The sequence below is a fragment of the Acidimicrobiia bacterium genome, assembly GCA_035651955.1.
Taxonomy (GTDB): domain Bacteria; phylum Actinomycetota; class Acidimicrobiia; order IMCC26256; family JAMXLJ01; genus JAMXLJ01.
Genome location: DASRES010000085.1, coordinates 1 through 55,121, shown reverse-complemented (window position 1 = coordinate 55,121; position 55,121 = coordinate 1). Strand labels below are relative to the sequence as shown.

Genomic DNA, 55,121 nt, shown 5'->3' with positions numbered 1-55,121 from the left:
GGAACCGTGGGCAGCGGACGGCGGGCGGGCCCTTGCAGCACCGCGCCGCTGCGCGCGTCGAACACGGCTCCGTGACACGGGCAGTGGAACCGACCGCTCGATGGCGCGTCGACCGTGCAGCCCTGGTGCGTGCACACTGCGCTGAACGCGACGAACTGACCGCTCGCCGGTTGCACGACGTACGCGGGTCCGCCTGTGCGCGGGTCGGTGAACGACGCCGCGCCACCGACGGGGACGGCGGACGCGGGGCCGATCGCGGTGCCGGCCGGATGCGGCGGCGCGGTTGCCGTCGTCGGGGGCGCGGCGGTGGGCGCGGGTGCCGGGGTCGTCGGGGACGACGACGTCGCGCCTCCGAGTCGCGGAACGGCGCGTGCCGCGTCGCGTGACGACGGTGCGAGCGCGCGGCCGAGTGCCGCGGTCACACCGCCGACGCCGAGTGCGACCGCGCCGACCCGCAACGCGACGGACGACTTCGCGAGGAACGTGCGCCGGTCGAGCTCTTCCGCGGTCGCCGGACGCAGGCGCGGCTGCGCGTCGAGGACGGGACACGCGCCTGGGTCGCATACCGCCATGTCACGCGCGCGACAACGGCCGTCGTCGTACTGACCGCACAACCGGCGCACCACGGCGAACTCGATCGCGACAGGGCCGGCGGCAGGCAACCGCATCTGACGGCGCGCCCGAGCCGCGAGCACGCCATCGAGCGCGAGCACGTCACCCGCGCCCGCGACGACGAGCGGCGTCCACGCGAACAGGAACACGATGTCGGGACCGAGGTAGTAGGGATGGGAGTGCCAGCTCGCGGTGAGTAGGAACGACAGCGAGAGCAGCATCCCGCCGACCGCCGCGATGCGCGTCCACAGCCCGAGCAGCGTGCCGATCCCGACCGCGAGCTCGCCGAGCGCGATCAGCAGTCCGACGACGAACGCGTGGTGACTCGCGAACGTGACGACGCCGTGGATCGGGCTCGTGCGCGCGTACGAGCGCATCTGCGCCTGCACCGACGAAGGCGACGACGAGTCGAAGTAGTTGTGGTCCGCGAGCTTCTGCAGCCCTGCGAACGTGAACGTCACACCGAGGAACGCCCGGAGCGGGAGGACCACCCAGCCCGGCATGGCGGGGAGCCGGCGCGCGTCGGGAACGGCACGTGAACCGCGGGACACGCGCACGAAACCTACGGAACTCCGGGTACGAGCGAGCCCAACGGAGCGCCAACGCAGGGCAAACCGCCACCACCCGTGACGACGCGCGCGCTCAGCTCCTCGGCGTCAGCGCGTCGAACACGGCAGCCGTCGCGAAGCCGAACGCGAGGTGCGGGACGACGTCGGACAGCCACCCGACCACACCCCAGTCGCTCGGGTGCGTCAGCCCTTCCACGACAGCACTCGCGTTGCCCGCGACCATCGCACCCGCAGCGAGCGTGAGGCCGGCGAACGGGATCCGCGCGAAGCCGCGACCGCGCGTCACGACCGCGTACGCGACGCCGACACCGACGCCCGTCGCCGTGCCGAGCAGCGCGCCGAGCGACTCACGTCGCGCGCCGCCTTGTGCAGTGTCGGGGTCGAATGCGTTGTCCAGCCCGGCGCGGGACGCGAACCGGCCCGCCATCTCCGACGGCATGTCGCTCCTCGGCCGGCCGCGCACGAGCATGTCGAGATACGTCGCCGTGTCGAGCGCCGCCTTCCCCGCGGTGCCCGCCAGCGCGCCGCGCGCGAGCGCCGAGCCGATGCCGTTTCGGTTCACGGCTCCTCCTGTCAGCGCGACGATGCGCGCGAGACGGCGCAGCGACCACCAGTTGCGCACGGCGAGCACCGGCTCGACGACGGGCGGCCGGACGATCGGCACGGGGCTCCGGACCGAGTCCTCGCGCATCGTCAGCCGGGTTCGGTCGCCCTCGAGCCGTCGCAAAGACAGCACGACACGCGCGAGGCCGGCGGGCCGGAACCGGACCTCGAGCTCGAGACGCCGCGGAGCGTCCATGTCGACGATCGACGTCGTGTCGTGCAGCTCGAGCGCGGGGAGACCAAGCGCGTGGTGGAAACGCGCGCGACGGGCCGGCCACGACGGATCGACGTCGCGGATCCGCCGTGTCCCGACGACCCACTGTGCGTACCGAGTCGGATCGATCAGCACGCGCCACACCTTCTCGGGCGGCGCGTCGATGTCGATCCGGTTCGTCGGCATGGCCCGCCCGTTCCCGCCGGGCCACCGGCACCAAACCTGAACGGAGCTCGCTCAGGCGTGCCGGCGGACGAACGACGCGAAGCCGGGCACGGTGAACGCCACGACGTTGTGGGCGGGCGCGTACACGATGCCCTTCTGCATCAGCCGGTCGCGCAGCGCCGACACGTCACGCGCGCGCTTGCCGAGCGCGCGCGCGACGTCACCCGAGCCGACCCGGTCGTCGCCCAGCCCGGCCATCGCGACGAGGTAGCCGCGCTCGGCCTCGCTCGCCTTCTCCCAGCGGATGCGGTAGAGGCCCTCCTCGAGCCGGCGCGTCGCGGGCTCGACCGCGGCCGCGACGTGCTCCGCGGTGATCACCGTCCCGGGCCGGTCCGACGGCGTCCCCGCGGCCTTCCACGTCTCCTCGCCGTAGAGCTGCGCGAAGTACGGGTACGACGCGATGTGACCGACGAGCGCGGTGATCGCGTCCGGCTCGTAGGTCACGTCGAACTCGGCGGCCGGGACGACGAGCGCCTCGGTGACGTCCCCGTCCGACAACCAGTCGACGCGGTCGAAGTACAGGCGCTCGGCATACGACCCGGCCGCCGCCATCGCGCTGGGAAGGTCGGGTAGGCCCGCGGCGACGAACGCGACCGGAAGGTCCTCGGACGCGTTCGCCGCGTGCAGCAGCGCCGAGAGGTCGCCGCGCGCGATGAGCTGCAGCTCGTCGAAGAGGAACACCGCACCGACGCCCGCGTCGGCCGCGGCCTCGCCGAGACGGACGAACAGCGCGTCGAGCGCGTCCTCCGGCAGGGCCGTGGTGCGCGTCCCGCCCGACCCGCGTAGGCCGAGTTGCACGGTCACGTCGCCGACGGTCGTCGACACGCTCGTCGACCCGATCACCTCGCGCAGCCACGCCAGCGCCCTCGCCAGCTTCGACCGCCCGAGCACGGCGTTGCCCTGGATGAGCACCGACGCGACCGACGCGCCGAGCCCGGCCTCGCGACGGACCTCGTGGTACCCGGCGAGCCAGCCGCGGTCGCGGAAGCGCTGGAGCGCGGCCTGCAGGAGGACGGTCTTGCCCATGCCCCGCAGCCCGCTCCACACGATGCTCTCGGCCGACCGTCGGCCCTCGAACTGGTTGGCGAGGTGGTCGATCATGGCGAGCTGGCGGGACCGACCGGCGAGCAGCGGCGGTTGCGTGCCGGCACCCGCGCAGTAGGGGTTGACCTTCGCCGTCCGGTCCGTGCGGGGCATGCTTCCTCGGTCCGTCGCTCGACACCGCCGAGTATAACGCTCTTGTTAGACTCTGCGAAGTCGAACGCCGGCCGAGCGAGAGGTCCCGCCGAGATGTCGCGGACTGCGGCCGATCGGGAAGGCTGGGGCGGTGGACGCCGTCGTCATCGGAGCCGGGCACAACGGGCTCGTCGCCGCGAACCTGCTCGCCGAGCGGGGCTGGCGGGTGGTGGTGCTCGAGGCCGAGCCGACACCGGGCGGCGCGGTCCGCTCGGCGGAGCTGATCGAGCCGGGCTTCGTCAACGACCGATGCAGCGCGTTCTACCCGATGGCCGTCGCCTCGCCGGTCATGCGATCGCTGCGCCTCGAGGAGCACGGCGTCCGGTGGCGCCACGCGCCGCTCGTGCTCGCGCACCCGACGCTCGACGCGTGCCCCACGCTCTCGCGTGATCTCGCGTGCACGGTGGCGTCGCTCGAGGCGACGCATCCCGGCGACGGCGAGGCGTGGGCCCGTCTGTACGGGCTCTGGGAGCGGTTGCGCGAGCCGTTGCTCGGTGCGCTGTTCCGTCCGTTCCCACCAGTACGCGCGTTGCCCCGTCTGCTGGCCCGTCCGCCGCGCGAGCTCGTCGAGCTGGCTCGGTTCGCGCTGCTCCCCGTCCGCCGTCTGGGGCAGGAGACGTTCGGCGGCGAACCGGCCCGCCATCTCCTCGCCGCCGCCGCGCTGCACGCCGACCTCGCGCCGGAATCCGCGATCTCGGGCTTCTTCGGCTTCCTCCTGTGCAGCCTCGGTCAGGAGCTCGGCTGGCCCGTTCCCGAGGGCGGCGCGCAACGCCTGACCGACGCGCTCGTCGCGCGGCTGCGGGCGCACGGCGGCGACGTCGTCTGCAACACGCGTGTCGAGCGCGTCGTCGTGCGCGACGGACGCGCCGTCGCGGTCCGTACCGCGGACGACGAGGTCGCGGCACGCCGCGCGGTCGTCGCCGACGTCGCCGCGCCCCACCTCTATCAGCGTCTCGTCGGTGAGGCGCACCTCCCGGCATGGCTCGTGCGCCAGCTCGAGAATTTCCAGTGGGACTCCGCGACCTTCAAGGTCGACTGGAACCTCGACGGACCGATCCCGTGGATGCAGCCGGAGGCTCGGCGAGCCGGAACCGTGCACATCGTCGACAGCGTGGACGCGCTGACGGTCGTCGCGAGCCAGCTGGTGCGCGGACTCGTGCCCGAGCGTCCGTTCCTCCTCCTCGGCCAGCAGAGCCTCGCGGACCCCACGCGCCATCCCCCCGGCAAGGAGACCGCGTGGGCGTACACGCACGTCCCGCAGGACGTGCGGGGCGACGCGGGCGGCACGATCACCGGACGCTGGGACCGCGACGAGGTCGAGACGTTCGCGGACCGGGTCGAGAACGAGATCGAGCGGCTGGCGCCCGGGTTCCGCTCGCTCGTGCGGGGCCGGCACGTGACGGCACCACCGAGCTTCGCCGACGAGGACGCGAACCTGGTCGGCGGGGCGATCGGCGGCGGCACGATGCAGCTCCACCAGCAGCTCGTGTTCCGACCGGTCCCGGGGTTCGGGCGGGCCGAGACCCCCGTGCGGGGCCTGTATCTCGGGTCCGCGTCGGCGCACCCGGGCGGGAGCGTGAACGGCGCACCCGGCGCCAACGCGGCACGGGCCGCGATCTGGGGCGCACGCCGCCAGGCCGTCCGGGGGTTGGTCACCCGGGGCGTCTGACGGCACCGGCCCCGTCACCGAATGCGCTGGCCAGGCATGCACCGGGCTCCGGGCGGGAACAGTGGTGCGGTGGGGGCGACGGGCACGGGGCTCCGTGGGGAACACCAGATGCACCATGCTGACGATGTCGGCGTGTGCGAGCGCTGCCAGCGTTGGCAACGGCGCAGGCACGCGTTCGTCCAACCCGGCGAGGACCGGCTGCGCGAGCTCTGCGCGACGCGCGGGTGCAGCGCGACGTGGGACGACGACGTCCGGGTCGTGCTGTCCGCGGTGCACGACGTCGCCGACCCGGACTGTCGCTGCCGTGCGTGCATGCACTGCGCCGACCCGTCGGCCGCGTTGCTCGAGCGGGCGGCCGACCGCGGTCACGTCGGACCGGTCGTGACGTCGCCGCACATGCGCGCGCCGTCGACCTGGAGCTGACGCCACCGAAATCCCCGGCCGCGTCACGGAGCGCGCACGGTAGCGTCCGCCACATGGTTCGTGTCGCGGCGCGACGTTCGCGCGCCGCCACGCGCGTGGGTGCGCTCGGTGCGGTGCTCCTCGCGGTCGTCGGCTGGTCGGCATCGACGCTGTTCGTGCGGGCCGCGCACGCGGACGCCGTCGTCTTCACGACGTGGCGTCTGTGGTTCGCGTTGCCGCCGCTGTACGCGCTCGTCGTGCTCCGCCGTCGGCGCGACACGACGAGCATCGTCGTCCCCCGCGGCGTCAGCCGATCGCGGTGGATCCTCGTCCTGGTGGGAGGGGGCGCGTTCTTCGCGTCGTCCGCCGCGACCGCGTTCGCCGCGATCGACCTCACGCGGCTGCTCGACGTCACGCTGATCACGTCGTTGCAACCGGTGATCGTCATGGCGTTCGCCGCTTCGTTCCTCGCGGAGCGCGTCACCGTCCGCCAGTACCTGATGGCGTCGGTCGCGATCGCGGGCACGATCGTCGTCGCGAGCGCCGCGTCGGGCAGCGGGACGTGGAGCCTCGCCGGCGATCTCGTCGCGGTGGTGAGCCTCGTGCTGAACGCGGGCTGGTTCCTCTACGGCCGAGCCGTGCGGGCCCGCTTCGCCGTCGACCCGATCGCGTTCATGCTCGGCGTCCTCGGGACGGCCGCGGTCCTGCTGACGCCCGTCGCGGTGATCACCGCGGGCGGGCTCGCGTTGCCCGCCGCGGCCGTCGGGTTCGCGGCGTGCACCATGACGACCGGGACGACCGCGCACTGCCTGATGGTGTGGGCCCACCGGTACGTGCCGGCATCGGTCTCCGCGCCCCTGCTCCTCGCCGAGCCTCCGCTCGTCGCGGTGGCCGCGTGGATGCTGTTCGGGGAGGCACTGGGCGCGGTCGAGATCGTCGGTTCGCTCGTGGTCGTGGCGGTCCTCGTCGCCATGGTGCGCGACCAGTCGCTCGAACGCGTCGAGCAGGAGACGCCCGACCCGCTCGCGCCCGCCTGATCAGAACGAGCTGGCTGGTCGCGCGCGGGGCTCCTCGGGCTGCTCGTCGTCCGGCTGCACACGCGGCGTGGGGCGCGCACTCCCCGCCAGGACGACGCTGAAGATCGGACGCGGCCCGTCGTGGTCGAGCACGATGCGCGCCCCCTGGGTCTCGGCGAGCGCGTAGGCGATGCTCATCCCGATGCCCTTGTGCCCGCCCTTGTGCACCGACGCGGGCTCGCGATGCTGGACCTGGCGCAGCGACGCCGCGCTCGTCCCGGGCCCCTCGTCGGCGACGTCGAGCGCGAGCCCGTCGCCCACACGTCGCGCCCGCACGCCCACGTCACCCGCGCCATGCTCGAGCGCGTTGGACACGAGCACGTCGAGGATCTGACGGATCGCGCCCTGCTCGGCGCGCACGTCGGGCAGACCCTCGTCGACGCGCATCTCCAGGTTGCGGCCCGCGGCGGCGAGCGGTGGGCCCCAGGTGCGCGCGATGTCGCCGAGGAGCGCGTCGACGTCGAGCCTCGTCGCGACACCCGCACCACGCGCGAGCGACAGGAGGTCCTCGATCGTCGCCTCGAGCCGGTCGATCTGCACGATCGCCTCGAGCAGCGTCTCGTCGTCGTCCGTGCCCTGCAACAGCGCGCCCTCGAGTTGCACGCGGAGGGCGGCGAGCGGCGTGCGCAACTGGTGGGACGCGTTGCGGCTGAACGTCCGCTCACGCACCAGCAGTTCCTCCAGACGCTGCGTGCTGTGCTCGAGCACCTCGGCGAGACGGTCGAGCTCCTCGATGCCCGCGCGCGCGAAGTGGACGGAGAAGTCGCCTTCGCCCACGCGTTGCGCAGCCGCGGCGAGCTCGTCGAGCGGTGCCGCGACGTGCCGCGCGCGCCGCCGCGCGACGACCATGCCGATCGCGATCGTGACGACCGCAAGGGCGCCCATCAGCAGCCAGGCCCGGTGGATGCGCCACTGCATCGCCGCGTCGGACGTCGCGGCGCGCATGACGGCGATCACGGTCGCGTCGTTCTCGATCGGGACCGCGCTGACGAGCTGCCCGCTTCCCGTCCGGTCGACGTCACGACCGTGCAACGCGCTCAGCACGGCACCGTCCGCGTGCAGCGGGCCCTCACCCGCGATGCGCACGCCGCTCGGGTCGTAGACGGCGAGCTTCACCCCGTGCGGCGCGCGCAGACGGATCGGCGCGTGGTGCGTGAGCACCGAGTCGGGGACCTGGCGCGTCGCCGCGGCGGCCTTGCGCTCCAGCTTGTCGAGCTCGCTGTCGTGGTACAGCCGCCGCACCGCGATCGCGAGCGGCGTGCCGAACAGGACCACGACCACGATCACGACTGAGACGATCGCGGTCGTGATGCGACGAGTCATGGCTCACTCGGCTGCGCCGTCCCGCCCTCCGGGCACGGCTCCGCCTCGTCACGCACAGTCGTCATGGCTCACTCGGCTGCGCCGTCCCGCCCTCCGGGCACGGCTCCGCCTCGTCACGCACAGTCGTCACTCGCTATCCGGCTCGACGTCGAGGCGGAAGCCGACTCCCCGGATCGTCGTGATCGACACGCGCGCGTCGCGCTCGGGCGAGGTGATCTTGCGGCGCAACGCCGAGATGTGCATGTCGAGCGTCTTCGTCGAGCCCCACCAGTTGTCGTCCCACACCTCGCGCATGATCCGCTCACGCGTGAGGAGCTGACCCGGCTCCGCGACGAGCAACGACAGCAGCTCGAACTCCTTGCGCCGCAGCTCGACCTCCTCGCCGTCGACGAACGCGCGGTGCGCGTCGAAGTCGAGCACGACGTTTCCCGCCGACGCGACCCGACGGGGCTCCCCGAGCGCGCTGACGTGCCGCAGGTGCGCGCGCACGCGCGCGAGAAGCTCCGCGAGGCGGAACGGCTTGCTCACGTAGTCGTTCGCGCCCGCGTCGAGGCCGACGACGACGTCTACCTCGTCCGTGCGCGCGGTGAGGATGACGATCGGCAGGCTCGGGTGGTCACGCCGCAGGCGACGGCACACGTCCACGCCGTCGGCGTCCGGGAGCCCGAGGTCGAGCAGCACGAGGTCGGGGGGCGACACGCCGCCGGCGGCGAGCGCGTCGGCCGCGGTCGACGCGACCGCGACCGCGTAGCCCTGGCTGCGCAACGCGCGCGCGAGCCCGTCCGCGATCGCGGTGTCGTCCTCGACGAGCAGGACCCGGCCCGCGTCGGTCGGCTGCGGTTCCTCGTGCATCCGGACCGTCATCTCCGATGATTGTGCCGGGTCCCGGGCCGGGGCGACACGTCACCCGTCTGCGACCGGCTCGCCGGTCCCGGCGGACCGAGGAGCATCTCGTCGTCCCGCTCGAGCAGCCGGGCCAGGCGGTGGAGCTTCATCGCGACCCGCCGCGACGGCCGCCCGCCCCGGCAGAACTCGGCCGCGGTGATGTGCACGGACGTCCCGCCGGGGATCTCGGTCAGCTCGTAGCGCGCCACGACACCGCTGCCGTCGATGCTGACGCGTACCTCCACACACCTCTCCGGCATCGCCGCGGACGTCGCGGGCGTCGTGTTCGTGGAGACCGCGGCGGAGCTCGTCGACACGTGGTAGACGACCGCGATCCGGCGGGCGAGGATCCGCCGCTCGACGCTCCAGCTGCGGACGTCGGGATCGAGCTCGCGCAGGAGCTGCACGCGCCCGACGGTGCCGCTCCACACCTTCCGCGCGCCGACGTCGAACACGCGCGTGAAGACCTCGGAGACCGGGGCGTCGACGACGATGGTCTGATCGCGCGTCTCTGCGACGCGCCCCAACGTCACGCCACCACCCGGTCACCGCGCGGCAACGGCGCGTACGCGAAAACGCGGTCCGGCCCGCGCGGTGCTGTCCGGGTGCTCTCGACGACGAACGTGACCACGAACGCGACGAGCAACAGGATCGGCGCGACGCGGGTGAGGACGAAGCGCAGATCGCCGTCGAGCGCGGCGCCCGTCGGCGTCTGTGGCATCTGGTAGATCGCGGCGAGGACGCCGGCTTGGATCGCGATGACCCACGTCGTCCACGAGCGATCGCGCGCGGCTGCCGTGGGGAGCACCCACAGCGAGTACCACGGGAGCACGTACGACCCGCCGAACAGGTATGCCGCGGTCGCGGAGCCGACGCTCCCGGACGCGTCACGCGAGGACGACCGCTTCATCGCGAGCACGACGGCCGCGACGGCGACGACGACCAGTGCCGCGACGGTGAGCGTCGACAGCGCCTGCGCGCGCGTCAGACCCGCGAGGAGGTGCCGGCCACCGGCGGCGGACACGAACCAGTGCAGCGAGGGGTTCCACGACGAGCCTCGGCTGACGCGATGGTCCGCACCCGACAGCGCGCCCAGGTTCGTCGCGACGACGGGCGCGTATGCCGCGGCGACGACGACCGCCGCGATCGACGAGAAGACCGTCGCGACGCGCGTCCCTTCGCGGCGCCACAGCCAGATCGCACCGCCGACGACCGCGAGCGCCGCGGTGAGCTTCACGGTCGCGGCCAGCGCGAGCGCGACGGCCGCGACACGAACGTGACCCGTCGCGAGCAACAGCGCGCCGACGAGGATGGCGAGACCGACGACCGCGTCGTTGTGCCCGTTGTTGACGACGCTGATCCACACGACGGGCTGCAGACCCAGCATCGCGACGACCGCGGGCCGGCGGTAGCGGCGCCAGAGCAGAACGAGCGCGGCGACGACCGCGCCGGCGGCGAGACCCTGGAACGCCAGCCGGGCACCGAGCGCCGAACCGCCGGCGAGCCACGTGACCGCGGCCGAGTACGCCGTGAACGTCGCGCCGTAGACGGACGGCGTGTGCCGCCATCCGGACGCGACCCGCGTCACGAACGGGTCATGTGGGAACGCGGCCGGCAACGTGACGTACGGATTGGCGTGGTGGACCGACGCGATCCGTCCGTACATCACGTACGACCAGATGTCGTGGGAGCCGCGCGGCGGAGCCACGACGGAGACGGCCAGCAGCGCGCCGACCGCGACGACCAAGGGTGCGAGGCCGAGGCGCGAGTCGCGGCCCTCGAGGACCGCGTACGCGACCGCCGCGAGCGTCGCCGCGACGACGAGGAACACCTGACCCGTCGGCGGGACGAGGGTCGGCGTCGCGATCGGGATGGCGGTCGCGACGACGCAACCCACGAGGAGGACCGTGCGCGGCGCCCTCGACCGCACGAGTTGCGGTGTGGAGGCCGTCACCCGCGGGACGGTACCGACGGGCCCGCAACGCCCCGGTCAATGACACGCCATCGGAGGGTAAATCGCCCAGGTGCGGCCGGGGTCACGGGTGGTGCGCGGCCGCCTTCGCCTGCGCGGCCCGCTCCGCCGCCGCGTGCGCGGCCGCGGCGTCGTACTTCTGCCGCTGCGCATCGACCTTGGCCTGGTGCGCGGCCTGCATCGCGGCGACCTGGGCGTCGTGCGCGGCGAGGCGAGCCTGCGCGGCGGCATTCGCCGCCGCCTGCTTCTGCGCCTGCTGCGCGAGCGACGCGGCAGCCGCCTGTTGCGCGGCATTGACGTCGTGCTGGTACGACTGCACGTCGGCGGTGAAGTTCGCGTCACTTCCGGGCGTGAAGATCGTGGTGACGTTGCCCGTCGCGTTGGGCGACCACGTCAAGGTGAGCGTCGTGCCGTCGAGCGTCCCGGTCCACGGCTCGGCGCCACTGCCGGGGTCGAGGCTCACGTCACTGCCGTGGAGCGAGCCGGTCACGTTCGTGCGCTGCCGGACGAGGTTCAGCGGGCTCGACGGCGTCGTCTCGGCGACGGTCATCGTCCCCGTGAGCGAGCTGCCGTTCGCGTGCCACGACAGCGACGCGACACCGGCGGGGAACCGTCCGATGAGCTGTGCGGGCATGCTCGTGGTCGACCCCGACGCGTGCGACGACCCGCCACCGCACCCGCCGAGCACGATCGCGCCGGCCGCGACCGCGGCCACGGCGATGCCGACACCCACCACGCGCCGCACCCGCCCGATCGCCCTCACCACGCCTGCCTCCTGACCCGCCCCCTGGGTAGCCGACGGCCACGGCATCCGACAACGCGTGCGACGCACCGTTGACCGAACATTTGCCGTCGCGCGCTCGGCTCGGCCGAGATGCGAGACTCGACGCCATGTCGACCGCCGTCCTCGTGCTCGTCGCGTTCCTCGCGAGCGCGGTCGAGATGGTGGAGGCGTTGACGATCGTGCTCGCCGTCGGCGTGACGCGTGGGTGGCGGTCCACGATGGTCGGCGTCGCCGGCGCGACGGGCGCGCTCGTGGTCGTCGTCGGCGCGCTCGGTCCCGCCCTCGTGCAGGTGCCGATCTCGACGTTGCGCGTCGTCGTCGGCGGACTGCTGCTCGTCTTCGGCTTGCAGTGGCTTCGCAAGGCCGTCCTGCGCGCCAGCGGCGTGCTCGCACTCCACGACGAGGCGGGGATCTACGAAACGGAGGTGCGCGAGGCGAGCGAAGCGGCGCGCCCGACCGGGGCGCTGGACGCCTACGCGGCCACCCTCGCGTTCAAGGGCGTGTTCCTCGAGGGCCTCGAGGTGGCGTTCATCGTGCTCACCGTCGGCGGGGCGCACGGCAGCGTCCTCACCGCGTCGGCCGGCGCGCTCCTCGCCCTGGTCGTCGTCGGCGGCGTCGGCGTGTGGTTGCACCGCCCGCTGACGCGCGTCCCCGAGAACTCGATGAAGTTCGTCGTCGGCGTCATGCTCACGAGCTTCGGCGTGTTCTGGTCCACCGAGGGCCTGGGCGGGCACTGGCCGGGCGGAGACGCGTCGCTCCTCCCGGTCATCGCCGTCGTCGCGCTGTTCGCGCTCGGCCTCGTCGGCGCGTTGCGCGGCCGCGGTGCCCGGAGCCGGATCGGTGGCGAGGTCGTGCCGTGACGAACGTCGCGCGGTTCCTGCGCTTCTGGTACGACTTCGTCGTCGGCGACGACTGGACGTCGGCGGTCGGCGTCGCCGTCGTGCTGATCGCCGGCGCGCTCGTGCCTCGCGACGCGACCGCGTGGGTCGTGCTCGTCGGGACGGCGATCGTCGTCACGCTGACCGTCTGGCGCGGCGCCGCCCGTCGGCGCGCCGCGCGCTAAGTGCGTTCGGCGGGATCGAGCTCGTCGCGCGTCCGCCACCATCCCCGCGCGTCACCCGCCGCCGCGACGGCGACGACCACGAGCGTCACGACCGCGACGATCACCGTGCTGCCGACGACGTCGGTCACGTGGTGCAGGCGGCTCGCGACGCGGCCCCAGTCCACCAAGCCCGCGAGCACGACGAACGGGACCGCGAGCCAGACGTCGACGAGCGCGACCGCGGCGACGAACGCCGCGGCGAGCAGCGCGTGGTCGGACGGGAAGCCGTTGTCGGCCGGGTGCGAGATGTACGGCTTCTTGTGCTCGACGACGAACGGTCGGGGATCGTGGTACACGGCCGACGCGATCCGCGCGACGACGAAGCTGATGCCGAAGATGAGAACGACCATGACGACGTACGACACGATGCGACGCCGTGACGCGCCGCGCAGCCGGTAGACGACGACACCGAGCGCGGCCACGCCGGCGATCGCGATCAGGTACTGCGCACAGAAGATGATGAACGACCGCACCGGCGCTCCCGAGGCGAGGTGACGAGGACGCGCACGGACGGTATACGCGCGCTGACCGGTGCGGTGTCATCGCGGGCGTCGGACGCCGAGAGGCCGGTTAACGTCGGCGGCGATGGAGTTCGCCGAGAGCGACGAGCGCACGATGCTGCGGCACGCGGTCCGCGACATCGCCGCGTCATACGGGCACGAGTACTACGCCCGCCAGGCGCGGACCGGCGGCCGCACGACCGAGCTCTGGGATGCGATCGCCGAGCCGGGGTTCCTCGGCGTCCACCTCCCCGAGCAGTACGGCGGAGGCGGCGGTGGCATGGGCGAGCTGCAGGTCGTCTGCGAGGAGGTCGCCGCGCAGGGCTGCCCGCTGCTTCTGATCCTCGTGTCGGCCGCGATCTCCGCCGAGCTGATCAAGAACTTCGGGAACGACGCGCAGAAGCAGCGATGGCTCCCGGACCTGGCGACCGGCACGAAGATGGTCTTCGCGATCACGGAACCGGACGCGGGGTCGAACAGTCACAACATCGCGACCACCGCCGTGCGCGACGGCGACGTGTACCGCGTGCGGGGGACCAAGACGTTCATCTCCGGCGTGGACGAGGCACCGTGGATGGTGGTCGTGGTCCGGACGAGCACCGACGAGGCGAGCGGCCGGGGCCGCCTGTCGCTGCTCGTCGTCGACACCGACGCGCCCGGGCTCGAGGCCACCGCGATCCCGGTCGAGATCGCGGCGCCCGAGAAGCAGTACCAGCTCTTCTTCGACGACGTCGAGGTGCCGGCCGATCGCCTGCTCGGGACCGAGGGCGACGGGCTGCGCCAGGTGTTCAGCGGTCTCAACCCCGAGCGGATCATGAGCGCGTCGATCTGCGTCGGCATCGGACGGTACGCGCTCGAGCGCGCGTCGCGGTACGCGAACGAGCGCCAGGTGTGGGGCGTGCCGATCGGCTGCCACCAGGGCATCGCGCACCCGCTGGCCGAGGCGAAGATCGAGGTGGAGCTCGCTCGCCTCATGACGATGAAGGCCGCGTGGGCGCACGACCACGAGCGCGACCGCGTCGTCGCGGGAGAGGCCGCGAACATGGCGAAGTTCGCCGCGGCAGAGGCGGGCCTGCACGCGCTCGACGCCGCCATCCAGACGCACGGCGGCAACGGGATGGCGACCGAGTACGGCCTCGCCGACCTCTGGGGCATGGTCCGACTGCTGCGCATCGCGCCCGTCAGCCGCGAGATGGTCCTGAACTTCGTCGCGAACCAGTCGCTCGGGTTGCCGAAGTCGTACTGAGCGCGGCTCGCGCCGCGTCAGGCGAACGCCATGCCGGCGAGCGCGCGCGACTCGAATCCGTCGGGCCCCATCGGCACGTCACCCGCGAGCGTGATGCGCTGCATCGAGCGTCGCTGACCCTTCGGCACGTCCGTCGGCACGAGGTGCGCGGTCGCGCGGTTGTCCCAGAAGGCGATGCTGTCCGGCTCCCACCGGAACCGGCACGTGAACTCGGGGTTCGTCATGTGCTCGTAGAGCATCGCGAGCAGATGACGGCTCTCCTGCCGTGACAGCTCCTGGACGTGGCTCGTGAAGTTCGGGTTCACGAACAGCGACCGCTCGCCCGTCTCGGGATGGACGCGCACGACGGGATGCACCGCGCGCAGGTCCTGGGACTGGAACTGCTGCTGCAGCTGCGGCGACAGCTCGCCGCGCGCGACGGGCAACGCGTTCTGGTGCACCGCGTGCAACGAATCGATCATCGTCTTGATCGGCTCCGACAACCGCTCGTACGCGACCGCGAGGTTGGTCCACTGCGTGTCGCCCCCGTACGGGGGGACGACCACACCGCGCAGGATCGACCCCATCGGCGGGTTCGGCACGAACGTGACGTCGGTGTGCCAGCGGCTCTCGATGCTGAGCGACGGAGGGCGTGGCAAGCCGTCGTCCGTCCCGGACGTGGGCGCCTTCTTCTCCTGCCTGGCGAACTGCTCGTTGTCGAGGAGGAGGATCTCGGGGTGGTCCGGGAACGCGGCGGGCAGCGTCGGGTGCGCGGGCGTCACGTCACCGAAGCGGCGACCGAACGCGATGTGCTGTTCTTGCGTGAGGTGCTGATCCCGGAAGAACACGACCTTCCACCGCAGCAGGGTCGCACGGATCGACGCGACCACCTCGTCGTCGAGCGGCTGCGTCAGGTCGACGCCGACGATCTCGGCGCCGATGTTCCCGGCGAGCGGGCGCACGTCGAACCCAACGCTCACGGGCCCCGTGCCGTGGTGGTCCGGAACCTTCGCGCTCATGTCATCCTCCCGCTTCCTGACGGACCGTCATCTTCGCACGCGAGGAGGGACAGGCGTCCCCGAGCGACCTTTGGGAGACGAGCGGGGCCCAGGACCGCTCGTCTCCCGGAGGTCGGGGTTCGCGCGCGGGTACGGTCGTGCGATGCGGCGCGGCGCCGTCCTCGTGCTCCTCGCGCTCGCGTTCGCGGCGGCGGCCTGCGGCGGTGGGAGCGGTGAGCACCGGACGGCGCGGACCAGCACGTCGGCGACCACCACGACGACGACCGCGTCCACGAGCACGACGACGACCGCACCGGCGACGACGGCCAATCGCGCGCCCTCGACGACGACGCGCACGAACCCCGCGCCGGCCGCGTCCGGGTCGCTCGCCGGGAAGACGATCGCGATCGACCCCGGCCACAACGGTGCGAACGGCGCGCACGCGGCGGAGATCGCGAGACCGATCTTCATCGGCACACAGACGCGCGCGTGCGACAACACCGGGACCGAGACGCCCGACGGTTACACCGAGTCCGCGTACAACCTCGACGTCGCCCTCCGCCTGCGCGACGTCCTCGTCGCGCGCGGCGCGCACGTCGTGATGACGCGCACCACGAACGACGGCTGGGGACCGTGCATCGACACACGCGCGGCGATCGGCAACCAGGCCCACGCGGACGCCGCGATCTCGATCCACGCGGACGGCGGGCCGCCGAACGGCCGCGGCTTCCACGTCAACACGCCCGCGCTGATCCCCGGCTACACCGACGACATCTACGCGGCGTCGAAGCGGCTGGGGGTCGACCTGCGCGACGCGTTCGTCGCCACCGGGATGCCGACGAGCACGTACCTCGGTTCGAACGGGCTCGTCGAGCGACGGGACTTCGGCGGGCTCAACCTGTCGAACGTCCCGAAGGTGCTCTTCGAGACGGGCAACATGCGCAACGCGACCGACGCCGCGCTGCTCGAGGACCCCGCGTTCCGCCAACGCGAGGCCGTCGCGCTCGCGGACGGCTTCGCGGCGTTCGTGGCCGGTCGCTGACCCGCGGCGCACCCGCGCAAAGATGCGGCACTGACGTACGGATTCCGTACGTCAGTGCCGCATCTCGCGCGTGGCTACTGCTGCGCGATCAGCTGGTGGAGCGCGTCGAGCGTCGAGCTACCGTACGCGACGGACGGCTCGATGTAGGTGTTCTCGACGAACTCGTTCCAGCTGATCCCGAACCACGCGTCGGGCCGGCTCTGACGGTTGACCTGCCACAGCTTCTGCAGCGTGCTGGTCCCGTCGCGCGGCGTGCACGCGGCATGCCCGTTCAAGGCGGCGTCGAAGCCGGGAGCGAACGGCGCGAACCAGAGCTTGCCCGCCGCGTGGACCTGCGACGCGAGGTTCCGCAGCTGCGTCCCCGAACGCGGGTTGTCGTACGGGTTCTGCGACGACCAGTACCAGCTCGCGCCCGCGAAGTAGCGGCCGTCACGTGACCACGTGGAGTCGGTGTCGTCGCTGATGAGCAGGAGACGGGTCCCGACCGCGCCGGCGACGTCGCTGACCTGGCTCCCCGTGTACTTGCGGCTGTCGAGGATCATGACGAGCGGGCGCGGGGAGAAGTCGTTCGCGAACGCGGGGTCGCTGCCGTAGCGGTTCGCGAAGTACGTCAGGTCGTTCACGAGCGCGGGCGACGCACGGTGGTAGTCGCCGAACGCGGACATGCCGAGCGCGAGGTTGAAGTGCTGCGCGTGCGTCGCGTTGTACGCGTCGACGCGCTTCACGAGCAGGTCGAGACGCGAGTCGTACCCCGACGCCGACGGCGACTGCTGTGCGGCGCCCGTTCCCTGCCAGGCGACGACGAACCCGCGGATGCCGGCGGCCGCGGCCATCGCGATGTGCCGGTCGAACGTCGCCGGGTCGCCCTGGTCGTAGAGACCCTCGGCGGGGACGTCGACGATCGAGGCGCCCGGGTACCGGACGGTCGCGGTGCAGCCGTTCGCGCCCATCGCGCCGGGCAGCGGGAGCGGGTTCGCGCCGATCGGGTACGCCGCGCCGAGCTTGTCCCTCCAGTGCTGCGCGGTCCACCAGAGGTAGTAGTGCACGTACACGGGCGGACCGGCCGCCGCGCGACTCGTCCCCTGCAGGAGTGGCACCGTCGCGCGCGGTGTCGGTGGCGAGGATGCCCGCGGGCGGGCCGAGGGGTGGCTCCCCATGCAGGACGCGAGCGCGACCGCGGCGGCAACCGCGACGACGACACGTCGGGCGTGCGAGGTCATGCGATCCCCTTCGATCATGGTGGGCGCAGATCGGGGTGGATCGGCACGGCGAGCCCCTGCCCTACCGAACCGTGACCCGTCATCGTAGGTCCCGGCCGCCTGCCCCGAGGGTTCGGGTACCGTCGCGAGGCCGAGCGACGCGCGCAAGCATCGCCGCGCCGAGTTTGCGCAAAGCGCGCGAAGCGCTTGCCGAGAGTGTGCGAAGCGCTTGCCGAGAGGACGCGAAGCGCTTGCCGAGAGAAAGGGACTCCCGATGACGACGTTCGCCGAGGCGGCGCCCACCGCCGTCCACATCGGTGCCGACGAGCTGCCCTTCGTCGAGATCGGGGGCGGCAACCTCCTCAAGGTGATCCAGGTGAAGGAGCAGGAGGGGCTCTGGATCGTCGAGAACGTGTTCCAGGCCGGCTTCGAGGTGCAGACGCACCGCCACACCGGGCCGGTGTACGGGTACACGACCGCGGGCGCGTGGAAGTACAAGGAGTACGACTACGTCAACCGCGCGGGGTCGTTCCTCTACGAGCCCGCGGGATCCGTGCACACCTTGCAGTGCATCGAGGACGACACCCGCGTCTGGTTCCAGATGTACGGCGCCAACCTGAACCTCGACGCGGACGGCAACGTCGAGAGCGTCACCGACGGCGCGGGCACGCTCGCCGCGTACTACGCGCTGTGCGAGGCCGCGGGACTGCCGCGCCCGAACGTGCTCGTCGGTTGAACACCAGCCTCGAGCTCGACCTCGGTCCGGAGCCCGACCCGACGCTCACCGTCGGCGAGATCCACTCCGCGGTGCGGCGGCTCCTCGCACCGCGCTTCGGGCGTCGGGTGTGGGTGCGCGGGACGGTTCGCGACCTGAAGGAGAACCCGCGCAGCGGCCATCTCTTCCTCACACTCTGCGATCCGGGACGCGGGCGTCGGGGGCGCGACGCCACGCTGCGGGCGGTGTGCTGGTCGACGACGTGGCCGCGCGTCCGACGACGGCTCCAGCGCGCCGGTGTCGCGCTGACCGAGGGCTGCGAGGTCCGCGTCGCCGCGCGCGTCGACGTCTGGGACGGCGGCCAGCTCGCGTTGACGGTGGAGGACGTCGACGTCGACGCGCTCGTCGGCCGCCTCGCCCTCGCGCGCGCGGAGCTCTGCACGGCGCTCAGAGCGGAGGGTTTGTGGGACGCGAACCGCGCGCTCGAGCTCTCGCCGCTGCCGTTGCACGTCGGCCTCGTCGCGGCGCCGGGGACGCAGGGGGAGGCCGACTTCTGCGGCGTGCTCGCGTCGTCGGGCTTCTCGTTCCACGTGGAGGTCGCGGCCGCAACGGTGCAGGGCCCGCAGGCATCCGTGTCGATCGCGGGTGCGGTGCGCGCACTGTCCACCGCGCACGCGCGCGGCGCCGCCCTCGACGTCGTCGTCCTCGTCCGCGGCGGAGGCAGCCAGGCCGATCTCGCCGCGTTCGACGACGAGCGGGTCGCGCGTGCGGTCGCGACCTGCCCGGTTCCCGTGTGGGCCGGCATCGGCCACACGGACGACCGGACCGTAACCGACGAGCTCGCGCACCGGTGCTTCGCGACGCCGACGGCAGCGGCGCACGGCCTCGTGCACGAGGTACGTGCCGCGGCCGCCGCCGTCACCGACCGGGCCCAGCGCGTGACCGCGTCGGTCCGCGACCGCCTCGCGGCGGCCGGCCACGGGGTGCACCTCCACGAGGAGCGCGCGCACGTCGCGGCACGACGCGCGTTGCGAACAGAAGCCACGCGAGCTGCGCACGAGGCACTCCGGGTCGAGCACGCCGCGACGAGCACGCTGATCCGCGCGTCGGCAAGGGTCGACGCGTACGCGAGCGAGGCGCGCGCGCGATCCGTCGCGGCGTTGCGCGTCGCGCTCGCGGAGCTCGACCGGCGCCACGCGGTCCTCGACGGCGCCGACCCGTCACGCATCCTCCGGAGAGGGTTCAGCCTGACGCGGCGAGCCGACGGCACCCTCGTGCGCGACGCCGCGACGCTGCAGCCGGGTGACGAGCTCGTGACCCGCCTGTCGCAGGGCGCGGTGCGATCGCGCGTCGAGCAGAGCGCGCGATGACCGCGATGCCGCCCGAGGAGCTCGCCTACCGCGACGCGCTCGCCGAGCTCGACGACATCGTGCGCGAGCTGGAAGCGGACGACGTCGACGTCGACGTCGTGGCCGAGCGTCTCGAGCGCGCGACCGCGCTCGTCACCGAGCTGAAGCGGCGCATCCACGACGCGCAGGCGCGGGTCGAGCGTCTCGCACCCCGCCTCGAGCAGGCCGCCGCGCCCGACGACGACGGCGAATGAAGGACACGAGCCGGCCGGGTCGACACCGCTCCGGCGTCCCGGTCTCCGACCACGCCTCCGCTCTGTCTCCGACCAAGCGCGCGGCGCGGATCGCGCGCGTGCTCGCTCGCCACGGCCTCGGGTACCTCGTCGACGTCGTCGGGCTCGAGCACCTCGTCCGGCGTCACGACCACACGGACGCCGAGACCGCCGGGCCCGAGCACCTCCGCGAGGCCCTGGAGGACCTCGGCCCGACGTTCGTCAAGCTCGGGCAGCTGCTGTCGACGCGCGCCGATCTCGTCCCGCCCGCGTACGAGAACGAGCTCACGCGGCTGCAGGACGCCGCCCCGCCCGTCGCGTACACGACTGTCGCCCGCACCGTGAAGCGGGCGCTCGGCCGCCCCGTCGACCAGGCGTTCGCGTCGTTCGAGCGCGAGCCGATCGCGGCGGCGTCGATCGGGCAGGTGCACGGTGCCGTGCTGCACGACGGCGCGCGTGTCGCGGTGAAGGTACGGAGACCGCGCATCACCGACATCGTCGACGAGGACCTCGATCTGATCACGCGTCTCGCGGAGGTCGCGCAACGACGGTGGTCGCTGGCGGCGCGCTACGACCCGGTCGGGCTGGCGCAGGAGTTCGCGACGACGCTGCGCGGCGAGCTCGACTACCGCCGCGAGGGCGAGAGCGCGGACCACATCCGTCGCGAGCTCGCGTCGACCGGGCTCGTGCACGTGCCCGTCGTCCACTGGGACCACACGACGACCGAGGTGCTCACGCTCGAGCGCATCGACGGCCGCAAGATCACCGACGTCGACGGCCTCGACGCAGACGGGATCGACCGCGCCGCGGTCGCCCGCCGGTTCTGCGACGTGTACCTCCAGATGGTGTTCGTGCACGGGTTCTTCCACGCCGACCCCCATCCAGGCAACGTGTTCGTCGAACCGGACGGAACGGTCGCGCTCGTCGACTACGGCATGGTCGGGCGCGTCGGCACGAGCACGCGCCAGTCGCTCGGGAAGGTGCTCGTCGCGCTCGTCGGCATGGATGCCGACGCGCTCGCCGCGGCGATGGCCGAGCTCGGCGTCGCGCCATCGGCCGACGACGCTCGACCCCTGCGCGACGATCTCGCGGAGTTCCTCGTCAACTACGGCGACAAGCCGCTCGCGGAGCTCGAGATCCGCTCACTGCTCGGCGACATGCTCGCCGTCGTGCGCCGTCACCACCTGCGACTGCCGCACGAGCTCGCGCTGCTGCTCAAGACGGTCATGACGTGCGAAGGCGTCGCCGAGCAGCTCGACCCGGGGTTCGAGCTGCTCCCGCTGCTCGTCCCGTACGCGTCCACGCTGCAACAGCCCGCGCGCGGCTGACGCGGGCGCGTCACCACTCGGTGCGCGTCGTCTCCCACACCTCGAGCGGGAACCCCAGCGTCGGATGCGCCGTCCGGCGCCACCACCGCATGCCGAGGCGCCGCATCACGGCTCCGGAGCGGGGGTTGTCGGAGTTGTGGATGCCGAGCAGACGGTCGTCGCCGGCCGTCCCGAAGTACCAGTCGATCACGGCACGCGCGGCCTCCGTCGCGTAGCCGTGACCCTGGTGGCGCTGCACGATCGTCCACCCGACGTCACGCGCCGGCATCACCTCCGGGAGCCACTCGGGTGTCGCGAACCCGACCGTGCCGACGAGATCACCGTCGCGGTTCGTCACGACGAAGGGGCCGCACCCGTGGTCACGCCAGTGCGTGAGCGCGCGGGCCAGGTCGACGATGCACTCGTCCTCCGTGTGGGGGACGCCGCGGTGGATGTGACGCATCAGCTCCGGGTCGGTGTGGATCCGCACGACGACGTCGAGGTCACCCGACGTGAGCGGCCGGAGCTGCAGCCGCGGCGTCTCGAGGACCTGGTCGCCGGCCGTGTCCAGCATGTCCATGGCTCTCTCGGCTCCGCCCTCCCGGCCGTCCGGCCAGGGCTGCACGTCGTCGCGCACACCGGCCACCGTATCGACGCCTGGATGTTCTTTCCTAGCCTGGGTGGGTACAGCAAAGGGGGCGCAATGACGATCGATGCCGGACCGACCGCGAGCGGCGACGTGGAGGTCGCCGCGCACGACCGGACCTTCGCCTGGAACGGCGACGCGGGCGAGCCGCTGTCGAAGTGGTTCGCCGAAGGTCTGCGTGCACGGATGCTCGACGCGGGCTACCGCGAGTGCCCGGAGCCGGGTCCCGACGTCCACGTCGTGCTGCACCACGTCGATCCCGCCAAGCCGCGGCCGTATCGCCGCAAAGCGGCACCGACGTTCGTCGTCGCGATCATGCCGCTCGCCGCGCCGCCGGACGACGTGCTGCGCGCGGGCTATCCCGTCCTCGTGCGCGCGCTGGCCAACGTCGCCGTCCTCCTGAGCGACGGCCCGGACGGGCGCGCCGCGCACTTCGTGACCCTCGAGCAGGGGACCTACACGGTGCGCGAGCGTGACGGCGCCGACGAGCCCGCGTTCTTCGAACGCGTCTTCGCGCGCGTCGAGCCGCTCGCGATGTCGCGGCTCGTGATCGCCAACGAGTTCGTCGACGACCTGCCCATCGAGCTGTGGGACGGCGACGAGCAGACTCGCCAGATCCGCCGCGCGGGTGAGCGTCTCGCGGCACTCGACCTGCTGCCGGCGGCGTTCCCGATCGAGGAGATCCTGCCGCCGCGCGATCTGCGCCACGTGAAGCTGCTGTACGGGATCGGCGGGCTGAGCTACGGCAACGTCAGCGCGCGCTTCCGGGGCGACCCGGTCGAGTCGAGCGCGACGGGCCCGGCGTTCTGGATGAGCGCGAGCGGCGTCGACAAGGGCGACCTGCGCGTCGTCGGCGAGCACGTGCTGCTCGTGCGCGGGTACGACCCCCGGCTCGGCGCGATGGTGCTGTCGGTGCCGCCGAACGTCACGCCGCGACGCGTGTCGGTCGACGCGATCGAGCACTGGAAGATCTACCGCGAGCATCCCGACGTCGGCGCGATCCTGCACGTCCACGCGTGGATGGACGGCGTGCGCGCGACCGAGATCAACTACCCGTGCGGGACGCTCGAGCTCGCGGACGCGGTCGCCGATCTCGTGCGTGCCGACCCCGACCCGTCGCACGCGGTCGTCGGCCAGCGCAACCACGGGCTCACGATCACCGGCCCGACCCTCGACGAGATCTTCGAGCGCATCGACGGCCGGATCGTCCGCAACGTCCCGATGGACTAGCGATATCGCTGGCTCCCTCGGGCCCGGCCGGATCGGGCATCCGCCCACGGCCGGGCTTCGTCCGCACTATGTCGGCGCTTCCACCGTCAGCTTCGGGTCGCGCGGTGCGGGGAGGTTGTCGAGGAGGTCGGCGACGAGGTCCGCGCGCAGCGACGCGCACGACGGGTCGTCCCACCGGTTCTCCCACTGCAACGGGTCGACGGACAGGTCGTAGAGCTCGCCCTCGGTCCCGTCGTACATGCCGCCCCGCTCGTACACGGTGCACACGTAGCCGTCGCGCGCGATCGACCGCAGGTGCATGTCGACGTGCTCGAACTGGCTGTCCCACTCGGTGATCACGCGCTCGCGTCCCGAGCCCGGCGCGACGGGCAGGGGCTCGCCCTGCATCCACTCGGGGACGTCGACACCCGCGATCGCGCAGAAGGTCGGCGCGAGGTCGAGCTGCCCGACCGGCTCGTGCACCTCGGCGGGCGCGACACCGGCCGACGGCGCCGGACGCCACACGAGCGGCAGCCGCATGAGCGCGTCGCAGTGGTAGGCACCCTTGAACAGCAGCCCGAAGTCGCCCTGCAGCTCGCCGTGGTCCGTCGTGAAGAAGACGTCCGTGTCGTCGAGCCAGCCCCGCTCGCCGATGCGCGCCATCACACGACCGATCGCCTCGTCGATGAGCTCGTTCTCGACGTGCGTGAGCGCGTTGACCTCGCGCACCTGGTCGTGCGTCATGTTCGCGGGGACGAAGGCAGTCGGCCCGCCCTCGAGGTTCTGGAACGTGCCGTCGAAGTAGCCGAGCCAGTGCCGCGGCTTGCGGGCGAGGATCTCGCGGCACTTGTCGATGCTGCCGGGGTGACCCTCGGGCAGGTCGAGGTCGCGCCAGTCGACGCGTGACACCTCGCTGAGCGGCGGGTCCCACGGGTGGTGCGGATCCGGGAAGCTCATCCACACGAACCACGGCTCGTCGCCGTCCAGCGCGTCGAGCCACGCGAGCGTGCGATCGGCGACCCAGTCGGTGTGGTAGTGCTCCCGCGGGATCGGGTTGTGCGTCGTCTGCGGCGCGCCGGTGTCACCACCGGGTGCGTCGTTGAGCGCACCGTTCACGACGAGCGCGTAGTACCCGTCCGCCTCGCCCGGATGGTTGGCACGCAACCACGTGCCATAGTGCCACCAGTACGGCTTCGCGCCGTGCATCGCGAGCTCCATGTGCTCGAACCCGCGGTACGGACCGTAGGAGTCCTCCTCGGCGAGGCGGTTCTCCTGCCACCGGTGCCCGGGGTCGAACGCGGGCTCGAAGTGCGCCTTGCCGACCAGCGCGGTGCGGTAGCCGGCGACGTCGTGCAGGTAGCCGGCGACCGACGGCGCGTCCACCGGCAGCGGCACGCCGTTCGCGTAGACGCCGTGCGTGCGCGGGTACTGGCCGGTGATCATCGTCGAGCGCGCCGGCATGCACACGACGTTCTGGTTGTGCGCGCGGTGGTAGTTCACACCGTCGCGCGCGAGCGCGTCGACGACCGGCGTGCGCGCGATCGTCCCGCCGTTGCACCCGAGCGAGTCGTAGCGCTGCTGATCCGTCGTGACGAAGAGGATGTTGCGCGTGCGCGCGCTCACCGCCGGAGCTCCCGCGGCGTGCACGCGACGACGATCGTGCGCTCGAGTCCACCTTCACGGTGCGAGTGGGCCGCGTTGTACTCGTCGGTCGTCACCATGTCGACGAACGCCTTGCGCGACGGGTACTCGACGAGCACGACGGCGTCCCAGTCCTCGTCGGGATCGCCGATGAGCACCTGGTCGGCACGCCCGTTCCAGAGCACCTTGCCGCCGCGCTCCTCGATCATCTCGACGACGGCGTCGCCGTAGCGCCCGTACTCCGCGCCTCCGCTCGAGCTCCCGTCGTCGGCGCGCGGCTTGAACTTCAAGAGGTTCAGCATCACCACGGGGCCCGTCTCGCTCGACGTCGCCAGCTCACGGAACTGCTCGGCGTTCGGTGTGATCCGGGGCATCAGATCGCCTCCCTGACCGTGCGGAAGGAAGTAGTCGCACGCGTCGTGCGAGTATCCTCCAGCGCCATGACCGACGCAAGCGCGATCACCGACGGACGCGTCCTGCGCGGCGAGCGGAACCGCACCGCGCTCGTCGAGGCGCTGCTCGAGCTGGTCGACGAGGGTGACGTGCACCCGACGGCGCCGCGCATCGCCGAGCGGGCCGGCCTCTCGCTGCGGACGGTCTTCCAGCACTTCGCGGACATGGAGTCGCTGTACGCGGCCGTCGCCGACCGCCAGACGGAGCGGGTCCGTGCCCTCGTCGCGGAGACGGTCGATCCGTCGCTGCCGCTCGCCCGCCGGATCGACGGGCTGGTCGAGCAGCGGGCCCGGTTCTACGAGACGGTCACGCCCGTCCGGCGGGCGTCGCTGCTCGTGGCCCACCGGTCGCCCGAGCTCACAGCCCGTCTGGAGGGCGTCACCCGCTACCTGCGGCGCCAGCTCGCCACGACGTTCGAGCCGGAGCTGGCCGCACTCGGCCGGGGCCGGCGTTCCGACGTGCTCTCCGCGCTCGAGGTGGCGACCTCGTGGGAGACCTGGGACTCGCTGCGCCGCGGGCAGCGCCGCTCGGCTGCGGCCGCGGCGCGGACGGTCCGCGTGCTCGTGGGCGCGACGTTGGGCACGATGGGGTCGTGAACCGCGCGCGAAGGGGTGACGTGATGAAGCGCTACGACGGGTCGATCGCGGTCGTGACGGGAGCGTCGTCGGGGATCGGAAGGCGCATCGCGCTCGACCTCGCGGCGCGGGGGGCGGTGGTCGTCGGGATGGCCCGTCGCGAGGACCTGCTCGCCCGGCTGGAGGACGAGCTGCGCGCGACGTCCCCGGAGAGCGGCGCGTCCGTGTGCGACGTGAGCGACACGGACGCGTTCCGCGACGAGCTCGCGTGCATCGAGCGTGAGCACGGTCGCATCGACGTCCTCGTGAACAACGCGGGGATCGGGGGCACGACGCCGATCGTCGGCACCGAGGCCGCGGGCCTCGACCGGTACCGGCAGATGATGGAGACGAACTACTTCGCGACCGTCGCAGGCACGCTTGCGGTGATGCCGGGGATGGTCCGCCGGCAGGCGGGGATCGTCGTCAACGTGTCGTCCGACAGCGCCCGCGCGCCCGAGCCCACCGAGTCCGCGTACTGCGCGACGAAGGCCGCGGTGTCGGCGTTCTCCGAGTCGGTCGCGCACGAGGTCGCGCCGCACGGCGTGAAGGTCCACCTGCTGTACCCGGCGTGGGTCCCGACCGCGATGGGCATGGCCGGTGTCGAGGAGCGGGGCGCGTCACTGCCGCCGAAGCCCGTCCGGCGAACGGAGCAGCAGGTGTCCGAGCTGCTGCTGGAGCGGATGGGCGGCGAGCGCATGGAGATCAACGCGGCGTGGCTGCCGTTGCTCGCACCGATCGGCCGCACGCTCGCCCCGCGCGCCTACCAGCGCGGCATGCGCAAGTTCGCGCACACCCACTAGGGAGGGCGCCCTGCGCGACGACGGGCCCGCGCGCTGGAGAGGCACCTCGGGTGCGAGCAGCTGTTGGTCGCCCGTAGCGGCGAGCTTGCGAGCGCGTCGTGAAACGACAATCCCGAGGGTCGGAAGCGGGACCGCAGGCGGCGGACCGCGGCCCTCGCTCCCGACACTCGGGCGTCGACGCAGCCGTTCTGCAGCGGGCGCGGCGGTGCCACGCTGCAGTCGAGCCACGCTGGCCTCGATCTTCCGGCACCGCCGATGAGGTAGCGATGAGATCGGACTGAGGTCGGGCGAAGAGCCGGCCCGTCTCAGGCCCGGCGGACGGGCTCCGGCTCGAGGTCCACCGGTACCGGCTCCTCGAGGTCGACGACCGGCAGCCGGACCCGCATGAGCGTGCCGCCCCCGGGCGCGGCTTCAGCGCCGACGGTCCCGCGGTGTGCCTCCACGACCCGCCGGACGATCGCCAGGCCGAGCCCCGAGCCGGGCATCGACCGGGCGGCCGGCGCCCGGTAGAACCGGTCGAAGACCTTCTCGCGCAGCTCGGGCGCGATGCCCGGCCCGTGGTCGCGGACGGTGACCTCGCCCTCGGCCGTCTGCACGACCTCGACGTGCGCACCGTCGGGGCTCCACTTGCTCGCGTTGTCGAGCAGGTTCGTGAGCGCGCGCTCGAGCATCTGTCGCTGACCGCGGACCAGGCACGGAGCGGTCGACGCCTCGAACACGAGCGCCGGTGCATGCCGGCGGGCGCGGTTGACCGCGTGCGTGACGACCTCGTCGAGGCGGACGTCGACCATCTCCTGCTCGACGGTCGGCCGGTCCTCGCGCGCGAGCTCGACGAGGTCCTCGACGAGGACGCCGAACTCCTCGAGCTGCGCGGTCACGTCGGCGAGCAGCCGCTCGCGCTCGTACGGGTCGATGTTCGGGGCGCGCGCGAGCACCTCGATGTTGGTGCGCAGGCTCGTGAGCGGCGTGCGCAGCTCGTGGCTGGCGTCCGCGACGAGCTGCTGCTGCTGGTCGCGCGACGACGCGAGCGCGGCGAGCATCTCGTTGAAGCTCTCGGCCAGCCGGCCCAGCTCGTCGCTGCGGTCGACGGGGATCGACGCCCCGAGGTCCTGGGTCTCCGCGACGTGCTCGGCCGCGTCCGTCAACCGCTTCACGGGCCGCAGCGCGCTGCGCGCCACCACGAGCCCCAACCCGGCCGCGATCACGACACCGCCCGCGGCGACGAGGAGCAGCACGATGCGGAGATGGCCGAGCGTGTTGTCGGCCTCGGTCAGCGACCGCGCGATCTGGACGGCGGCGACCGTCGGATCCCCGCCCGCGGGCTCCGTCGTGATCATCCGCATGTGGACACCGTCGATGTGCACGCTCTCGATCACGTACTCGTGCTGACCGGCTGCGACGGCGCGGTCGCGTGCGCTGACGGGAAGCGCGGGCTGATCCGCCGGACGAGCCGTCGTGCCGTCGGTGCGGATCACCTGCACGAAGCGCTGCTCCCCGGGGGGCAGCCGCGGACCGAAGAACCCTCCGTCGAAACCGTCCGTCTCGACCCGCTGAGGCTGACGGAGCGTGTTGTCGACCTGCACATAGAGCTGGTGACGGACCTCGAAGTACGCGACCGCCGACGCGAGGACGACCGCGACCGCGACCGCGGCCGCCGCCAGGAGCGCGACGCGCGTCCGGAAGCTCAAGGCGCGGCGCTTCGACGGTGTGGCATCGACCGGCTCCGCGGGGGGAACGGCGTCCGGCGCGTCCGGGTCGAGCGGCGTGAGGTCCTCGTCGCCGAGCACGGCGTCGGCGTCGCGCGTGCCGCGACGGAACACGCTCACGGTTCCCGCAGCACGTAGCCCACACCGCGCACGGTGTGGATCAGCCGCGGCTCACCTCCGGCCTCGGTCTTGCGGCGCAAGTACCCGATGTAGACCTCCAGCGAGTTCGAGTTGTACCCGAAGTCGTATCCCCACACGCGGTCGAAGATCACCTCACGGGTCAGGACCTTCCGCGCGTTGCGCAGCAGGAGCTCGAGCAGGAGGAACTCCGTGCGCGTGAGCTCGATGCGACGCTCGCCGCGGTAGACGTCGCGCGTCTCGGGGTCGAGCGACAGGTCCTCGAAGCGGAGGACCGCGTCCTCACCCGGTCCGCCCGTCCGGCGCAGCAGCGCACGGAGGCGCGCGAGGAGCTCCTCGAGCGCGAACGGCTTGACGAGGTAGTCGTCGGCGCCGGCGTCGAGACCCGTCACGCGGTCGGAGACGCGGTCGCGGGCCGTCAGCAGCAGGATCGGCACGGGATCACCCGCCTGGCGCAGCCGTTCGCAGACCTCGATGCCGTCGACCTTGGGCATCATGACGTCGAGGACGACCGCGTCGGCCGGCGTCACCGCGAGCTGCTGCAGCGCCTCGTTGCCGTCGGCCGCGACGCCGACCTCGTAGCCCTCGAGGTGCAGCGCGCGCTCGACCGCCCGCCGCACGGCCGGCTCGTCGTCCACGACCAGGATCCGCATGGCCTCCCAGTGTGACGTACGAAGCTGAACGGCGAGTAAGGCGAGCGACCGCTCGATGCGGCACTCGCCTGAGAATTACTTGAACCGGGGCTCCGCGGCCCGAGCGAGGCTCTCCTCCTTGTGGACCCGCTCGTCGAGCGAGATCTGGCGGAAGAGGTCGCCGAGCGACTCGAAGTGGCCGTAGTCGTCGGCGAAGAGCCCGTCGTAACGCCGGGCCTCGAGGCTCGTGTTCTCGCGGACGAACAGCGCGTACTCGTGCTCGGCGTGGTCCTCGAAGTCGGCGTTCAGGAGGTAGCTCCATGCCGGCTTCACGACGTAGAGAAGCCACGACAGCTGGTAGTAGACGAACGCGAGCAGCTGGGGCAGGAGTCGGTACCGCACGAACGGCTCGCGGCCGGGCTGCTCGTCGACGAGCTCCTCGAGGATCAGCAGGTGCCACTGCTCGTTGTCCTGCTGGACGCGGCTCTCGGCGACGCGCTCGAAGATCCGGCGCGCGAACTCCGGCTTCGAGTAGCGGTGCGTGACCGCGACGTACGCGACGTTCTCCCACGCCTGGTACGGCACGCGGGCGATGACCTCGAGGACCTTGAACTTCGAGAGCGTGCGAGGCCGGCCGTAGAAGAGGTCGAGCAGGGCGAACAGGAGCCGGGCCGGAGGGCCGTAGCGGCGCCGGGGCGTCGCGAGCGTCCGGGCCTGCTCCTCGCGCAGCTCGGCGGACGTGCGCTCGACGAGCATGTTTCGACCATACCGACCGTCGTCGCGCGCGGGAGAACCCGCGTCATGTGCCCGGTGTCATCACCTACGGTCGCGGCATCGCCGCGCTCCCCCGTTCGCTCTCGCCCCTGCGTCACCGGCCGTTCGCGCTGCTGTGGAGCGGCGCGTTCACGTCGAACATCGGCACGTGGATGGAGACGGTCGCGGTCGGGATCCTCGTGCAGACGAGCACGAACAAGGCGACGTGGAGCGGCCTCGTGCTCGCGGCCGGGTTCGCGCCGAACGGCTTGCTCGGGCCGATCGGCGGCGCGCTCGCGGACCGCGTCCCCCGGCGGCTGCTGCTCCTCACGACGACGAGCGTGCAGACCGCGCTCGCCGGGACGCTGGCCGCGCTCGCGGCATTCGGCAAGCCGGCGCCCGGGATCGTCGTGCTCATCGTGTTCCTGTCGGGCTGCGCGAACGCGATCGGGTTCCCCGCGTACCAAGCGCTCCTGCCCGACCTCGTGCCGGTGGAGGACCTCGCGGGCGCGGTCGCGCTGTCGTCAGCGCAGTGGAACCTCGGACGCGTGATCGGGCCCGCGCTCGCGGGCGTCGTCATCGCCGCGGGGAGCTACGCGTCGGCGTTCACGATCAACACGATCTCGTTCTTCGCCGTGATCTTCGTCCTGCTGTCGCTGCGGCTGCCGCCACCCGAGCCGGAGGGGCATGCGCCGCTGCTGCAGTCGATCCGCGCCGGTGTGCGCTTCGGCAACGACGACCCCGGACTCCGTGTCGCGTTCGCGGTGCTCGGGTTCGCCGCGTTCCTCGCCGCGCCGTTCATCGCGCTGGTCCCCGCGTTCGGCGACAAGGTGTTCCACGACGCGACGACGGGAACCGCCGCGCTCGTGACCGCGCAGGGCATCGGCGCGGTCGTCATGGGGCTCGCCCTGGGCCCGCTGCACGCACGCCTCGGGAACCGGCGCACGTTGCTCGGCGCCGCGACGCTGCTGCCGTTCGCGCTCGTCGGCTACGCGAGCGCGCCGTCGTTGTGGCTCGGCGTGCTCGGCATCGCGTTCGTCGGGTTCCTGTACCTCGGTGTGCTCTCGAGCTGTACGACGATCGCGCAGCTGCGCACGCCGACCTACATCCGCGGTCGCGTCCTCAGCCTGCTGATGGCGCTCCTCGGGATCCTCTACCCGATCGGGACGATCGCTCAGGGAGCGCTCGGCGACGGTGTGGGTCTGCGCGAGACGACGATCGGCGCGGCCGCGCTGTTCCTCGTCGCCGTCGTCGCGTTGCGCATGACCGCGCGCGCCTGGCTCGCGCGCCTCGACGACGAGACGACGTCGATCACCGACACGCCCGTCCCGGCGACCGAGACCGCGACAGGCGACGCGGTCACGCCCGCCTGAGCGTCGCGACGCTGATCCCGAGCAGCGCCGCCGCGCACGCCATCTCACCGAGCCACCACAGACCGAACTCGTGGTGACCGGTCGTCGGGCACGCGATCGTCGCCGCGACGAACACGACGGCCGCGCCGAGCGACGCGAGCAGTCCCCAGCGACGCCGCGCGATCAGCCCGGGCAACATGACGGCGAGCGTGGCGAGGAACACGACGGAGATCGCGCTCTCGATCCACGCCGGAACCGCGTTCGGGTTCGCCGGCGCCGGCTCGATCGCCTGCGCGATCCCGAACAGCACGTACCACGCGATGCCGACGCCGGCGGCCACGCGACCGTCGATCCGCTCGCACAGCCACTGCCGCGTGTCGGGCCGTGTCCGGTCCGGCGTCGCGACTGCGGGGCGGGGCTGGGTCTCGAGCTGTGTGGCCACGGTCGACCTCCTCGTTCGCGTCACAGTCTGCCCACCGGGGGGCGTTGTCACCGCGCGCCCCTTCGCCGGTACCGTCCTACGCCCGGACGCGGACGGCACGGAGGACCGGCGATGGTGATCGAGCTTGAGCGGCGGGGCCGGACGGCGGTCGTCACGATCAACCGGCCCGACGCGCGCAACGCCGTCAACGGTGAGGTCGCCGAGGCGATGGAATCGACGCTCGACGAGCTCGAGCGCGACGACGACGTGCGCGTCGTCGTCGTCACCGGCGCAGGGCCCACCTTCTGCGCGGGTGCCGACCTCAAGGCCGTCTCGCGCGGTGGCGGCGGCGAGGTCGCGACGAAGCGCGGTGGCTTCGCGGGGTTCACGCACCGAGACTTCCCCAAGCCGGTCATCGCGGCGGTCAACGGGCCCGCGGTCGCGGGTGGATTCGAGATCGTCCTCGCGTGCGACATCGTCGTCGCGGCCGACGAGGCCGTGTTCGGGATCCCCGAGGTCAAGCGCGGGCTGTTCGCGGCCGCCGGCGGACTGATCCGCCTGCCGAAGCGCGTCGCGCTCCCGCTCGCGATGGAGCTCGCGCTGACGGGCGACACGATCGACGCGCAACGCGCGTACACGGTCGGGCTCGCGAACCGTGTCGTCCCGCGCGACCGGGTCGTCGACGAGGCAGTCGCGATCGCGGAGCGCATCGCGGGTCACCCGCAGCTCGCGGTGCTCAATGCACGACGCATGGTGCGCGAGGCGCTCGACCTCCCAGAGGCCGACGCGTGGAAGCGCAGCAACGAGCTCGCGATCGAGGTGTTCCGCCGACCGGACGCGATCGAGGGCGCGACCGCGTTCTCCGAGAAGCGCGACCCGAACTGGAGCGAGTGAGCGGCTAGTGCGACGCCGACGACACGATCGACTCGTGCGCGTCGAGCACGACGTGGATCACGAGACGGGCTGCGGTCGCGGCGGCGAGCGTGACGATCGCGACGACGGCGACGACCGCGGCGGTCAGCCAGCTCGGACCGAACCCGCTCGCCACGACCACGATGAACGACAGCGTGCTGACGAGGTAGAGCGCCCACCAGCGGGCGACGACGTGGCGGCCGCGGTGCCCCGGGGGGAGCAGGTCGCACGTGGACTGGTACGGCCACCAGAGGTTGAGGATCGGGATGATGAACGAGCACGCGGCGAGCGCGGGCGTCCGTCGGGCCGGGATCCCGAGCAGCCGGGCGAGGTCGGCTGAGCGGTACATCCACACGAGGAAGATCACGCCCGCGGCGAGCACGGCGAGCGACGCGAACTGCAGCACCGGTGCGACGCTCGCCGCGGTTCCGGTGAGCGTCGGCGTGCGCCCGGCGCGGAAGTCCGAGAAGTGGTCGGCGTACCAGCGGGCCTGGAACCCGAACGCGACGTAGTACAGGGCCTGGAGCGGACCCGCCCACAGCATCGCCAGGCTCGCCCAGTGCGCGCTCGACCGCATCGGCGCCAGCCGCACCTCACCGGTGACGGCGCCGTGGGACCCGCTCGCCGAGGCCCCGCCCGGCCAGCCCGTCGAGCGGTCGACGCCCGCCGCCCCGTTCGTGCCCGTGCCGCCCGCCGTCCCCGCCGGCGTGGCCGAGCCGACGGTGCCCGACGGCGAGGACTCCGCCGGCGGGTAGAGGTGCGGCGTCCAGGCGCGGCCGTCCCACCAGCGCAGCTTCTCGGTGCCCCACGGGTCGGGGAACCAGCCGGGCGTCCCCTCGACGGGTTCGGCGCCCCCGAACCCCGAGGTCGACGTCATGGCGGTCGACGCTACCCGCCCGCAGTCGCGGTCGCGGGACGGCGCCTCGCGATCCCGAGGACGGGAGCGATCACTCCTACAATCGGCGCGTGGTCTCCGGAGAAGCGACCGACCCGCGCCGACTGCGCGTCGAGGAGCTCGCCCAGCGGGCCGGCGTGTCCGTCGACACCGTGCGCTTCTACCAGAAGCGCCGGCTCCTCCCGCCGCCGGAGCGCGAGGGACGCATCGGCTGGTACGGCGGCGAGCACGTCGAACGGCTGACCCGCATCCGCGAGCTGCAGCAGCGCGGCTTCTCGCTCACGCTGATCCGCCGGCTGCTCGACGGCGAGCTCGCGCCCGCGGACGTCCCGCTCGCGGCCGCGGTCGTCGACGCCGGTGACCGCGACGACGCGTCGGCGGAGCCGGAGGAGTTCCTCACCCTCGACGACGTCGCCGCGCGTTCGGGTGTGCCGCGCCCGTTGATCGACGCGGTCGTGCGCGAAGGGCTGCTCGTGCCGCGCGTCCTCGACGACGAGCCTCGCTTCACGCCGGCCGACGTCGCGATCGTGCGGGAGGGGCTGAAGCTCCTCGAGGTGGGTCTGCCGCTGCCCGAGCTGCTCGGTCTCGCGCGCCGCCACCACGAGGCAACGCGTGCCGTCGCGGAGGAGGCCGTCGCGCTGTTCGACGCGCACGTCCGCGCGCGCGTGCGCGACTCGGACGCGAGCGACGACGAGAAGGCGCAGCGGCTCGTCGACGCGTTCCGTGTCCTCCTCCCGTCGGTGACGGCGCTCGTCGCGCACCACTTCCGTCGCGTGCTGCTCAACGTCGCCGAGGAGCACCTGGAGCGAGTGGGCGAACCGACCGAGGTCGCGGCCGCGCAGGCCGAGGCGACGCGCCGTCTGGAGATCGTGTGGCCCGCGTAGCGCTCCCGCGCGGCGACGAGAAGCGCGCGTGGGTCGAGGAGATGTTCGACCGCGTCGCGCCGAGCTACGAGCGCGTCAACCGTGTGATCTCCCTCGGTCAGGACCGCAAGTGGCGACGTGACGTGGTGCGCGCGCTCGCGTTGCCGCCCGCATCCGTCGTGCTCGATGTCGCGTGCGGGACGGGCGACCTGTGCCGCGAGCTCGGGAACGCAAAGCACCGGCCCGTCGGCGTCGACCTCTCGGCCGGGATGCTCGCGACCGCGCGCGGGTGCGGTCCGCTCGTGCGCGGCGACGCGCTCGCGATGGCGGTGCGCGACGGCGCTGTGGACGGCGTCGTGTGCGGGTTCGCGCTCCGCAACCTCGTCGCGCTCGAGCCGTTCTTCGCCGAGTGCGCGCGCGTGCTGCGCGCCGGCGGACGGTTCGTGGCGGTCGACGCCTCCGTCCCCGCCAACGCGTTCGCGCGGGCGGGTCACGACCTGTGGTTCCGGCGGATCGTGCCGTGGATCGGTGGCCGGTTGTCGGGTGAGGTCGACGCCTACCGGTACCTCCCGGCGTCGACGGCCTACCTGCCCGACGGCGACGAGCTCGTGTCGCGGCTGCGCGACGCGGGGTTCGAGTCCGTCGCGCGGACGACGCGCATGGCCGGCGCCGTGCAGCTGCTGTCCGGCACGCGCAGGCCGGGCTCGTGACGACGCTCGCGCACGGCACGCGCCTCGTCGCGATGACGCGGCCTGTCGCGTTGACCCGTCCGCTCCTGGACGAGCTCGGCAACGACGGGTTCGCGTGGTTCCACGACGGCGCGGCGATCGTCACCGCGGGCATGGTCGCGACGCTCGACGCGGCCGAGGTCGAGTCGTTCCTGGCGGCGATCGAGCGTGACGACGCCGCCGGTCCGACCGGTCGTGGTCCGATCGCGTTCGGTGCGCTGCCGTTCCACCCGCGCGCGCCGCGCCAGCTCGTCGTGCCGGCCCGAGTCGTCACCCGAGGCGCCGACGGGACCGCCTGGCTCACCGAGATCTCGGCTGCCGGTGGTACCGAGCGCGGTGGGCGCGTCGACGACCCGGGCGCGAGGCCCGGACCGGGCCGGTTCCTCGTGTCGTCCGTGCAGTCGCGGGCGCGCTGGTGCGCGAACGTCCTCGCCGCGCTGCGGGCGATCGAGTGCGGCGACATCGAGAAGGTCGTCCTCGCACGCGAGGTCGTCGTCGAGGCCGACCAGCCGTTCTCGCGGCGTGACGTGATCGCGCGTCTGCTCGCGTCGCAGCCCGGCTGCTTCGTCCACGCGGCGGGCGCGCTCGTCGGCGCGAGCCCGGAGCTGCTGGTCGCCCGGCACGGCGCCGCGGTGAACGCGCGCCCACTGGCCGGCACGACGCCGCGCGCCGACGGCGACGGCGCGCTGGCCTCGTCCCGCAAGGACAGGCACGAGCACGCCGTCGTGGCAGACGACGTCGTGGACGTGCTCGGCCGTCGTTGCGACGAGCTCGAGGTCTCCGGGCCGCAACTCGTCCGGCTCGCCGACGTCACGCACCTGGCGACGACGATCGAGGGCCGCCTCCGACCGCCCGCGCCGAGCGCGCTCGATCTCGCGCTCGCGCTGTCACCGACGCCGGCCGTCGCGGGAGCGCCGCGCGACGCGGCGCTGGCGTTCATCGACGCGGTCGAGGGCTTCGACCGCGGCTGCTACGCGGGGCCGGTCGGCTGGGTCGACGCGAACGGCGACGGCGAGTGGGCGGTCGCGTTGCGCGGCGCGATCGTCGATCGTCGCCGGGCGCGCCTCATCGCGGGCGCCGGCATCGTGGCGGGCTCCGACCCGGACGCCGAGTGGGCCGAGACGGAGTCGAAGCTCGCACCGATGCTGCGCGTCCTCGTCACACCCTGACCCGTCGTTCATGCGTCGTTGAGTGTCGCTATCCGACGTTCAGCGACGCATGAAGCGCGTGCATTGCGCCGGAACTGGCGGATCGGCGCGACGAGTCGGCACCAAGGACCGAAACGGCCGAGGTGCATCCTCATCGTCGGTTCTCGGCTCGCTGGGACGTCAGGAGCGCTTGCCCCCTGGCCGCGTGCTTCGCTTCAGAGCGATCCCGGCTCGGGAAGTAGGCGGGACCGGCAAGGCACGCACCCGCGCCCCCGCCGACCGCGGCGGCCGCGAGCACGACGGCGGCCCAGAACCGGCGGCCATTGCGCGCCGCCCGCCACGCGACGCGCGGCCCGGTGAACATGTCACGCAGGCAGACTGCCGCCACGAGGACCGCGACGGAGTACGTGATGATCGCAACGAGCACAGCTGGTCGCCTCGAGTGTCGCTACCCGAGCCTCCCGAAACCATCGGCAAGAAACCCGGACTCCTGACACTCGAGCGCCGGATCCGCCTCCATGCGTCGTGAAACCGTCCCATGCGCGGTTTCACGACGCATGAAGCGCTTGGGTGACCGCGTCCCAGGCGGCGCGGTGGCGAGCGACGTTCTCCTCGCGGTCGCTCGTCGCGATCACGACGTGGACGCCGCGACGCGCGATCGCGTCGTCGAGGGCCGGCACCACGTCGGCCGCCTTGTCGACGCGGCTCGCCGGGATGCCGTGCACGGCGGCGAGGGCGGCGAGGTCGACGTGCTGCGGCGTGGCGAACAGCTCCTCGAAGTGGGTGCGGCCGTCGGCCTGGGGCAGGAACGAGAAGATGCCGCCGCCGTCGTTGTCGAGCACGACGAAGACGGCATCCAGCTCGCGGCGCGCCGCGCCGAGCAGACCGTTGGCGTCGTGCAGGAAGCAGAGATCGCCAGCGAGCGCCACCGTCGGGTGCCCAGGCGAACCCGCGGCGATCCCGAGCGCGGTCGACACGAACCCGTCGATCCCGTTGACACCGCGGTTCGCGAAGAAGCGGACACCGGTGCGCGGCGCGGCGAACGCCTCGACGTCGCGCACGGGCATGCTCGACGCGACCACGACGTTGCCACCCTCGGGCACCGCAGCGACGACGTCACGCGCGACACGACCCTCGAACACGTCCTGCGACGCGTCGAGGAGGTCGGCGAGCGCGCGCCGCGCGACGAGCTCAGCGTGCAGCCACTCGTCGCACCACCGCGAACGTTCGCGCCCGACGCGCTCTGCGAGCGCGCCCGCGAGCGCGGTCGGGTCGCACGCGACGATCTCGTCGGCGTCACGGTACGGATCGAGCCAGGCGCCGCCCGCGGCGTGCACCACGACGTGCCGCGCGCCGCTCTCGTGGAGCCACGTCGTGGTCATCTTGCTCGTGAGCGGCGCGCCGAAGCGGAGCACGACGTCCGGGCGGTGGTTGTCCCCGAACCCGGCGCGCACGAGGGCCTCGTACGTCGAGACCGCGTGCGTGCCGGTGCGCAGGTTCGAGATCGGATCGGCGAGCACGGGCCAGCCCAGCGCGGCCGCGAGGCGATCGAGCACGCGCGCGTCGAGCTCGGCGCCCCAGCCCGCGACGATCATCCCGCGCTCGACCCGCACGAGGCCGTCGACGACGGCCGCCGGTGGCCCGACGGCACCGCGGGACACGCGGGTCCACGGCTCACCGCCCGTCCGCGGCGGGACGTCGACGAGCGGCTGGCCAGTCGGCACGAGCGGCTCGCGGAACGCGACGTTCACGTGCACCGGGCCGGGCCGCGTGCCGGTCGCCTCCGTGACCGCGCGCGCCGCGACGGCTCGCCACGCGCGCGTGACCGGAGCCGGCGCGTCCGCGGGTGCCTCGACGTCGACCGACCAACGAACCGCGTTGCCGTACAGGCTCACCTGGTCGATCGTCTGACCGGCGCCGGTGTCGCGCAGCTCGAACGGGCGGTCGGCCGTGCAGACGACGAGCGGGACGCCGCCGTGGTGCGCCTCGACGACGGCCGGGTGGAAGTTCGCCGCCGCCGTACCGGACGTGCACAGCACGACGGCCGGTCGACCGGTTGCCTTCGCGAGACCGAGCGCGAAGAACGACGCGCTGCGCTCGTCGAGATGGATGTGCACGCGAACGCGCCCGTCGCCCGCAAGTGCGAGCGCGAGCGGCGTCGAGCGTGAGCCGGGCGCGACGCAAGCGTCGGTGACGCCGGCGCGGGCCCACTCGTCGACGACGGCACGCGCGAACGCGGTGTTCGCATCACGGGTCATGCGAACATGCCCCGGTGCGGATCGTGTTCGTACCCGGCTTCACGCAGCCCGCGAGCTCGTGGGATCGCGTCCGGCAGGGGCTCGACGACACGGTCGCGCTCGACGTCCCCGACGGGCTCGACTTCGTCGCGACTGCGCACGCGATCGGCGACGCGGGCGGCCGCGCGATCTACGTCGGCTACTCGATGGGCGGACGGCTCGCGCTGCGCCTCGCGCTGGACCGGCCCGACGTCGTCGCCGGGCTCGGCCTCGTCAGCGCGTCGCCGGGCATCGCGGACGACCGCGAGCGGGCGGCACGTCGCGACGCCGACGACGAGCTCGCGCGCGACGTCGAGCGCGACGGCGTCGACGTGTTCCTCGACCGCTGGCTCGCGCAGCCGATGTTCGCGACGCTCGCCGCCGACGAAGCCGGCACCGACGCCCGCCGGGCGTCGAACACGGCCGAGCGACTGACGCACCAGCTGCGCGTGCTCGGCCAGGGTGCGCAGGAGCCCGTCTGGGACCGCCTCCGCGAGCTCACCGTGCCGGTCGAGCTCGCCGCCGGCGCGCTCGACGACAAGTACGTCGGCATCAGCCGCGACATGGCGCGCGCGATCGGCACGAACGCGCGCCTGACCGTCGTTGGCGGCACCGGCCACGCGCTGCACCTGCAGGAACCGGATGCCGCACGCGCGATGGCGGAGCGACTGCGTCACCGGGTGACCTCGTAGCGCGCCAGCAGGTCGGGATCGGGTGCGAGTGGCCGCGGCCGGATGACGCCGTCGTGCGGAACCAGCCGGTCGGCGACGACGTCCTCGTCCAGCAGCAACGCCGTCGCCAAGCCGCACGCGTAGGGCAGCTCCGGGAGTGCGCACGCCAGCGCGACGCCTGCCGCGATGCCGATCGACGTCTCCATCATCGACGTGACGATCGCGGGGACGCCGGCTGCCTCGGCGACGCGCAGCGCGTTGCGGACTCCGCCGAGGGGCTGCACCTTGAGCACGACCGCATCAGCCGCGTCCAGCCTCCGGACGCGGCGCGCGTCGTCGACGTCGCGAACGCACTCGTCGGCCGCGATCGCGACCGGAACGCGCGCACGAACCCGCGCGAGGTCGTCGAGCGACGCGACCGGCTGCTCCGCGAGCTCGAGGTCGTACGCGGCCATCCGCGTCAGCGCGTCGACCGCTGTGTGCACGTCCCACGCACCGTTGGCGTCGACGCGCAGCCGCGTCGACGCATCCACCGCGTTGCGCACCGCCGCGAGGCGGTCCAGGTCTTCGCGCGGATCGCGACGACCGACCTTCACCTTCACGCACGCGAACCCGGCCAGCGAACCGGGAGCGGGCAGCGGGCCGTCACCGACGAGCGCGTTCACGGGGACCTCGTCGCGCACGGCGCGGGGCCTGCCCCCGCACGCGGCCTCCTCGGCCGCGGCCCACGCGGCTCGCTCGGGGCACGGGTATCCCGGCAACGGCGAGCACTCACCCCAGCCGGCCGGGCCGTGCAGCAGCGTGACGTCGCGCCCGCCGAGACGCAGCCGGTGCACGTTCACGACAGCGCCAGACCCACCGTCAGCAGGACTCCGAGCACGAGTTGCAAGCGTGTCGTCGCGACGAGCGCGGCGACGAGACCGGGCGGGTCTGCTCGCGTCAGGACGAGCCGACACGGACCGAGCGCGAACGGGATCGCGAGCAGGCCGAGCAGCGCCAGCGGATGGGACACGCCGACGGCGAGGACCGCGACGAACGCGCCCGCGATGCACGCGACGAACAACCGACGCGCGTTGACGGCGCCGATGCGCACCGCGAGCGTGCGCTTCCCCGCCTCGACGTCGGTCGTGACGTCGCGGACGTTGTTCGCCAGCAAGATCGCGCACGCCGGCAGCCCCATCGCGAGCGATCCCCACCACGCCACGGCGGGGATGTCGTGCAACTGCACGAACGCGGAGCCAGCGGTCGCGACGAAGCCGAAGAACACGAGCACCGAGACCTCGCCCAGGCCTTCGTATCCGTACGGCCGCGGACCGCCCGTGTACAGCACGGCAGCCGCGATCGCGGCTGCGCCGACGAGCAGCAGCCACGGCGACACGACGATCGACACGACGAGTCCGACGACCGCGGCGAGCGTGAACGCGATCGCCGCGGCGCGCTTCACCGCGGTGGGCGACGCGAGACCCGACGCGGTGAGGCGGAGCGGCCCGCGCCGCTCGCGATCGGTGCCGCGGACGCCGTCGGAGTAGTCGTTCGCGTAGTTCACGCCGACCTGCAGCGCGACCGCGACGACGAGCGCCGCGAGCGCGCGCCACCAGATCGTCGGGCCGTCGATCGACGCCGCCGCCGTCCCCACCAACACCGGCGTGATCGAGATCACCAGCGTCCGCGGCCGGGCGCCGGCAATCCAAATTGATGCGCGATTCATGGTGCGGCGACCGGAGCGACGGAGGAGCGCAGGTCGCTCGCCAGCGAACGAATGCCCGAGGGCCGGGTATCCCGGCCCGCAGTGAGTGAGCGAGAAGACATCGGACTACGGGCGCTTGGGAAAGCGCCCGAAGTCCGGCTTTCGCTTCTCGAGGTAGGCGCGCTTGCCCTCCTGCGCCTCCTCGGTCATGTAGAAGAGCATCGTCGCATCGCCCGCGAGCTGCTGGATGCCGGCGAGCCCGTCGTCGGCCGCGTTGAGACCCGCCTTCAGCATGCGCAGCGCGATCGGGCTGTGGGTCAGCATGCGCCGGCACCACGCGACCGTCTGCTCCTCGAGCTCGGCGAGCGGGACGACCTTGTTGACGAGTCCCATGTCGGCGGCGGTCTGCGCGTCGTACTGCTCGCACAGGAACCAGATCTCGCGGGCCTTCTTCTGACCGACGGAGCGCGCGAGCAGGCCCGACCCGTATCCACCGTCGAACGAGCCGACCTTCGGCCCGGTCTGGCCGAAGCGCGCGTTGTCGGCGGCGATGGTCAGGTCGCACACGACGTGGAGCACGTGGCCGCCGCCGACCGCGTATCCGGCCACCATCGCGACGACGGGCTTGGGGAGCCGGCGGATCTGGATCTGCAGGTCGAGGACGTTCAACCGGCCGACGCCGTCGTCGCCGACGTAGCCGTCGTCGCCGCGGATGCGCTGGTCCCCACCCGAGCAGAACGCGTCGGGACCCTCGCCGGTGAGGACGATCACGCCGACCTCGGCGTCGTTGCGGGCCCGCTCGAACGCGTCCTGCAGCTCGAACAGCGTGCGGGGCCGGAACGCGTTGCGCACCTCGGGCCGGTCGATCGTGATCTTCGCGATGCCCTCGGCCTGCTCGAGACGGATGTCGGTGTAGCCGAGGTCGTCGCCCCACGGCTTCCAGTCGAGCGCGGGCCGGATCGGGTTCGCCGCCATGGCACCTCCTGCGAGCCGGGCCGGCGCCTGCACGCCGGTCGTCGAGCGAGCCGCGACCCTGGGAGTGCGACTCTGGGAGCGGGCGCTCCAACGGTTACCGTACCGGGCGATGCCGGCGGCCGACGAAGCGAACCTGGTCGCGGTGCCGGCCCGGGGCGCCCGGGCCGTCGACGCGATCACCCGGGCCTGGGACCGGGGCGACGCCGTCGCGCCCCTCGACCCCGGCGCCCCGGGGGCGGCCGTGGCCGCGCGTCTCGCCGTGCTCCGGCCGACGCACGTGGACGACGGCGACGGCACGCGCCCGGTGCCCGACCGGGGCGAACCGGTCCCGGCCGGCGTCGGCGCGGTGCTCGCCACCTCGGGGACGACGGGCACGCCGCGCGCCGTGCAACTCGACCACGACGCGCTCTCGGCCTCGGCGCGCGCGGTGCACACGGCGATCGGGCGCGAACCCGACGACCGCTGGTTGTGCTGCGTGCCCGTGCACCACGTCGCGGGGCTCGCGATCGTGGCCCGCGCGCGTACACACGACCTGCCGCTCGTGGTCCACGAGGCGTTCGACGTCGACGCGGTCGGCGCGTCACCGGAGCACGAAGGTGCGACGCTCGTCTCGGTCGTGGCGACGATGCTGACGCGACTGCTCGACGCGGGCGCACCCGTCGACCACTTCCGCGTCGCGCTGCTCGGTGGGGGCCCGATCCCACGTGAGCTCGTCGCGCGAGCGACGGCACGTGGCGCGCACGTCGCGACCACGTACGGCATGACGGAGACGGGTGGAGGCTGCGTCCACGACGGGCACGCGCTGCCGGGCGTCGACGTGCGCATCGCGCCGGACGGTGAGATCCAGGTCCGGGGTCCGGTGGTGATGCGCGGCTATCACCGCGACCCGGACGCGACCCGTGACGCGTTCACGACGGACGGCTGGCTCCGGACCGGGGACGTCGGCGAGCGCGCCGACGACGGGACGCTGCGCGTCGTCGACCGCCGCCGCGATCTCGTGATCACCGGCGGCGTCAACGTCAGCCCGACGAGCGTCGAGCGCGTCCTCGCGCGCCACCCCCGTGTCGCGGACGTCTGCGTCACCGGGGCGCCGGATGCGGAATGGGGCGAGCGCGTCGTCGCGCACGTCGTGCCCGCCGACGCGAACGGGCTGCCGACGCTCGACGAGCTGCGCGCGTTCGCGCGCGACGAGCTGAGCGCGGCGGAGCTCCCTCGTGAGCTCAGGTTCGCGGCTTCCATCCCCCGTACGGCGAGCGGCAAGCCGCGGCGCGGGCTCCTGCGCTCGCGCGCGTGACGTCAGGCGGAGTCGCGGTCACGCAGGTCGACGCGCACCGCGATCGGGTCGGCGCGCTGCATGACGGCCAGCGCGCTCTCGGCGCGCTTCTCGTCGCGGACGCGCACACCGACCCAGACGCCGCCGTCACTGACGTCCTGGAACGTCAGGTTCCAGGCATCGGAGTCGCTGATCGACCGCTCCGCGCCGATCATCCCGCCCAGCGTCCCGCCGAGGAACGCGCCCAGGATCCCGAAGACCCACAGCCACGCGGGCGCGTTCCACGACCCGCTGATCCACAGGATGATCGCGCCGACCGCGAGCCCGACCGCGATGCCGGCCACGGCCCACAGCACGATCGCCCGCAGCGTGCGCACCAACACGTGGGTCACCGCGCGGCTGTCCGCCGCCGTCTTGGTCGGCGCCGCTTCGGCCTCGAGCGCGCGCGTGCCGGTGAGGACGATGTCGTCGCCGTCGACGCCACTGTTCTCGAGCGCCTCGATCGCGGCCCGGGCGTGCGGCATGTCGGCGAAGCGCGCTGCCACGTCGGGAACCCCGGCCATCGCATGGTGACGGGTCCGCATGGTCGTACCTTCCTCGCTCGCTCTCGTCTCGTTGCGCGCGTACCCCCGCACGGGACGGTTCGACACCCGAGTTCACGCTGCGCGCGTGCCACTACGGTGGGCCGGTGACACCCGCGGGCCGCGTCCCGATGCCGGAGCACGTCCTGCCGATGCTCGCGACGCCCGGACCGCTGCCGACCGACGACGCGCACTGGTCGTTCGAGATGAAATGGGACGGCGTGCGCGCCCTCGTCGCCGTGACCGACGACCGGGTCCGGATCACGTCCCGACGCGGCAACGACGTCGGCGACCGGTACCCCGAGCTCCATGGCCTCGCGGGGAAGGTCGGCGGCGGCGCGCTGCTCGACGGCGAGATCGTTGCCGTCGACACCACGGGGCGTCCGAGCTTCGAGGTGCTGCAGCAGCGGATGAACGTCGCGTCCGTCGACGTCGCGGCGCGCCTCGCCGCGCGCGTGCCCGTCGTACTGATGCTGTTCGACGTGCTGTGGCTCGACGGCCGTCTCGTCACGGACCTCCCGTACACGGAGCGGCGCGCGCTGCTCCACGCGCTCGGGCTGGCGTCGCCGCACTGGCAGACGCCACCCGCGCACACCGGCGACGGCGCCGCGGTGCGCGACGCGGCGACCGCGCTCGGGCTGGAAGGTGTCGTCGCGAAGCGGCTCGACAGTCGCTACGAGGCGGGGCGCCGCTCACCGGCATGGCGCAAGACCAAGGTCGACCACAGCCAGGAGCTCGTCGTCGGCGGGTGGCTGCCCGGCACCGGCCGGCTCGAGACGCACCTCGGATCGCTGCTCGTCGGCTACTACGACGACGAGCACCGGCTCCACTACGCGGGCCGCGTCGGGTCGGGGATCGACGAGGCGACGCGAGCGCGCCTCGAGGCGCTCGTCGCCCGGCACGCGCGGGCGACCGCTCCGTTCGTCGACCTCCCGCGCCTCAAAGACGCGCGTTTCGTCGAGCCCGTCCTCGTCGTGGAGGTGCGATTCCACGAGTGGACGCAGGCGGGGATCCTCCGCCACCCGCGCTACGCAGGCCTGCGCGACGACAAGGACCCGGCCGAGGTCGTTCGCGAGCCCGTCTAGCCCGCGACCGGCGCGCCCCGCGCCGCTACTCGATGGTGAAGAGCTTCGTGAGCCCGGTGATCTCGAACACCTTGCGGGCGGACGGGTTCAGCGACTTGAGCACGAGCTCGCCGTCCTTCTCGCGGACGCGCTTCAGCGCGCCGACGAGCACACCGAGCCCGGACGAGTCGATGAAGTCCATCTCGCTGCAGTCGACGACGACCCGCCGGGCCCCGCCGTCGACGATCCCGTACAGCTCGTCGCGCAGTGCCGCGGACGTCGAGACGTCCACCTCGCCCCGGATCGCGAGCTCGGGTGCCTCGGGCGTCCCGCGGCGTGTGAACTCCGCTTGCGCGTCGGCCGCGATGCGGGGCTCGGGCGTGTTGACCATCTCGCTCCTCCAGGCTCGCGGCACGTGGACGCGCGCGACGACGACGTCCACTGCCCGGCCCGGGAGCGTACCCGCCGCCCGGGGGCGGAAACCGTCTCCCCGCCCCGCTCCGCGCCCCCGCTACTCGAACGGGAGCTCGTCCGTGAGGCTGGTCAGCTCGACGAGGCGGACGATCTGTTCGTTGGCACCGCGGATTGCGTAGCCGCGTCCCGCGGCACGTGCCGCTCGCGCGCCCTCGAGGAGCGCCGAGAGGCCGCTCGAGTCGAGGAACGTGCACGCGGCGAGGTCCACGACCACGTCGGTGGGCGGCGTCGTCGTCGCGGCTTGCGCCAGCGCGTCCGCGACCTGCGGCGCGGTCGCCATGTCGACGTCACCCCCGACGCACACGGCGACGCGGTCCGTCTCGTGCACGATCTCGCACCGGAACTCGGCGGGCCCCTCACCCAGCCGCGGACCATCGACGTCGGTCAAGCGATCCTCCTCGCGCCCAACAACCGGCGCCGCCGGCGCCGCGGGAGCGCGGGGGTCGCCGGCCGGCAGAGGCGGCTGGCTGCTCAACCGCGGGCCCACATTCTCGCGCGTGACGCGGGGTGATCTCCAAGATCTACCGATCGGCCCGGCCGGAGACCTCGTCGACGAGGTCCTGGGCCAGCTCCCGGACCTTGCGGTTCTCGTGCTGGGATCGGCGGCGGAGCTCCTCGAACGCCTCCTCGGCGCTGCACCGTCGGCGCTCCATGAGGACGCCCTTGGCCTGGTCGATCACCGCGCGGGAACCGAGCGCCTCCTCGAGCTGGCCCGTCAGATCGACGCACGCCTGGTGGAGCTGGGCGTTCGCGAGGACGACCGCCGCCTGCGACGCGACGAGCACGGCGGCCCGCTCGTCGCGCGGGCCGAACACGTCCTCCTTGCGGCTGTAGAGGTTGAGCGCGCCGATGCACTGACCCCGGACGAGCATGGGCGCGACCAGACAGCTGGCGAGCCCGACCTCGGCCGCGGCCTGCGCGAACGTCGACCAGCGCGTGGCCGTACGCGTCGACGGCACGTGCACCGGCTCGCACGTCGCGACGGCCTCGATGGTGGGTCCCTCGCCCGCCTGCAGCTGGACCTCGTCGAGACCGGGACCGTCGGGGTCGCTGCGCACGCGGGCGCGCGGGCCGTCCTCGGTGATGAGCGTCACGTCGGCGGCGTCGCAGACGGGAACGCTCGCGATCGCGAGCTCGGTGACGCGCGCGAGCGCGGCATCGAGCGGCTCGTCGGACAGGAGCAGCTTCGACAGCGCGTCGAGGCTCTCGTTGAGCCGGTCGTCGTCGGCAGCCATCGGCGACCTCCCTGCCGGCGCCCTGCCGTGCGCGCCGAAGTCGGATCGCGGATGTTAGCGACGCCGTCCCCGAGCTACCCGCCGACGCCCTCGAGCTCGAACCAGACGCGCTTGCCGTCGGCCGTCGCCGAGGAGCCCCACCGTGTCGCCATCGCCTCGACGATGTGCAGCCCGCGGCCCGTGGTCGCGTCGTCGACCATCGCGCGTGGACGGGGCTGGGCCTCGCTCGCGTCGCCGACCTCGACGCGCACACGCCGGCCGAGGACGGACACGGTGAGCTTCACGCGTGACCGCGCGTGCACGAGCGCGTTCGTCACGAGCTCGCTCGTCAACAGGCACGCGGTGTCGATCACCTCGGGCACCGTGTGGTGGCGCCGCAGCGCGGCGGCGACGAAGCGCCGTGCCGCGGACACGCTCGGCGGCACCGGCGGGAGGACCGTCGCGACGGTGTCGTCCGACGACGGCGGCGTCGTCGCCTGGCTGCCGGACACGGTCACGGCTCGGAGCCGGCGAGCGCCGCGCTGCGGAGGCTCTCGAGGCTCTTCGTCAGGAGGCGCGAGACGTGCATCTGGCTGATGCCCACCTCGTTCGCGATCTCCGACTGCGTGAGCCCGTCGAAGAACCGCAAGTACACGATCCGGCGCTCACGGGGCGGCAGGTTCGACAGCAGGCCGGCAAGCTCCTCGCGCTGCTCGACGCCTTCGAACTCGGTCTCGTCCTCGCCGAGGCGCGCGGAGAGGTCGAGCGAGCTGCGCTCTTCGTTGGCGAGCGCGGCGTCGAGCGACGCGAGCCGGTACACGCCGCCGGCCTCCATCGCCTCGAGCACGTCCTCGACGCGCGTGCCCGTGCGCCGCGCGATCTCGTCGGGCGTCGGCGACCGGCCCAGCTCCTGGCTCAGCGTGCCCACGACCTTGACGAGCTGCAGGTGGAGCTCCTGCACGCGACGAGGGACGCGCAACGCCCAGCCGCGGTCGCGGAAGTGGCGCTTCAGCTCGCCGACGATCGTCGGCGTCGCGAACGTGGAGAACCGCAGCCCGCGATCGGGCTCGAAGCGTTCGACCGCCTTCAACAGCCCGACGAGCGCGACCTGGCGCAGATCGTCGAACGACTCACCGCGGTCCGCGAACCGGCGGGCGAGGTACTCGGCCAGACCGACGTGCTCCTCCACGAGCGCGTCGCGCAGGCGCCGGCTCCCGGTCCGGCGGTACTCGACGAAGCGCTCGTGGACCTCGTCGCGCGCGTCGAGGCTCATCTCCTGCACCCGGCCCCCTGCGCGTGGCGCTTGCTCAACACGAACCGGAGCTCGCCACCGTCGACCGCGACGTCGAAGGAGTCCGCCACCCACTCCAGCACGGTCATCGCGAAGGCGGTCGCGTCGTCGGTCACCGCGCCACGCGCCCCCTGGATGGACGCGCTGACGGACACGCCCCGCTCGGGGTCACCGGTGAACGAGAAGCACAGCGGGCCGCTCCCGCTCCGGAGCAGCGCGTGACAGATCTCGTCGACCGCGATGCGCACGTCGTCCGTCTCGTCACAGTCGAGCCCGGCCCGTGTCGCGACGTCTGCGGCGACCAGCCGCGCGGTACGAAGGTGATGGTCGCCCGGAGGGAGCACGAGTTGTACGACACGGTCGACGCACTGGGTCTCGGCCATGGCTCCGTTCCAACGGCGGCGCGGCACTACCTCGGGTACCCACGCAGGCGGGGCTCCAAGCGTGAAACCCGTCCGGCGGACGGCCCGCCGGTGCGTCCGGATCGGTTGCCGACGGCCGGCTTCGGGTACCACCCGAAGACCCAGACCTACTCGGAGGTGTCATGGCCGACAGGACCAGACCCAGTGGCGCGACCCGTGACGAAGAGGCGCGCGAAGCGCGCGCGCAGGCCGGTGCACCGCAGGTGCCGACCGCCGAAGAGGAGAAGGCGGCCGACTCCAACGAGCTCGACCCGTCGGTCAGCGAGCACGAGAAGGACATGACCGAGCGGGGCGCGAACCAGAAGGGCGAAGGCCGGCTGCCCTGACCTTCCCCGGCGGTCCGGGCCGGGCACGTCCCTGCCCCGTGTCCGCGCCCGGTCGCCGGGCCGCTCGCGAGCGACCGCGCCGCCGGGCGCGGCACTGCGTCGCGCGCCTCGCGCCCGAGGCTTGCGCGTCATCGCGTGAGCACCTTCCCCCCGGGCGTGTGTCCGGCGCGTCCGGGGAGGCATGATGGGGAGCCGCGATCGTTGCCGCCGTGCGCACGGCAGCAACGTGCGTGACTCGGCAGGGACCGACCACGACGGCGCGACAAGCGGGGTCCACGACATGGAGCCGACCGAGATCGTCCTCACCATTCCGGGCACGCCGGACTTCCTCCGGCTCGCCCGCATGGCGGCGGCCGACGCGGCGAGCAGGGTCGGCCTCACGTACGAGGAGATCGACGACCTGCGCATCGCGGTCGACGAGCTGTGCTTCGCGGTGATGGGCGAGGAAGGTGCGAACGCGCCGTTGACGCTCGTGTACCAGATCCATCCCGGCGCGGTGGCCGTGCGCGGATCGTGTCCCGCGCCGTCGAACGGTGCGACACCCGCGCAGAGCGAGCTGTCGCGCACGATCGTGGCGGCGGTCGTCGACGAGCACGAGCTCGGACAGCAGGACGGCGCGCGCTGCTTCCGCCTCCTGAAGCGCGGCACCGCACAGGACGCCACGACGTCGGGATGAGCGTCGACCAGGCGCACGTCTCGACGCAGCCGGCCGACGAGCTCCGGCGGGAGTTCATCGAGTACCGCCGCACGGGTGACCGCGCGCTGCGCAACGTCCTCGTCGAGCGTCACCTGCCGCTCGCCGAGCACCTCGCGCGGCGGTTCGCGGGCCGGAGCGAGCGCCAGGACGACCTCACCCAGGTCGCGCTCCTCGGCCTGCTGAAGGCGGTCGAACGCTTCGAGCCCGAGCGTGGGCTCGCGTTCAGCACGTTCGCGACGCCGACGATCCTCGGCGAGCTGAAGCGCCACTTCCGCGACGCGGGCTGGTCGGTGCGGATGCCGCGTCAGCTGCAGGAGCACGTGCTCGAGGTGACGAAGGCGCTCGGTCCACTGACCCAGCGGCTCGGGCGGGCGCCCACGATCACCGAGATCTCGCACGACACCGGTCTCCCCGAGGAGGCGGTGATCGAGGCGATGGAGGCGAACCGCGCGTTCACGGCGTCGTCGATCGACGCCCCGAACGACGACGACGACTCGCTCGCGCCGCTCGACGCGATGGGCCGCGTCGAGCCGGGCATGGAGCGTGTCGAGCACCGGATGCTCGTGAGCGCGCTGCTGGAAACGTTGCCGCAACGCGAGCGCGCGATCGTCGTCCTGCGGTTCCGCGACGGGCTGACGCAGTCGCAGATCGCGGCCCGGCTCGAGATGAGCCAGATGCACGTGTCGCGGCTCCTGGCGCGCACGTTGACCCGTCTGCGCGACCAGATCGAGGCCGACGAGCGCGTGTAACCGGGACCCGGCGCACCCACCGGCCCGGCGCGCCCACCGGCGCGGTTGCGCCCACCGGCCCGGTTGGTACACAAGTCGCGCCTCTGACCGCGACTTGTGTACCAACGCAGCGGCGCGGGTGACATGCTCGCGGTGATGAAGGTCTCCGAGCTGTCCACACCCGCGCTCGTCGTCGACGTCGGCGCGCTCGAGCACAACCTCGCGACGATGAGCGCGGCGCTGCCGGGCGCTCGCCTGCGACCGCACGTCAAGGCGCACAAGTGCACCGCACTCGCCCGTCGCCAACGGGAGCACGGTCACGCGAACTTCACGTGCGCGACGCCACGTGAGGTCGCCGGCATGGCAAACGCCGGTCTCGGCGACGACCTGCTGCTCGCGAACGAGGTCGTCGACGACGGGCGTCTCGCGATGCTCGCGGCGTTGCACGCGCGCGTGACGGTCGCGGTCGACTCCGAGGCGACGATCGACGCGGCGGCACGAAACGGCATCCGCGAGGTGGTCGTCGACGTGAACGTCGGGCTGCCGCGGTGCGGCTGCGACCCGGCCGACGCGGGACGTCTCGCCGCGCTCGCGCGGTCGCGCGGTCTCGAGGTGCGCGGCGTGATGGGCTACGAGGGTCATGTTGTCGGCGTCGAGTCGCGCGCGTCACGTGTCGAGCAGACCGAGGCGTGCATGGCGCTGCTGCTCAAGGCGCACGCCGACGTCGGCGGTGACGTGGTGTCGGCGGGCGGCACGGGAACGTACGACGTCAACACGTGGGCGACCGAGATCCAGGCCGGCTCCTACGCGCTGATGGACGGCGCGTATGCGAAGCTCGAGCAGCAACCGTTCCGCCCCGCGCTGTCGGTCCTCGCGACGGTCATCTCGGTGTCGCCCGGCTGGGCGGTCGCCGACTGCGGGCTCAAGGCGCTCGGCATGGACCACGGCGATCCGACGATCACCGGTGCGACCGTGTGGTACTGCTCGGACGAGCACGTCACGTTCGACGTCGACGAGGGCGGCGTGCCGGTGAGCGTCGGCGACCGCGTGCGGGTGTGGCCGGCGCACATCGACCCGACGGTCGCGTACCACGAGCGCATGCACCTGGTCGACGGCGACGACGTCGTCGACACCTGGGAGGTCGACCTCCGCGGCTGGTGACGCGCGCGGCGGTCAGCGCGTCGCGGAGAACCGCGACCCGAGCTCGGCGAAGAGGCGGCGCTCGGCCGCGTCACGCCACCGTGCGCCGCGCACGACCGCTTGCGTGGCCGCGGCCGAGCTCGCGAGCGGAGCCACCTCTTCGGCGACCCGTCGCTGCGCGACGCGCGGGTCGCAACGGGCGTGCCGCCAGTGGTACGGCAGCACGGCCGCGGGCGCACGAAGCCGGCGCAGGGCCGCGACGACCTGCCGCGACCGCGCGGGTCGGCGGAGGATCGTGACGGCGCGCGCGCCGGTGCACTCGCCATCACGGCGCGCGTCGGCCGTCAGCATGCCGTCGAGCGCGAGGATGCGGAGCGCGTCAGTCGGCATGTCGTCCCTGGAGAGCGTTGCGATCGACGCTCCGTCACCGTCGGGATCGGCCGCGCTCGTGACGTGCTCGATCGCGAGGAACGCGACGAGCTCGCGCCACGACGCGCTCGACGCGACCCAGCGGTAGACGTCGGGCAGCGCGCCCGCGTTCGCGATCACGCGCAGTGTCGAGACCGGATCGCCCGCCCGGCGCGACCGTCCCGCCCCGAGCGTCTCGACGAGGTCGCGTTCGAGCCGCCCGCGGACCGCGCGCAGGATCGGGCTGACGGTCTGCGTCGCGTCGTTGCGCGCGGCGCGGCGACCGGCGTCCTGGAGCGTGAGCAGCGCGATCAGCCCGTCACGCTCGTCGTGCGCGGCAGCTCCGAGCAACGCGACGGGTACGGGGCCGCCTGCGCGCAGCGCGTGGGCGACTCGCGTCGCCAGCGGTTGGGAGTCCGCCGCGGGCGTCGGGCTCGTGAACGCGGGCAGATCGGGAAGGCTGAGCACTGCGGTCATGTCGTCTCGCGCGGGTCGTGGTCGGTGCGCTCCACACGTGGTTGGCGAGCGCGCACTACCCCCGCGACGCCGAGCCGGAAACGCCGTCTTGGCCCACACGCGCAGGCGGCCTACGGTGCACCGCATGACCGACCAGGAACTGGCCTTCCTCGACGCGACCGCGCAGGCCGAGCTCGTGCGCAGCGGAACCGCGTCACCGGCGGAGCTCGTCGACGCCGCGATCGCGCGGGTCGAGAAGCTCAACGGCGAGCTCAACGCCGTCATCCACACGCGCTTCGAGCAGGCCCGCGAGGAAGCCGACGGGCCGCTCGCGGAGGGCCCGTTCCGAGGCGTCCCTGTCCTCGTGAAGGACCTCGACGCCGCGACGCAGGGCGACCCGTGCCACTGGGGCAACAAGCTGCTGAAGGAGACGAACTGGGTCGACGACCACGACTCGTACCTCGTCGCGAAGCTCCGGGCCGCCGGGTTCGTCGTGATCGGGAAGACGAACACTCCCGAGCTCGGCCTGCAGCCGACGACCGAGCCGCTCGCGTACGGCCCGACGCACAACCCGTGGGACACGTCCCGCGGTCCCGGCGGCTCCAGCGGCGGGTCGGCGGCCGCGGTCGCGAGCGGCATGGTCCCGGTCGCGCACGCGGGCGACGGCGGCGGCTCGATCCGCATCCCGTCGAGCGCGTGCGGACTGTTCGGGCTGAAGCCGTCGCGCGGTCGCGTGTCGCTCGGGCCCGACCAGGGCGAGGCATGGGCGGGCATGGTCGTGCGGCACGTGGTGACGCGGTCGGTCCGCGACAGCGCCGCGGTCCTGGACACGCTCGCGGGCCGCATGCCCGGCGACCCGTACGCCGCGCCGCCGCCCGCCCGACCGTTCCTCGAGGAGGTCCAGAGCGATCCGCCGCCGTTGCGGATCGGTGTCCGCACGAACGCGGGCGCGATGGCAGCGACGGATGCGGAGTGCGTCGCCGCGGCGGAGGACGCGGCGCGGCTGCTCGAGTCGCTCGGTCACACGGTGGAGGAAGCGTCGCCGGCCGCGCTCGAGGAGGACGTCATGTCGATCTTCATGACGATCTTCTCGACGAACGTCGTCGCCGACCTCGACGAGATCGCGCGTCGCGCCGGGCGCGAGGTGACCCAGGTCGACGTCGAACCGATCACGTGGATGTACCGCGACCTCGGTGCGGCGACCACCGGCGCGCAGTACGCGGCCGCGATCAACGCGATGCACGCATGGACGCGGCGCATGGCGGTGTGGTGGACGGACGACGGGTTCGACCTGCTGCTCACGCCGACGCTCGCGGAGCCGCCGCCCGAGCTCGGTGACCTCGTGGTGCGCGACGCCGACGACCTGTTCCGCGCCGCGGCGCGCGCGGTGCCGTTCGCGGCGTACACCGCGCCGTTCAACGTGACCGGCCAGCCCGCGATGTCGGTGCCGCTGTACTTCTCGGCGTCGAACCTGCCGATCGGCGTGCAGCTCGTCGCCGACGCGAACCGCGAGGACCTCCTGCTGCGCGTCGCGGGCCAGCTCGAGCGGGCCCGCCCGTGGGCCGACCGGCGACCGGTCGTCCACGCCTGACCCGGCCCCCGTTCTGTGAAGCGTGACGGCCACGTACCGGCCGTCACGCTTCACAGAATGATCGTCGTACCCCTCCGGTACCCTCGGCTCGATGGCGCTCGACCGGTTCTCGCCCGCCGTCCGCGAGTGGTTCTCGACCAGCTTCCCCGCGCCGACACCCGCGCAGGAGCAGGGCTGGCCCGCGATCGCGGCCGGCGATCACACGCTGATCCTCGCCCCGACGGGCTCGGGCAAGACGGTCGCGGCGTTCCTCTGGGCGATCGACCGGCTCGCCACCGAGCCGACGCCGCCCGACAAGCAGCGGACGCGGGTGCTCTACGTCTCGCCGCTGAAGGCGCTCGCGGTCGACGTGGAGAAGAACTTGCGCGCACCGCTCGCCGGGATCCGGCTCGCCGCGGAGCGCAGCGGGACGCGCCTGTCCGACGTGACCGTCGCGATGCGCACCGGGGACACGCCGTCGCCGGAGCGCCAGTCATTGCTCCGCAAGCCACCCGACATCCTGATCACGACGCCCGAGTCGCTCTACCTCATGCTGACGTCGCGCGCGCGCGACACGCTGCGCTCGGTCACGACCGTCATCGTCGACGAGATCCACGCGGTCGCGGGCACGAAGCGCGGCGCGCACCTCGCGCTCTCGCTCGAGCGACTCGAGGAGCTGACCGAACGGGCACCCCAGCGCATCGGTCTGTCCGCGACGCAACGCCCGCTCGACGAGATCGCCCGCTTCCTCGGCGGCTTCGGCGGTGACGGCGCGCCCCGTCCGGTCACCGTCGTCGACGCGGGAACGCGGAAGCCGCTCGACGTCGAGGTCGTCGTGCCCGTCGAGGACATGGGCGCGCTCGGCACGCAGCTGCCGCCGACCGAGCAGCCCGGCGGCTCGGCTGCTGCGCCACCGGCGCGGGCGAGCATCTGGCCACACGTCCATCCGCGTCTGCTCGAGCTGATCCTCGAGCACCGCACGACGCTCGTCTTCGTGAACGCGCGCCGTCTCGCGGAGCGGCTCGCCGCACAGCTCAACGAGCTCGCGGGGTGTGGTGACGGCTCCGGGAAGCCCGAGCTGGTGAAGGCGCACCACGGATCGCTCGCACGCGAGCAGCGGCTGCTGATCGAGGACGACCTGAAGGCAGGCCGCCTGCGCGCGCTCGTCGCGACGAGCTCGCTCGAGCTCGGCATCGACATGGGGACGGTCGACCTCGTCGTGCAGGTCGAGTCACCGGGCTCCGTCGCACGCGGGCTGCAGCGCATCGGTCGCGCGGGCCACCAGGTGGGCGAGCCGAGCCGCGGCAAGGTGTTCCCCAAGTACCGCGGCGACCTGCTCGAGGCCGCGGTCGTCGTCCGGCGCATGCGCGACGGCGCGATCGAGGAGACGCGCTACCCGCGCAACCCGGTCGACGTGCTCGCGCAGCAGCTCGTCGCCGCGTGCGGGCTCGACGAGTGGGACGTCGACGCGCTCTACGCGCTGGTGCGACGCGCGGCCAACTTCGCGGACCTGTCGCACGACGCGTTCGTCGCGGTGCTCGACCTGCTCGCCGGCCGTTACCCGTCCGACGAGTTCGCCGAGCTGCGGCCGCGGATCGTCTGGGATCGCACCGCCGGCGTGATCCGCGGCCGCGAGGGCGCGCGCAAGCTCGCCGTCACGAACGCCGGGACGATT

59 protein-coding genes (1 of these 59 running past the window's edge) are annotated in these 55,121 nt (G+C 72.9%); 28 read left to right on the top strand and 31 right to left on the bottom strand.

The window, feature by feature from the left end; translation table 11 throughout:
- From VFC33_18335 to VFC33_18325, 3 genes are all read right to left on the bottom strand, one after another.
- Positions 1-1,163 carry the 5' portion of a Rieske 2Fe-2S domain-containing protein gene (locus VFC33_18335; protein ID HZR15200.1) on the bottom strand. The gene continues 40 nt to the left of window position 1, outside the view, so only the first 1,163 of its 1,203 coding nucleotides appear in the window; the start codon lies at positions 1,161-1,163; the stop codon falls past the left edge of the window.
- Positions 1,164-1,254: 91 nt separating this feature from the next.
- Positions 1,255-2,184, bottom strand: a complete 930-nt coding sequence (locus VFC33_18330; GenBank protein HZR15199.1) for an SRPBCC family protein — start codon at positions 2,182-2,184, stop codon at positions 1,255-1,257.
- A 51-nt stretch (positions 2,185-2,235) separates the two neighbouring features.
- Positions 2,236-3,420, bottom strand: a complete 1,185-nt coding sequence (locus VFC33_18325) for an ATP-binding protein (GenBank protein HZR15198.1) — start codon at positions 3,418-3,420, stop codon at positions 2,236-2,238.
- Between the two features lie 130 nt (positions 3,421-3,550).
- Between VFC33_18325 and VFC33_18320 the strand changes: the two genes are divergently transcribed.
- From VFC33_18320 to VFC33_18310, 3 genes are all read left to right on the top strand, one after another.
- Entirely contained in the window at positions 3,551-5,128 is a 1,578-nt protein-coding gene (locus VFC33_18320; protein HZR15197.1) for an NAD(P)/FAD-dependent oxidoreductase, read from the top strand.
- Positions 5,129-5,260: 132 nt separating this feature from the next.
- Positions 5,261-5,551 (top strand): hypothetical protein, encoded by a 291-nt coding sequence (locus VFC33_18315; protein ID HZR15196.1) that lies wholly within the window; start codon positions 5,261-5,263, stop codon positions 5,549-5,551.
- 53 nt (positions 5,552-5,604) lie between these two features.
- On the top strand, positions 5,605-6,567 hold the full coding sequence (locus VFC33_18310; GenBank protein ID HZR15195.1) for a DMT family transporter: 963 nt from the start codon (positions 5,605-5,607) through the stop codon (positions 6,565-6,567).
- On the opposite strand, the gene VFC33_18305 is transcribed toward VFC33_18310, so the two are convergent.
- The 5 genes from VFC33_18305 to VFC33_18285 form a co-directional block, all read right to left on the bottom strand.
- The gene (locus tag VFC33_18305; protein ID HZR15194.1) at positions 6,568-7,929 is read right to left on the bottom strand and encodes a HAMP domain-containing sensor histidine kinase; all 1,362 of its coding nucleotides are present in this window, start codon (positions 7,927-7,929) and stop codon (positions 6,568-6,570) included.
- 126 nt (positions 7,930-8,055) lie between these two features.
- Positions 8,056-8,793 carry a response regulator transcription factor gene (locus tag VFC33_18300; GenBank protein HZR15193.1) on the bottom strand — a complete coding sequence of 246 codons (738 nt, stop codon included), beginning with the start codon at positions 8,791-8,793 and terminating at the stop codon, positions 8,056-8,058.
- Positions 8,790-9,347 (bottom strand): hypothetical protein, encoded by a 558-nt coding sequence (locus VFC33_18295; protein ID HZR15192.1) that lies wholly within the window; start codon positions 9,345-9,347, stop codon positions 8,790-8,792. Before VFC33_18295 ends, VFC33_18300 begins: the two co-directional genes overlap by 4 nt.
- Entirely contained in the window at positions 9,344-10,768 is a 1,425-nt protein-coding gene (locus tag VFC33_18290) for a glycosyltransferase 87 family protein (GenBank protein ID HZR15191.1), read from the bottom strand. Before VFC33_18290 ends, VFC33_18295 begins: the two co-directional genes overlap by 4 nt.
- Positions 10,769-10,850: 82 nt before the next feature.
- Complete coding sequence (locus tag VFC33_18285) at positions 10,851-11,552, bottom strand: hypothetical protein (protein HZR15190.1); 702 nt, start codon at positions 11,550-11,552, stop codon at positions 10,851-10,853.
- A 125-nt stretch (positions 11,553-11,677) separates the two neighbouring features.
- Between VFC33_18285 and VFC33_18280 the strand changes: the two genes are divergently transcribed.
- Positions 11,678-12,430: a hypothetical protein gene (locus tag VFC33_18280; GenBank protein HZR15189.1), complete on the top strand. Its 753-nt coding sequence runs from the start codon at positions 11,678-11,680 to the stop codon at positions 12,428-12,430.
- On the top strand, positions 12,427-12,633 hold the full coding sequence (locus tag VFC33_18275; protein ID HZR15188.1) for a hypothetical protein: 207 nt from the start codon (positions 12,427-12,429) through the stop codon (positions 12,631-12,633). Before VFC33_18280 ends, VFC33_18275 begins: the two co-directional genes overlap by 4 nt.
- Here the strand turns inward: VFC33_18275 and VFC33_18270 are convergent.
- Positions 12,630-13,145 (bottom strand): phosphatase PAP2 family protein, encoded by a 516-nt coding sequence (locus tag VFC33_18270; protein HZR15187.1) that lies wholly within the window; start codon positions 13,143-13,145, stop codon positions 12,630-12,632. The two genes, VFC33_18275 and VFC33_18270, sit on opposite strands and share 4 nt — an antisense overlap.
- 112 nt (positions 13,146-13,257) lie before the next feature.
- On the opposite strand from VFC33_18270, the gene VFC33_18265 reads away from it, so the two are divergent.
- A complete protein-coding gene (locus VFC33_18265) occupies positions 13,258-14,418 on the top strand; it encodes an acyl-CoA dehydrogenase (GenBank protein HZR15186.1) in 1,161 nt (386 codons plus the stop codon).
- Between the two features lie 17 nt (positions 14,419-14,435).
- On the opposite strand, the gene VFC33_18260 is transcribed toward VFC33_18265, so the two are convergent.
- Positions 14,436-15,416, bottom strand: a complete 981-nt coding sequence (locus VFC33_18260; protein HZR15185.1) for a TauD/TfdA family dioxygenase — start codon at positions 15,414-15,416, stop codon at positions 14,436-14,438.
- Positions 15,417-15,558: 142 nt separating this feature from the next.
- Here VFC33_18260 and VFC33_18255 point away from each other — a divergent pair, with 142 nt between their 5' ends.
- Positions 15,559-16,437, top strand: a complete 879-nt coding sequence (locus tag VFC33_18255) for an N-acetylmuramoyl-L-alanine amidase (protein ID HZR15184.1) — start codon at positions 15,559-15,561, stop codon at positions 16,435-16,437.
- A gap of 74 nt (positions 16,438-16,511) precedes the next feature.
- Here the strand turns inward: VFC33_18255 and VFC33_18250 are convergent, their stop codons facing one another.
- The gene (locus VFC33_18250) at positions 16,512-17,657 is read right to left on the bottom strand and encodes a hypothetical protein (GenBank protein HZR15183.1); all 1,146 of its coding nucleotides are present in this window, start codon (positions 17,655-17,657) and stop codon (positions 16,512-16,514) included.
- A 253-nt stretch (positions 17,658-17,910) separates the two neighbouring features.
- Here VFC33_18250 and VFC33_18245 point away from each other — a divergent pair, with 253 nt between their 5' ends.
- The 4 genes from VFC33_18245 (at position 17,911) to VFC33_18230 (ending at position 21,300) form a co-directional block, all read left to right on the top strand.
- Positions 17,911-18,372, top strand: coding sequence for a 2,4'-dihydroxyacetophenone dioxygenase family protein (locus VFC33_18245; GenBank protein ID HZR15182.1), 462 nt, complete (start codon positions 17,911-17,913; stop codon positions 18,370-18,372).
- On the top strand, positions 18,369-19,721 hold the full coding sequence (gene xseA, locus VFC33_18240) for an exodeoxyribonuclease VII large subunit (GenBank protein ID HZR15181.1): 1,353 nt from the start codon (positions 18,369-18,371) through the stop codon (positions 19,719-19,721). The genes VFC33_18245 and xseA overlap by 4 nt, the downstream gene beginning before the upstream one ends.
- Positions 19,718-19,954, top strand: coding sequence for an exodeoxyribonuclease VII small subunit (gene xseB, locus VFC33_18235; GenBank protein ID HZR15180.1), 237 nt, complete (start codon positions 19,718-19,720; stop codon positions 19,952-19,954). Before xseA ends, xseB begins: the two co-directional genes overlap by 4 nt.
- Positions 19,955-20,052: 98 nt before the next feature.
- Complete coding sequence (locus VFC33_18230) at positions 20,053-21,300, top strand: AarF/ABC1/UbiB kinase family protein (GenBank protein ID HZR15179.1); 1,248 nt, start codon at positions 20,053-20,055, stop codon at positions 21,298-21,300.
- Positions 21,301-21,310: 10 nt separating this feature from the next.
- On the opposite strand, the gene VFC33_18225 is transcribed toward VFC33_18230, so the two are convergent.
- Entirely contained in the window at positions 21,311-21,859 is a 549-nt protein-coding gene (locus VFC33_18225) for a GNAT family N-acetyltransferase (protein ID HZR15178.1), read from the bottom strand.
- Between the two features lie 123 nt (positions 21,860-21,982).
- Between VFC33_18225 and VFC33_18220 the strand changes: the two genes are divergently transcribed.
- Positions 21,983-23,155: a class II aldolase/adducin family protein gene (locus VFC33_18220; protein HZR15177.1), complete on the top strand. Its 1,173-nt coding sequence runs from the start codon at positions 21,983-21,985 to the stop codon at positions 23,153-23,155.
- A 66-nt stretch (positions 23,156-23,221) separates the two neighbouring features.
- Here the strand turns inward: VFC33_18220 and VFC33_18215 are convergent, their stop codons facing one another.
- Together VFC33_18215 and VFC33_18210 are read right to left on the bottom strand one after the other, a co-directional pair.
- The gene (locus tag VFC33_18215) at positions 23,222-24,757 is read right to left on the bottom strand and encodes a sulfatase-like hydrolase/transferase (GenBank protein ID HZR15176.1); all 1,536 of its coding nucleotides are present in this window, start codon (positions 24,755-24,757) and stop codon (positions 23,222-23,224) included.
- Entirely contained in the window at positions 24,754-25,149 is a 396-nt protein-coding gene (locus VFC33_18210) for a DUF1330 domain-containing protein (protein HZR15175.1), read from the bottom strand. Before VFC33_18210 ends, VFC33_18215 begins: the two co-directional genes overlap by 4 nt.
- A gap of 66 nt (positions 25,150-25,215) precedes the next feature.
- Here VFC33_18210 and VFC33_18205 point away from each other — a divergent pair, with 66 nt between their 5' ends.
- Both VFC33_18205 and VFC33_18200 read left to right on the top strand, forming a co-directional pair.
- Entirely contained in the window at positions 25,216-25,824 is a 609-nt protein-coding gene (locus VFC33_18205; protein HZR15174.1) for a TetR/AcrR family transcriptional regulator, read from the top strand.
- A 23-nt stretch (positions 25,825-25,847) separates the two neighbouring features.
- Positions 25,848-26,645, top strand: a complete 798-nt coding sequence (locus tag VFC33_18200; protein ID HZR15173.1) for an SDR family oxidoreductase — start codon at positions 25,848-25,850, stop codon at positions 26,643-26,645.
- A 305-nt stretch (positions 26,646-26,950) separates the two neighbouring features.
- Here the strand turns inward: VFC33_18200 and VFC33_18195 are convergent, their stop codons facing one another.
- The 3 genes from VFC33_18195 to VFC33_18185 form a co-directional block, all read right to left on the bottom strand.
- Complete coding sequence (locus tag VFC33_18195) at positions 26,951-28,471, bottom strand: HAMP domain-containing sensor histidine kinase (GenBank protein HZR15172.1); 1,521 nt, start codon at positions 28,469-28,471, stop codon at positions 26,951-26,953.
- The gene (locus VFC33_18190) at positions 28,468-29,142 is read right to left on the bottom strand and encodes a response regulator transcription factor (protein ID HZR15171.1); all 675 of its coding nucleotides are present in this window, start codon (positions 29,140-29,142) and stop codon (positions 28,468-28,470) included. Before VFC33_18190 ends, VFC33_18195 begins: the two co-directional genes overlap by 4 nt.
- 75 nt (positions 29,143-29,217) lie before the next feature.
- Positions 29,218-29,877: an alternative oxidase gene (locus tag VFC33_18185; GenBank protein ID HZR15170.1), complete on the bottom strand. Its 660-nt coding sequence runs from the start codon at positions 29,875-29,877 to the stop codon at positions 29,218-29,220.
- A 47-nt stretch (positions 29,878-29,924) separates the two neighbouring features.
- Between VFC33_18185 and VFC33_18180 the strand changes: the two genes are divergently transcribed.
- The gene (locus VFC33_18180) at positions 29,925-31,247 is read left to right on the top strand and encodes an MFS transporter (protein HZR15169.1); all 1,323 of its coding nucleotides are present in this window, start codon (positions 29,925-29,927) and stop codon (positions 31,245-31,247) included.
- Here the strand turns inward: VFC33_18180 and VFC33_18175 are convergent.
- Positions 31,234-31,668, bottom strand: a complete 435-nt coding sequence (locus VFC33_18175; GenBank protein HZR15168.1) for a hypothetical protein — start codon at positions 31,666-31,668, stop codon at positions 31,234-31,236. The genes VFC33_18180 and VFC33_18175 overlap by 14 nt on opposite strands.
- 111 nt (positions 31,669-31,779) lie before the next feature.
- Between VFC33_18175 and VFC33_18170 the strand changes: the two genes are divergently transcribed.
- On the top strand, positions 31,780-32,541 hold the full coding sequence (locus VFC33_18170) for a crotonase/enoyl-CoA hydratase family protein (GenBank protein ID HZR15167.1): 762 nt from the start codon (positions 31,780-31,782) through the stop codon (positions 32,539-32,541).
- Positions 32,542-32,545: 4 nt separating this feature from the next.
- Here VFC33_18170 and VFC33_18165 read toward each other — a convergent pair whose 3' ends face one another.
- Positions 32,546-33,436: a DUF4328 domain-containing protein gene (locus tag VFC33_18165; GenBank protein HZR15166.1), complete on the bottom strand. Its 891-nt coding sequence runs from the start codon at positions 33,434-33,436 to the stop codon at positions 32,546-32,548.
- Between the two features lie 89 nt (positions 33,437-33,525).
- Here VFC33_18165 and VFC33_18160 point away from each other — a divergent pair, with 89 nt between their 5' ends.
- The 3 genes from VFC33_18160 to VFC33_18150 are packed head-to-tail and all read left to right on the top strand — an operon-like array spanning position 33,526 to position 36,214.
- Positions 33,526-34,338 carry a MerR family transcriptional regulator gene (locus VFC33_18160; protein ID HZR15165.1) on the top strand — a complete coding sequence of 271 codons (813 nt, stop codon included), beginning with the start codon at positions 33,526-33,528 and terminating at the stop codon, positions 34,336-34,338.
- Positions 34,326-35,027, top strand: coding sequence for a ubiquinone/menaquinone biosynthesis methyltransferase (locus tag VFC33_18155; GenBank protein ID HZR15164.1), 702 nt, complete (start codon positions 34,326-34,328; stop codon positions 35,025-35,027). Before VFC33_18160 ends, VFC33_18155 begins: the two co-directional genes overlap by 13 nt.
- On the top strand, positions 35,024-36,214 hold the full coding sequence (locus VFC33_18150) for an isochorismate synthase (protein ID HZR15163.1): 1,191 nt from the start codon (positions 35,024-35,026) through the stop codon (positions 36,212-36,214). Before VFC33_18155 ends, VFC33_18150 begins: the two co-directional genes overlap by 4 nt.
- 527 nt (positions 36,215-36,741) lie before the next feature.
- On the opposite strand, the gene menD is transcribed toward VFC33_18150, so the two are convergent.
- The gene (gene menD, locus VFC33_18145; protein ID HZR15162.1) at positions 36,742-38,451 is read right to left on the bottom strand and encodes a 2-succinyl-5-enolpyruvyl-6-hydroxy-3-cyclohexene-1-carboxylic-acid synthase; all 1,710 of its coding nucleotides are present in this window, start codon (positions 38,449-38,451) and stop codon (positions 36,742-36,744) included.
- A gap of 14 nt (positions 38,452-38,465) precedes the next feature.
- On the opposite strand from menD, the gene VFC33_18140 reads away from it, so the two are divergent.
- Positions 38,466-39,161 carry an alpha/beta fold hydrolase gene (locus VFC33_18140; protein ID HZR15161.1) on the top strand — a complete coding sequence of 232 codons (696 nt, stop codon included), beginning with the start codon at positions 38,466-38,468 and terminating at the stop codon, positions 39,159-39,161.
- Here the strand turns inward: VFC33_18140 and VFC33_18135 are convergent.
- From VFC33_18135 to menB, 3 genes are all read right to left on the bottom strand, one after another.
- Complete coding sequence (locus VFC33_18135; GenBank protein HZR15160.1) at positions 39,143-39,982, bottom strand: enolase C-terminal domain-like protein; 840 nt, start codon at positions 39,980-39,982, stop codon at positions 39,143-39,145. The two genes, VFC33_18140 and VFC33_18135, sit on opposite strands and share 19 nt — an antisense overlap.
- The gene (locus VFC33_18130) at positions 39,979-40,848 is read right to left on the bottom strand and encodes a 1,4-dihydroxy-2-naphthoate polyprenyltransferase (protein HZR15159.1); all 870 of its coding nucleotides are present in this window, start codon (positions 40,846-40,848) and stop codon (positions 39,979-39,981) included. Before VFC33_18130 ends, VFC33_18135 begins: the two co-directional genes overlap by 4 nt.
- A gap of 105 nt (positions 40,849-40,953) precedes the next feature.
- Positions 40,954-41,802: a 1,4-dihydroxy-2-naphthoyl-CoA synthase gene (gene menB / locus VFC33_18125; GenBank protein ID HZR15158.1), complete on the bottom strand. Its 849-nt coding sequence runs from the start codon at positions 41,800-41,802 to the stop codon at positions 40,954-40,956.
- A gap of 109 nt (positions 41,803-41,911) precedes the next feature.
- Between menB and VFC33_18120 the strand changes: the two genes are divergently transcribed.
- A complete protein-coding gene (locus VFC33_18120) occupies positions 41,912-43,096 on the top strand; it encodes an AMP-binding protein (protein ID HZR15157.1) in 1,185 nt (394 codons plus the stop codon).
- 2 nt (positions 43,097-43,098) lie between these two features.
- Here VFC33_18120 and VFC33_18115 read toward each other — a convergent pair whose 3' ends face one another.
- Positions 43,099-43,620, bottom strand: coding sequence for a hypothetical protein (locus VFC33_18115; protein ID HZR15156.1), 522 nt, complete (start codon positions 43,618-43,620; stop codon positions 43,099-43,101).
- A 143-nt stretch (positions 43,621-43,763) separates the two neighbouring features.
- Here VFC33_18115 and ligD point away from each other — a divergent pair, with 143 nt between their 5' ends.
- Positions 43,764-44,741, top strand: coding sequence for a non-homologous end-joining DNA ligase (ligD, locus tag VFC33_18110; protein HZR15155.1), 978 nt, complete (start codon positions 43,764-43,766; stop codon positions 44,739-44,741).
- Positions 44,742-44,766: 25 nt separating this feature from the next.
- On the opposite strand, the gene VFC33_18105 is transcribed toward ligD, so the two are convergent.
- From VFC33_18105 to VFC33_18080, 6 genes are all read right to left on the bottom strand, one after another.
- Positions 44,767-45,162, bottom strand: a complete 396-nt coding sequence (locus tag VFC33_18105; GenBank protein HZR15154.1) for an STAS domain-containing protein — start codon at positions 45,160-45,162, stop codon at positions 44,767-44,769.
- Positions 45,163-45,231: 69 nt separating this feature from the next.
- Positions 45,232-45,582, bottom strand: a complete 351-nt coding sequence (locus VFC33_18100; protein HZR15153.1) for an STAS domain-containing protein — start codon at positions 45,580-45,582, stop codon at positions 45,232-45,234.
- A 133-nt stretch (positions 45,583-45,715) separates the two neighbouring features.
- On the bottom strand, positions 45,716-46,429 hold the full coding sequence (locus VFC33_18095) for a GAF and ANTAR domain-containing protein (protein ID HZR15152.1): 714 nt from the start codon (positions 46,427-46,429) through the stop codon (positions 45,716-45,718).
- A gap of 74 nt (positions 46,430-46,503) precedes the next feature.
- Positions 46,504-46,926 (bottom strand): ATP-binding protein, encoded by a 423-nt coding sequence (locus VFC33_18090; protein HZR15151.1) that lies wholly within the window; start codon positions 46,924-46,926, stop codon positions 46,504-46,506.
- Positions 46,923-47,681: a SigB/SigF/SigG family RNA polymerase sigma factor gene (locus VFC33_18085; protein HZR15150.1), complete on the bottom strand. Its 759-nt coding sequence runs from the start codon at positions 47,679-47,681 to the stop codon at positions 46,923-46,925. The genes VFC33_18090 and VFC33_18085 overlap by 4 nt, the downstream gene beginning before the upstream one ends.
- Positions 47,678-48,082: an ATP-binding protein gene (locus VFC33_18080; protein HZR15149.1), complete on the bottom strand. Its 405-nt coding sequence runs from the start codon at positions 48,080-48,082 to the stop codon at positions 47,678-47,680. Before VFC33_18080 ends, VFC33_18085 begins: the two co-directional genes overlap by 4 nt.
- A gap of 161 nt (positions 48,083-48,243) precedes the next feature.
- Here VFC33_18080 and VFC33_18075 point away from each other — a divergent pair, with 161 nt between their 5' ends.
- From VFC33_18075 to VFC33_18060, 4 genes are all read left to right on the top strand, one after another.
- Positions 48,244-48,447, top strand: a complete 204-nt coding sequence (locus VFC33_18075; protein ID HZR15148.1) for a hypothetical protein — start codon at positions 48,244-48,246, stop codon at positions 48,445-48,447.
- Between the two features lie 280 nt (positions 48,448-48,727).
- The gene (locus VFC33_18070; GenBank protein ID HZR15147.1) at positions 48,728-49,123 is read left to right on the top strand and encodes a hypothetical protein; all 396 of its coding nucleotides are present in this window, start codon (positions 48,728-48,730) and stop codon (positions 49,121-49,123) included.
- Positions 49,120-49,893 (top strand): SigB/SigF/SigG family RNA polymerase sigma factor, encoded by a 774-nt coding sequence (locus tag VFC33_18065; GenBank protein HZR15146.1) that lies wholly within the window; start codon positions 49,120-49,122, stop codon positions 49,891-49,893. Before VFC33_18070 ends, VFC33_18065 begins: the two co-directional genes overlap by 4 nt.
- 135 nt (positions 49,894-50,028) lie before the next feature.
- Entirely contained in the window at positions 50,029-51,033 is a 1,005-nt protein-coding gene (locus VFC33_18060; GenBank protein ID HZR15145.1) for an alanine racemase, read from the top strand.
- Between the two features lie 12 nt (positions 51,034-51,045).
- Here the strand turns inward: VFC33_18060 and VFC33_18055 are convergent, their stop codons facing one another.
- Positions 51,046-51,897 (bottom strand): hypothetical protein, encoded by an 852-nt coding sequence (locus VFC33_18055; protein ID HZR15144.1) that lies wholly within the window; start codon positions 51,895-51,897, stop codon positions 51,046-51,048.
- Between the two features lie 124 nt (positions 51,898-52,021).
- Here VFC33_18055 and VFC33_18050 point away from each other — a divergent pair, with 124 nt between their 5' ends.
- On the top strand, positions 52,022-53,467 hold the full coding sequence (locus VFC33_18050; protein ID HZR15143.1) for an amidase: 1,446 nt from the start codon (positions 52,022-52,024) through the stop codon (positions 53,465-53,467).
- A gap of 91 nt (positions 53,468-53,558) precedes the next feature.
- Positions 53,559-55,121 (top strand): DEAD/DEAH box helicase (locus VFC33_18045; GenBank protein ID HZR15142.1); only part of this gene is annotated, 1,563 nt, incomplete at its 3' end.

Coding starts and splice junctions, on each gene's coding strand:
- VFC33_18330 (HZR15199.1), bottom strand. CDS start 2,184: ATGCCGACGAACCGGATCGACATCGACGCGCCGCCCGAGAAGGTGTGG.
- VFC33_18325 (HZR15198.1), bottom strand. CDS start 3,420: ATGCCCCGCACGGACCGGACGGCGAAGGTCAACCCCTACTGCGCGGGT.
- VFC33_18310 (HZR15195.1), top strand. CDS start 5,605: ATGGTTCGTGTCGCGGCGCGACGTTCGCGCGCCGCCACGCGCGTGGGT.
- VFC33_18305 (HZR15194.1), bottom strand. CDS start 7,929: ATGACTCGTCGCATCACGACCGCGATCGTCTCAGTCGTGATCGTGGTC.
- VFC33_18300 (HZR15193.1), bottom strand. CDS start 8,793: ATGACGGTCCGGATGCACGAGGAACCGCAGCCGACCGACGCGGGCCGG.
- VFC33_18280 (HZR15189.1), top strand. CDS start 11,678: ATGTCGACCGCCGTCCTCGTGCTCGTCGCGTTCCTCGCGAGCGCGGTC.
- VFC33_18265 (HZR15186.1), top strand. CDS start 13,258: ATGGAGTTCGCCGAGAGCGACGAGCGCACGATGCTGCGGCACGCGGTC.
- VFC33_18260 (HZR15185.1), bottom strand. CDS start 15,416: ATGAGCGCGAAGGTTCCGGACCACCACGGCACGGGGCCCGTGAGCGTT.
- VFC33_18255 (HZR15184.1), top strand. CDS start 15,559: ATGCGGCGCGGCGCCGTCCTCGTGCTCCTCGCGCTCGCGTTCGCGGCG.
- VFC33_18250 (HZR15183.1), bottom strand. CDS start 17,657: ATGACCTCGCACGCCCGACGTGTCGTCGTCGCGGTTGCCGCCGCGGTC.
- VFC33_18245 (HZR15182.1), top strand. CDS start 17,911: ATGACGACGTTCGCCGAGGCGGCGCCCACCGCCGTCCACATCGGTGCC.
- xseB (HZR15180.1), top strand. CDS start 19,718: ATGACCGCGATGCCGCCCGAGGAGCTCGCCTACCGCGACGCGCTCGCC.
- VFC33_18225 (HZR15178.1), bottom strand. CDS start 21,859: ATGGACATGCTGGACACGGCCGGCGACCAGGTCCTCGAGACGCCGCGG.
- VFC33_18220 (HZR15177.1), top strand. CDS start 21,983: ATGACGATCGATGCCGGACCGACCGCGAGCGGCGACGTGGAGGTCGCC.
- VFC33_18210 (HZR15175.1), bottom strand. CDS start 25,149: ATGCCCCGGATCACACCGAACGCCGAGCAGTTCCGTGAGCTGGCGACG.
- VFC33_18205 (HZR15174.1), top strand. CDS start 25,216: ATGACCGACGCAAGCGCGATCACCGACGGACGCGTCCTGCGCGGCGAG.
- VFC33_18200 (HZR15173.1), top strand. CDS start 25,848: ATGAAGCGCTACGACGGGTCGATCGCGGTCGTGACGGGAGCGTCGTCG.
- VFC33_18190 (HZR15171.1), bottom strand. CDS start 29,142: ATGCGGATCCTGGTCGTGGACGACGAGCCGGCCGTGCGGCGGGCGGTC.
- VFC33_18185 (HZR15170.1), bottom strand. CDS start 29,877: ATGCTCGTCGAGCGCACGTCCGCCGAGCTGCGCGAGGAGCAGGCCCGG.
- VFC33_18170 (HZR15167.1), top strand. CDS start 31,780: ATGGTGATCGAGCTTGAGCGGCGGGGCCGGACGGCGGTCGTCACGATC.
- VFC33_18165 (HZR15166.1), bottom strand. CDS start 33,436: ATGACGTCGACCTCGGGGTTCGGGGGCGCCGAACCCGTCGAGGGGACG.
- menD (HZR15162.1), bottom strand. CDS start 38,451: ATGACCCGTGATGCGAACACCGCGTTCGCGCGTGCCGTCGTCGACGAG.
- VFC33_18130 (HZR15159.1), bottom strand. CDS start 40,848: ATGAATCGCGCATCAATTTGGATTGCCGGCGCCCGGCCGCGGACGCTG.
- menB (HZR15158.1), bottom strand. CDS start 41,802: ATGGCGGCGAACCCGATCCGGCCCGCGCTCGACTGGAAGCCGTGGGGC.
- VFC33_18120 (HZR15157.1), top strand. CDS start 41,912: ATGCCGGCGGCCGACGAAGCGAACCTGGTCGCGGTGCCGGCCCGGGGC.
- VFC33_18095 (HZR15152.1), bottom strand. CDS start 46,429: ATGGCTGCCGACGACGACCGGCTCAACGAGAGCCTCGACGCGCTGTCG.
- VFC33_18085 (HZR15150.1), bottom strand. CDS start 47,681: ATGAGCCTCGACGCGCGCGACGAGGTCCACGAGCGCTTCGTCGAGTAC.
- VFC33_18080 (HZR15149.1), bottom strand. CDS start 48,082: ATGGCCGAGACCCAGTGCGTCGACCGTGTCGTACAACTCGTGCTCCCT.
- VFC33_18075 (HZR15148.1), top strand. CDS start 48,244: ATGGCCGACAGGACCAGACCCAGTGGCGCGACCCGTGACGAAGAGGCG.
- VFC33_18070 (HZR15147.1), top strand. CDS start 48,728: ATGGAGCCGACCGAGATCGTCCTCACCATTCCGGGCACGCCGGACTTC.
- VFC33_18065 (HZR15146.1), top strand. CDS start 49,120: ATGAGCGTCGACCAGGCGCACGTCTCGACGCAGCCGGCCGACGAGCTC.
- VFC33_18060 (HZR15145.1), top strand. CDS start 50,029: ATGAAGGTCTCCGAGCTGTCCACACCCGCGCTCGTCGTCGACGTCGGC.
- VFC33_18055 (HZR15144.1), bottom strand. CDS start 51,897: ATGACCGCAGTGCTCAGCCTTCCCGATCTGCCCGCGTTCACGAGCCCG.
- VFC33_18050 (HZR15143.1), top strand. CDS start 52,022: ATGACCGACCAGGAACTGGCCTTCCTCGACGCGACCGCGCAGGCCGAG.